Annotated in this window: 35 protein-coding genes, 1 other RNA gene and 1 pseudogene (1 of these 37 running past the window's edge); 17 read left to right on the forward strand and 20 right to left on the reverse strand. The window is 60.1% G+C overall.

The window, feature by feature from the left end; genetic code table 11:
• The 12 genes from lapB to gyrA all read right to left on the reverse strand — a co-directional run.
• Positions 1-1,086, reverse strand: partial view of a lipopolysaccharide assembly protein LapB gene (lapB, locus tag C404_RS45915; RefSeq protein ID WP_021195513.1) — the 5' portion only. 189 nt of this gene lie to the left of the window's left edge; only the first 1,086 of its 1,275 coding nucleotides appear in the window; the start codon lies at positions 1,084-1,086; the stop codon falls past the left edge of the window.
• A 3-nt stretch (positions 1,087-1,089) separates the two neighbouring features.
• Positions 1,090-1,413, reverse strand: a complete 324-nt coding sequence (locus C404_RS45920) for a LapA family protein (RefSeq protein WP_021195514.1) — start codon at positions 1,411-1,413, stop codon at positions 1,090-1,092.
• A gap of 198 nt (positions 1,414-1,611) precedes the next feature.
• Positions 1,612-2,040 carry an integration host factor subunit beta gene (locus tag C404_RS45925; protein WP_021195515.1) on the reverse strand — a complete coding sequence of 143 codons (429 nt, stop codon included), beginning with the start codon at positions 2,038-2,040 and terminating at the stop codon, positions 1,612-1,614.
• A gap of 45 nt (positions 2,041-2,085) precedes the next feature.
• A complete protein-coding gene (rpsA, locus tag C404_RS45930; protein ID WP_021195516.1) occupies positions 2,086-3,774 on the reverse strand; it encodes a 30S ribosomal protein S1 in 1,689 nt (562 codons plus the stop codon).
• Between the two features lie 163 nt (positions 3,775-3,937).
• The gene (cmk, locus tag C404_RS45935; RefSeq protein ID WP_021195517.1) at positions 3,938-4,624 is read right to left on the reverse strand and encodes a (d)CMP kinase; all 687 of its coding nucleotides are present in this window, start codon (positions 4,622-4,624) and stop codon (positions 3,938-3,940) included.
• Positions 4,625-4,651: 27 nt separating this feature from the next.
• Complete coding sequence (gene aroA / locus C404_RS45940) at positions 4,652-5,956, reverse strand: 3-phosphoshikimate 1-carboxyvinyltransferase (RefSeq protein ID WP_021195518.1); 1,305 nt, start codon at positions 5,954-5,956, stop codon at positions 4,652-4,654.
• A gap of 26 nt (positions 5,957-5,982) precedes the next feature.
• Entirely contained in the window at positions 5,983-6,879 is an 897-nt protein-coding gene (locus tag C404_RS45945; RefSeq protein ID WP_031329548.1) for a prephenate dehydrogenase, read from the reverse strand.
• A gap of 98 nt (positions 6,880-6,977) precedes the next feature.
• Complete coding sequence (hisC, locus tag C404_RS45950) at positions 6,978-8,102, reverse strand: histidinol-phosphate transaminase (RefSeq protein ID WP_021195520.1); 1,125 nt, start codon at positions 8,100-8,102, stop codon at positions 6,978-6,980.
• 96 nt (positions 8,103-8,198) lie between these two features.
• Positions 8,199-9,314, reverse strand: coding sequence for a prephenate dehydratase (pheA, locus tag C404_RS45955; RefSeq protein WP_021195521.1), 1,116 nt, complete (start codon positions 9,312-9,314; stop codon positions 8,199-8,201).
• Between the two features lie 87 nt (positions 9,315-9,401).
• On the reverse strand, positions 9,402-10,538 hold the full coding sequence (gene serC / locus C404_RS45960) for a 3-phosphoserine/phosphohydroxythreonine transaminase (protein WP_021195522.1): 1,137 nt from the start codon (positions 10,536-10,538) through the stop codon (positions 9,402-9,404).
• A 124-nt stretch (positions 10,539-10,662) separates the two neighbouring features.
• On the reverse strand, positions 10,663-11,223 hold the full coding sequence (locus C404_RS45965; RefSeq protein WP_021195523.1) for a DUF2059 domain-containing protein: 561 nt from the start codon (positions 11,221-11,223) through the stop codon (positions 10,663-10,665).
• A 128-nt stretch (positions 11,224-11,351) separates the two neighbouring features.
• Positions 11,352-14,018, reverse strand: a complete 2,667-nt coding sequence (gene gyrA, locus C404_RS45970; protein WP_021195524.1) for a DNA gyrase subunit A — start codon at positions 14,016-14,018, stop codon at positions 11,352-11,354.
• A gap of 432 nt (positions 14,019-14,450) precedes the next feature.
• Here gyrA and ompA point away from each other — a divergent pair, with 432 nt between their 5' ends.
• Positions 14,451-15,104: an outer membrane protein OmpA gene (gene ompA / locus C404_RS45975; RefSeq protein ID WP_021195525.1), complete on the forward strand. Its 654-nt coding sequence runs from the start codon at positions 14,451-14,453 to the stop codon at positions 15,102-15,104.
• A gap of 179 nt (positions 15,105-15,283) precedes the next feature.
• Here the strand turns inward: ompA and C404_RS45980 are convergent, their stop codons facing one another.
• On the reverse strand, positions 15,284-15,775 hold the full coding sequence (locus C404_RS45980) for a glycine zipper 2TM domain-containing protein (RefSeq protein WP_021195526.1): 492 nt from the start codon (positions 15,773-15,775) through the stop codon (positions 15,284-15,286).
• 161 nt (positions 15,776-15,936) lie between these two features.
• Between C404_RS45980 and ubiG the strand changes: the two genes are divergently transcribed.
• From ubiG to ssrA, 4 genes are all read left to right on the forward strand, one after another.
• Entirely contained in the window at positions 15,937-16,653 is a 717-nt protein-coding gene (gene ubiG, locus C404_RS45985) for a bifunctional 2-polyprenyl-6-hydroxyphenol methylase/3-demethylubiquinol 3-O-methyltransferase UbiG (protein WP_021195527.1), read from the forward strand.
• Positions 16,650-17,339 carry an HAD-IA family hydrolase gene (locus C404_RS45990; protein WP_021195528.1) on the forward strand — a complete coding sequence of 230 codons (690 nt, stop codon included), beginning with the start codon at positions 16,650-16,652 and terminating at the stop codon, positions 17,337-17,339. The genes ubiG and C404_RS45990 overlap by 4 nt, the downstream gene beginning before the upstream one ends.
• 113 nt (positions 17,340-17,452) lie before the next feature.
• The gene (locus C404_RS45995) at positions 17,453-21,223 is read left to right on the forward strand and encodes a DUF748 domain-containing protein (RefSeq protein WP_021195529.1); all 3,771 of its coding nucleotides are present in this window, start codon (positions 17,453-17,455) and stop codon (positions 21,221-21,223) included.
• A 31-nt stretch (positions 21,224-21,254) separates the two neighbouring features.
• Positions 21,255-21,612: a transfer-messenger RNA gene (gene ssrA / locus C404_RS59395) on the forward strand.
• Between the two features lie 194 nt (positions 21,613-21,806).
• Here the strand turns inward: ssrA and C404_RS46000 are convergent.
• Genes C404_RS46000 through C404_RS0130090 form a run of 3 tightly spaced genes read right to left on the reverse strand, consistent with a single transcriptional unit; the run spans position 21,807 to position 26,473 of the window.
• Positions 21,807-23,231 carry a mannose-1-phosphate guanylyltransferase/mannose-6-phosphate isomerase gene (locus tag C404_RS46000; protein ID WP_031329549.1) on the reverse strand — a complete coding sequence of 475 codons (1,425 nt, stop codon included), beginning with the start codon at positions 23,229-23,231 and terminating at the stop codon, positions 21,807-21,809.
• A 32-nt stretch (positions 23,232-23,263) separates the two neighbouring features.
• On the reverse strand, positions 23,264-25,318 hold the full coding sequence (locus tag C404_RS46005; protein WP_049285488.1) for a capsular polysaccharide biosynthesis protein: 2,055 nt from the start codon (positions 25,316-25,318) through the stop codon (positions 23,264-23,266).
• Positions 25,319-26,473, reverse strand: a complete 1,155-nt coding sequence (locus C404_RS0130090; protein WP_031329551.1) for a glycosyltransferase family 4 protein — start codon at positions 26,471-26,473, stop codon at positions 25,319-25,321.
• Positions 26,474-26,618: 145 nt separating this feature from the next.
• Here C404_RS0130090 and C404_RS46010 point away from each other — a divergent pair, with 145 nt between their 5' ends.
• The 9 genes from C404_RS46010 to C404_RS46050 all read left to right on the forward strand — a co-directional run bounded on the left by C404_RS46010 (position 26,619) and on the right by C404_RS46050 (position 38,054).
• Positions 26,619-27,785, forward strand: coding sequence for a polysaccharide biosynthesis/export family protein (locus C404_RS46010; RefSeq protein ID WP_031329553.1), 1,167 nt, complete (start codon positions 26,619-26,621; stop codon positions 27,783-27,785).
• A gap of 244 nt (positions 27,786-28,029) precedes the next feature.
• A complete protein-coding gene (locus C404_RS46015; protein WP_021195534.1) occupies positions 28,030-28,638 on the forward strand; it encodes a DUF4214 domain-containing protein in 609 nt (202 codons plus the stop codon).
• A 137-nt stretch (positions 28,639-28,775) separates the two neighbouring features.
• A complete protein-coding gene (locus C404_RS59400) occupies positions 28,776-31,046 on the forward strand; it encodes a glycosyltransferase (RefSeq protein WP_049285489.1) in 2,271 nt (756 codons plus the stop codon).
• A 70-nt stretch (positions 31,047-31,116) separates the two neighbouring features.
• Positions 31,117-31,854 carry a hypothetical protein gene (locus C404_RS58870; RefSeq protein WP_021195539.1) on the forward strand — a complete coding sequence of 246 codons (738 nt, stop codon included), beginning with the start codon at positions 31,117-31,119 and terminating at the stop codon, positions 31,852-31,854.
• 33 nt (positions 31,855-31,887) lie between these two features.
• Positions 31,888-32,472 carry a DUF4214 domain-containing protein gene (locus tag C404_RS59405; protein ID WP_080981137.1) on the forward strand — a complete coding sequence of 195 codons (585 nt, stop codon included), beginning with the start codon at positions 31,888-31,890 and terminating at the stop codon, positions 32,470-32,472.
• Positions 32,450-34,771: a glycosyltransferase gene (locus C404_RS46035; RefSeq protein WP_049285490.1), complete on the forward strand. Its 2,322-nt coding sequence runs from the start codon at positions 32,450-32,452 to the stop codon at positions 34,769-34,771. The genes C404_RS59405 and C404_RS46035 overlap by 23 nt, the downstream gene beginning before the upstream one ends.
• Positions 34,772-35,010: 239 nt before the next feature.
• Positions 35,011-36,045 carry a GDP-mannose 4,6-dehydratase gene (gmd, locus tag C404_RS46040; RefSeq protein WP_021195541.1) on the forward strand — a complete coding sequence of 345 codons (1,035 nt, stop codon included), beginning with the start codon at positions 35,011-35,013 and terminating at the stop codon, positions 36,043-36,045.
• 3 nt (positions 36,046-36,048) lie between these two features.
• Entirely contained in the window at positions 36,049-36,942 is an 894-nt protein-coding gene (locus C404_RS46045) for an NAD-dependent epimerase/dehydratase family protein (RefSeq protein WP_021195542.1), read from the forward strand.
• Positions 36,939-38,054 (forward strand): glycosyltransferase family 4 protein, encoded by a 1,116-nt coding sequence (locus C404_RS46050; RefSeq protein WP_021195543.1) that lies wholly within the window; start codon positions 36,939-36,941, stop codon positions 38,052-38,054. The genes C404_RS46045 and C404_RS46050 overlap by 4 nt, the downstream gene beginning before the upstream one ends.
• 14 nt (positions 38,055-38,068) lie before the next feature.
• On the opposite strand, the gene C404_RS46055 is transcribed toward C404_RS46050, so the two are convergent.
• From C404_RS46055 to C404_RS46070, 4 genes are read right to left on the reverse strand one after another with little or no spacing between them, the layout of a single operon-like run.
• Entirely contained in the window at positions 38,069-39,355 is a 1,287-nt protein-coding gene (locus tag C404_RS46055; RefSeq protein ID WP_021195544.1) for a glycosyltransferase family 4 protein, read from the reverse strand.
• Between the two features lie 44 nt (positions 39,356-39,399).
• Positions 39,400-40,053: an ABC transporter ATP-binding protein gene (locus C404_RS46060; protein ID WP_021195545.1), complete on the reverse strand. Its 654-nt coding sequence runs from the start codon at positions 40,051-40,053 to the stop codon at positions 39,400-39,402.
• Entirely contained in the window at positions 40,050-40,850 is an 801-nt protein-coding gene (locus C404_RS46065) for an ABC transporter permease (protein ID WP_031329556.1), read from the reverse strand. Before C404_RS46065 ends, C404_RS46060 begins: the two co-directional genes overlap by 4 nt.
• A gap of 1 nt (position 40,851) precedes the next feature.
• A complete protein-coding gene (locus tag C404_RS46070; RefSeq protein WP_374754737.1) occupies positions 40,852-42,006 on the reverse strand; it encodes a hypothetical protein in 1,155 nt (384 codons plus the stop codon).
• A 401-nt stretch (positions 42,007-42,407) separates the two neighbouring features.
• Between C404_RS46070 and C404_RS0130105 the strand changes: the two genes are divergently transcribed.
• The 3 genes and pseudogenes from C404_RS0130105 to C404_RS46080 form a co-directional block, all read left to right on the forward strand.
• A complete protein-coding gene (locus tag C404_RS0130105; RefSeq protein ID WP_031329558.1) occupies positions 42,408-43,616 on the forward strand; it encodes a capsule biosynthesis protein in 1,209 nt (402 codons plus the stop codon).
• Positions 43,609-44,394 (forward strand): SDR family NAD(P)-dependent oxidoreductase, encoded by a 786-nt coding sequence (locus tag C404_RS46075; RefSeq protein ID WP_021195549.1) that lies wholly within the window; start codon positions 43,609-43,611, stop codon positions 44,392-44,394. The genes C404_RS0130105 and C404_RS46075 overlap by 8 nt, the downstream gene beginning before the upstream one ends.
• A gap of 6 nt (positions 44,395-44,400) precedes the next feature.
• A pseudogene (locus tag C404_RS46080) lies at positions 44,401-45,180 on the forward strand (LTA synthase family protein); the annotation flags it as partial.

Below are 45,180 nucleotides of genomic sequence, written 5' to 3' on the forward strand. Positions count from 1 at the left end.
GCGCTGGATGTCGGCATTGCCGCCAGCCTCAACGGGATCCGCCAGCGCACTCTCGGCCACATCCGCTGTAGCGGCGGCTTCATGACCGACCGCCTCGGAAGCACGCGTCGCCTCGGCTTCCACCAAACGCGTCAACGCCATCAGCGACGGCTGACGGCGGATCTGATCACGCATCAGCGCCACGGCATCGTCGATACCGTGCACGTCCAGTTCATACTTGTAGACCGTATCGAGCAACTCCGGCCCCAGGCGGGCATCCATCTTGGAGCGCAGCCACGCCAGCCCTTCTGCGGCACGGCCGAGCTGTGCGTACGCCTTCATCAGCCGCTCAGCCACCAGCGGCAGGAATGCCGGATTCTGCTGCTCAATGCTGCGCCAACGCTTGATTGCGCCCTCGGTATCGCCCTGCCCTTGCGCCACGTCGCCCAACTGGATGGTGGCGCGAACGTTCTTCGGGTTCTCCTGCAGCGCGCGCTCGAGCCATTCAATGGCAGTCGGCACGTCCTTGCGTTGCAACGATTCCTGCGCCAGCTCGCAGCAGAACTGCGCGATCTGGACAGCGTAGTCCTTACCCTGCAGGGTCTGCAGCTCACGCGCGGCATCGATGGCTTTGCGCCATTCCTTTTCGACTTCGTACAGCTCCAGCAGTACGCGCTTGGCGGGTTCGGCAAACGTGCCTTCCATCAGCTTGCGCAGGGACTCTTCTGCGCGGTCCAGCAGGCCAGCGCGCAAGAAATCCTGGCCGAGTTCATACAACGCGTGGTCGCGCTCGCTGGCCGGCAGATCAGGACGGTTGACGAGATTCTGGTGCACGCGGATGGCGCGCTCAGTCTCGCCGCGGCGGCGGAACAGACTGCCGAGCGCGAAGTGCAATTCGGTAGTTTCCGGGTCGAGGCGGGCAACCTCGATGAAGGCGTCGATGGCCTTGTCCGGCTGCTCATTGAGCAGGAAATTCAGCCCCTTGAAATAGGAGCGCGGCAGCGACGATTGTTCGGTGCGCAACTGGCGGGCGTCGAGTCGCGCGGCAACCCAGCCCAAGCCAAACACCAACGGGATGGCCAACAGCCACCAGAGATCGAAGTCCATGCGTCAGACCTTGGGGCCGGGAACGTGATAGGGGGAATCAGCAACGACGGGGGCAGTCGGCTCGACCACCTCTTCCGCCTTCTTCATGCGACCAATCTGACGACGCAAGCGGCTGGCGGTAAAGCGATGGCGCACTACACGCGGCGTCATCGCCAGCATGGCGAGCAGAATCCCTGCCACGAAGAATGCCAGTGCGATCAGAATCAGCGGCGCATGCCAGGCCACGCCAAACGGCAACACCAGCGAGACTTCCGCCGTGTTGTGCAATGCCAGCGCAAAGAGCAGCACAAACAACAGGAGGCGGATGACCCAGACGAGAAATTTCATGCAGGCTCAGTAACAAACAACAGCGCGGAAACAAACGGCGGTGCGGTAAGGCAGTACACGATTGCCGGGTTGTGCCGCATTGTAGCGGATTCACATGATGGCCAACCACGCCAAGGGCTGTGCGAAAAGCCATCGCCACAATAGAAAACGCCCCGGTAAAACCGGGGCGCTCCTGAAACTACCTTCTGCAACCTAGGCTTAGCGCGACATGGCCAGCGGTACCGCCGCATCCGCCGGAAAACCGGCGGTCTGGCGCTTGCCATCAGCCTGCCGAGCTGCCTTGACAACCATCAGCGACACAGCTGGCTCGCCCTCCGAAGAAGGTTCACCCTGTTGCGCCAGGCTGCGATCGACCCGTTCGCGCAATTCCTTACCCGCCTTGAAGTGCGGCACCCGCTTCTCGGGCACCAGCACCTTCTCGCCGGACTTGGGGTTGCGTCCAACGCGCGGCGGACGACGATTCAGACCAAAGCTGCCGAATCCGCGAATCTCGATGCGGTGGCCGTCCGCCAGGGCGTCGGACATCGCATCCAGGATCGTCTTGACCGCGATGTCCGCGTCCCGCAGCAGCAGCTGCGGAAAGCGGGCGGCCAGCTTCTCCACGAGTTCGGACTTGGTCATGGGCATCGTGCGCGCGTCCTCGTCGTTCTTTAGGGTCGACCCGGTGGATGCTTACTGGTTGGTTTCGTTCAGCTTGGCCTTCAGCAGCGCGCCGAGGTTCGTGGTACCAGCCGTGCCGGTATCCGCCGAGAACTTCTGCATCGCTTCTTGTTGGTCGGCGCTGTCCTTGGCCTTGATCGAAACGTTGATGTTGCGCGACTTGCGATCGATGTTGACGATCATCGCGGTCATCGTTTCGCCTTCCTTCAGCACGTTGCGGGCATCTTCCACGCGGTCGCTCGAGATTTCCGAGGCACGCAGGTAGCCTTCCACGTCGTCAGCCAGTTGCACCACGGCGCCCTTCGGATCAACGGCCTTGATCGTGACTTGCACGATCGAACCCTTGTCGTTGGTCGACACGAAGTTGTTGAACGGATCGCCCGACAGCTGCTTGATACCCAGCGAGATGCGCTCCTTGTCGATGTCGATGGCCAGCACAACGGCTTCCACCTCGTCGCCCTTCTTGTACTTGCGAACGGCTTCTTCGCCGGTCTCTTGCCACGACAGGTCCGACAGGTGCACCAGGCCGTCGATGCCGCCCGGCAGACCGATGAACACGCCGAAGTCGGTGATCGACTTGATCTGACCCGACAGCTTGTCGCCCTTCTTGTGGTTACGGCCGAAATCGTCCCACGGGTTGGCCTTGCACTGCTTCATGCCCAGGCTGATACGACGCTTGTCTTCGTCGATATCCAGAACCATGACTTCCACTTCGTCGCCCAGCTGGACAACCTTCGACGGAGCCACGTTCTTGTTGGTCCAGTCCATTTCCGACACGTGGACCAGGCCTTCGATACCGGCTTCGATCTCAACGAACGCGCCGTAGTCGGTCAGGTTGGTCACCTTGCCGAACAGGCGGGTGCCTTGCGGGTAACGACGCGAGATGCCGACCCACGGATCTTCGCCCAGTTGCTTGACGCCCAGCGAGACGCGGTTCTTCTCTTGGTCGAACTTGAGGATCTTGGCGGTGATTTCTTGGCCAACCGACAGCACTTCGCTCGGGTGACGCACACGACGCCATGCCAGGTCGGTGATGTGCAGCAGACCGTCGATACCACCCAGATCCACGAACGCGCCGTAGTCGGTGATGTTCTTGACGATACCGTTGACGATCGCGCCTTCCTTGAGCGTTTCCATCAGCTTCTGACGCTCTTCGCCCAGCGTGGCTTCAACCACGGCACGGCGCGACAGCACAACGTTGTTGCGCTTGCGGTCCAGCTTGATGACCTTGAATTCGAGGGTCTTGCCTTCGTACGGCGTGGTGTCCTTGATCGGACGCACGTCGACGAGCGAACCCGGGAGGAATGCACGAATACCATTGACCATGACGGTCAGGCCGCCCTTCACCTTGCCAGTCACGGTACCGGAGATGATCTCGCCGGATTCCAGTGCCTTTTCAAGGTTCAGCCACGAAGCCAGGCGCTTGGCCTTGTCGCGCGACAGGATGGTGTCGCCGTAGCCGTTTTCCAGTGCGTCGATTGCGACCGAAACGTAGTCGCCGACTTGCACTTCCAGCTCGCCCTGGTCGTTCAGGAATTCTTCGACCGGAACAAATGCTTCAGACTTCAGGCCCGCGTTCACAACGACGAAGTTGTGGTCAATACGCACAACTTCCGCAGAGATCACTTCGCCAGCCTTCATATTGGACTTGGCGATCGACTCTTCGAACAGGGCGGCAAAAGATTCGTTAATTTGGGACATAAAAAATAGGCATCCGCAGAACATGCCTCGCAGAGCGTTCGCTCAATGACGAATTGGCGAAGACACGCGCATGCGGGGTTACGAGTTGAACAACCGCCAGCGGCAACATGCCACCGGCACCGATCGGACCAGCACAGCCGAGTCAGTTTGCCTCTTAGTTTTCCTAATTGGCGCCCTGCACCTGCCGGTACCAGTCCAGTACCTGCGCAACCACTTCATCGACCGTCATATCGGACGAATCCAGTTGCCGCGCATCTTGCGCCGGACGCAGCGGCGCGACACTGCGGGTGCGATCCCGCAAATCACGCGCTTCCAAGTCTTGCGAAAGACTTTCCACTGTAGCAGAAAAACCCTTTGCAATCAATTGTTTATAGCGCCGCTCGGCGCGTGCCTGCACGCTTGCCGTGAGGAACACCTTGAGCACCGCTTCGGGGAAAACCACCGTGCCCATGTCGCGGCCATCGGCCACGAGGCCGGGGGCTTCCAGGAATGCCCGCTGACGTGCGTGCAGCGCCTCACGCACCGCACCGTGCACGGCAATCGCCGAGGCCTGGTTGCCGACAGATTCGTGACGTAACGCCAAGCTCACATCTTCGCCCTTGAGCCAGATGTGATCGGCCTTGAAGCGCACATCCAGCGTGCCAGCGATGCGGACGAGGCTGGCGACGTCGTGATCGTCGACGTTCTCGCGCATGCTGACGAGCGCCACCAAGCGGTACAACGATCCGCTATCCAACAGGTGGAAGCCGAGCAAATCGGCGACTTGGTGCGCGACCGTGCCCTTGCCGGATGCGGTCGGGCCGTCGATGGTGATGACCGGGTACGGCATGGAAGCAGCGGTGTCGGACATGATGAAATGCTGTCGGTTAATTGCGTTTCAGGCAGTGATGCCGCCGAACGCCGTGAAATAGTCCGGGAACGTCTTGGCGACACAACGCGGGTCGTTGATGCGCACCGGCACCGGGCCGAACGCGGCCAGCGAGAAGGCCATCGCCATGCGGTGGTCGTCGTAGGTGTCGATGCCGCCGGCAGGCGGGGTCCATTGCGACGGGGGCGTCACGCGGATGTAGTCGGCACCCTCTTCCACTTCGGCGCCGAGCTTGCGCAGTTCGGTGGCCATGGCGGACAGGCGATCAGTTTCCTTGACGCGCCAGCTTGCGATGTTGGTGAGCGTGGTGGTGCCGTCGGCAAACAGCGCGGCCACAGCCAGCGTCATCGCCGCATCGGGGATGTGGTTGCAATCCAACTCGACCGCGTGCAGCTTGCCGTCGTCGCGCTCGACGCCGCGCACTTCGATCCAGTTGTCGCCGGCCATGACGTTGGCACCCATGCGGTTGAGCGCGTCGGCAAAGCGAACGTCGCCCTGGATGCTGGACATGCCGACGCCCTCCACGCGCACTGGCCCGCCGCCAAGTGCGCCAGCTGCCAGGAAGTACGACGCCGACGAGGCATCGCCTTCCACGAAGATCTCGCCCGGCGCTTTGTAGGCCACGCCGGTCGGCACCGAGAACGACGCCCAACCGTCACGCTCGACCTGCACGCCAAAGCGCGCCATCAGGTTCAGCGTGATCTCGATATAGGGCTTGGAGATCAGCTCACCAATCACTTCGATGGTGACGTTGCCCGCGGACTCGACCAGCGGCAGCGACATCAGCAGCGCGGTCAGGAACTGACTGGACACATCGCCGCGCACGCGGATGGGCGCCTCGATCTTGACCGGCGCGGCGTGGATCGCCAGCGGCGGATAGCCTTCGTTGCCGGTGTAGTCGATGTGCGCGCCGACCTGGCGCAGGCCGTCGACCAGATCGCCGATCGGCCGTTCGTGCATGCGTGGCACACCGTGCAGCGTGTACTCACCGCCTTGGAGTGCCAGCGCGGCCGTCAGCGGGCGGATGGCAGTACCGGCGTTGCCCATGAACAGATCCGCTGATTTGCTCGGGAAACGGCCACCGGTGCCGGTGACGCGGTAAGCGTTGTCGCCCAGGCGCTCGACCGAGACGCCGAGCTTGTCGAGCGCAGCCAGCATGACGCGCGTGTCGTCAGAATCCAGCAATTCGCGCACGACGGTTTCGCCCTGCGCAAGTGCCGCTAGCAACAGCACACGGTTGGAGATGCTCTTCGAGCCCGGCAGCTTGATTGTGCCGCGCGCCGCCTTCAGCGGACCGACGTCGAGATGTTCCATGAATCCAGTCAGTTCAAAACAAAACGTTATTCGGGTTGCGTGGTCGGGGCCACGCGTTGCGGCCAAGCCAGGCGCGCTTCGCTCGCGCGGCGGAACACGCGTTCGAGCGAGGCGCCATCGCGCTCCGCAATCATCGTCTTCAGGCGGCCGATCACGGCTTCATAGGTGTTCAACTCGCGCAGCAGTGCTTCGCGGTTCGACAAGCAGATGTCGCGCCACATCTCGGGCGACGAAGCAGCGATGCGCGTGAAATCGCGGAAACCGCCGCCAGCAAAATCGAGCTTGAGCGCGCCGTCTTCGGCATTGATGATCTGTGCGACCAGCGCGTACGACAGCACGTGCGGCAAGTGGCTGACCGCCGCGAACACCGCGTCGTGCTGCACGGCCGACATGATGTGGCAGTGTGCGCCCGCCACTTCCCACATTGCCTGCACGCGAGCAACATCAACGCGACGGTTTTCCTGCAGCGGGCACAGCACGGTTTTCTTGCCGACATAGAGATCAGCCAGCGCTGCCTCCACGCCATTCAGCTCGCGGCCCGCGATCGGGTGCGCCGGTACGAACTGGCTGACCTGATCACCCAGCGCCGTCTTGGCGGCCATGATGACGTCGGACTTGGTGCTGCCGGCATCCGTGACGATGGTGTCGGGCCCCAGGTGTGGCTGCATGGCGAGCAGCAGCGGCAGCGTTTGTGCCACCGGCGCGCACAGCACGACCATGTCGGCGCCGCGCACGGCCTCTTCCATCGGCAGCGCCTCGTCGATCACGCCCAGGCGGATCGCCGCTTCAAGCGACGCAGCCGACCGCCCGACACCCACGATCTGCCCGACCACACCCGCGCGGCGCAACGCCAACGCCAGTGAACCGCCAATTAGGCCAACACCGACGATCACCAACCGGGAACTGGAAAAAGAAGAGGCCACAACACCGCCCTGCCAGAAAAAAAGCAAAGCGGCATTGTAGCCCGATGTGCGCGGCGCCCGATGCCCGATCCGGGGCGCCGCAACGGTTGCGACAGAAGTTACGCGGCAGCTTTTTCCTGTGCCAGCGCCACTTCCAGCGCCTCGATAAAGGTGGCGTTCTCTTCGCGCAGACCGATACTGATGCGCAGCCATTGCGGCAGACCGTAGTTGCCGACCGGACGCACAATCACGCCCTGTTTGAGCAATGCGATATTCACGCGGGCGCCCGCGCTGCTGTCGTCCCCCACGCGCACCAGCACGAAGTTGCCCGACGACTGCACGTACTGCAGGCCGAGGCGATTGAACGCTTCAGTCAGTTGCACGTAGCCCGCAGCGTTCAGTTCCGCCGATTCGCGCAGGAATTCCGCGTCATTGAGCGCAGCCACGGCAGCAGCCTGTGCCAGGCTGTTCACGTTGAACGGTTGGCGAATGCGGTTGAGCAGATCAGTCAATTGCGGCTGCGCGATGCCGTAGCCCACGCGCAGGCCAGCCAGCCCATACGCCTTCGAGAACGTGCGCGACACCAGCAGGTTCGGATACTGGCGCACCCAGGCTGTCGAGTCGTACTGCTGTTCGGGCTTGAGGAACTCGTTGTAGGCCTCGTCCAGCACAACCACGACGGTCGGCGGCACCTTGGCCAGGAACGCAGCAATTTCACTCGCCGATAGGAATGTGCCGGTCGGATTATTCGGATTGGCGATGTAGATCAGGCGCGTGTCCGGCGTGATGGCCGCAGCCATCGCGTCGAGGTCGTGGCCATAGTCGCGAGCCGGCACTTCGATGGCACGCGCGCCGACCTCCTGTGCCGCCAGCGCATACACGGCGAACGAGTGCTGCGCGTAGATCACGCCCTGCCCCGGCTCCACCAGCGCGCGGGCCGCCAGTTCGAGGATGTCGTTGCTGCCGTTGCCCAGCGTGATCCACGCTTCGGGCACACCAAACTTGGCATGCAGCGCGGCCTTCAGGCTAAAGCCATTGGCATCCGGATAGCGCGCCAGTTCGTCAATGGCTGCAGCCATCGCGTTCTTGGCCGATTGCGGCATGCCCAATGGGTTCTCGTTGGATGCCAGCTTGACGATGCGCGCGGCATCCAGACCGAACTCGCGCGCCACTTCGGAAATCGGCTTGCCGGCCACATAGGGGGCGATGGCGCGGACGTACTCCGGGCCGAACTGCAAAGACATGGGGTGCTCCTTTGGTATCAGCGCCTCGCCCGTGCGAGACGCGTTTTTGAATCCCTCGGGAGCGCTGCAAACCAGCGCCGGCTTGCCTCGTCCCCGTTAGCGTGCCGAGGGGTAGGACCCCAGCACTTTGAAATACGCCGCGTCATGACGCAGCTTTTCCAGCGCGCGCGCCACCTGCGGGTCACGCTGATGGCCTTCCACGTCAACGTAGAAGTAGTACTCCCACGCACCGCTGCGCGCCGGACGCGACTCAAAGCGGCACATCGACACGCCGTTCTCCGCCAGCGGCGCGAGCAGCTTGTAGACCGCACCGGCCTCGTTCGGCACCGACAGGATCAGCGACGTCTGATCACGCCCGCTCGGCTCCGTTTCATAGTTGCCGATCACGACGAAACGCGTGCGGTTGTGCGGATCGTCTTCCACGTTGGCACGCACCACGTGCAGGCCGTAACGGTTGGCTGCCTGCACGCTTGCCAGCGCGGCGACAGTTTCGTCTTCGCCTGCCATGCGCGCAGCTTCGGCATTGCTCGACACGGCCTCGCGCGGCAGGTTCGGATAGTTCGTGTTCAGCCACCGCTGGCACTGCGCCAGCGCCTGCGCATGCGCACGCACCACCTTGACTTTCGACATGTCGTCCGTCTTGTGCAGCAGGTTGTGGTGCACCCGCAGCGCAATCTCGCCGCTGATCTTCAACGACGTCGTCAAGAACAGATCGAGCGTGCGCGATACCACGCCTTCCGTCGAATTCTCCACCGGCACCACGCCGCAATCGACCGTGCCGGATTCCGCCGCACGGAACACCTCATCGATGCTCGGGCACGGCATCGGCTGGATCTCGTGACCGAAATGCGCGATCACCGCCTGTTCCGAGAACGTACCCGCTGGGCCGAGGTAGCCAATGCGCAGCGCCTGCTCCAGGCCGCGGCACGCAGACATCACCTCACGCCAAATTGCGGCGATGCTCTCATCGTGCAGCGGGCCTGCATTGCCCGACTGCATCTTGCGGATGACCTGCAACTCACGGTCCGGTCGGAACGCCGGCGCCGAATAGCGCTTCTTCACCTCGCCCACTTCCTGCGCCACCTTGGCGCGATCGGAGAGCAGCAAAAGCAATTGGTTATCGATCGAATCGATCTGCGTGCGCAAGGGCGCCAACTCCGCCGCCAATGCGGCGTCCTTGTTTTGCTTCGTATCGTCTGACTGACTGGTCATTGTAGGAATCGGGTTCGGCAATGGATTGCAAATTGCCGCGCAAAGCAGGCGCTTCGCGCAATGTTCTGCTGTGGTTGGGCGAATGCCTTAGGCGGATGCCCGTTCAAAGTCACGCATGAAGTCGACCAGCGCTTCCACCCCTTCCAGCGGCATCGCGTTATAGATGCTCGCCCGCATGCCGCCGACGGACTTGTGGCCCTTGAGCTGCACCAAACCGCGTTCGCGTGCCTGCGTGAGGAACGCCTCGTTGCGGGACTTATCGTTTAGGAAGAACGGCACGTTCATGCGCGAACGGCACGTCGGATGGATTTCGTTTCGGTAGAAACTACTGGCGTCGATAAAGTCGTACAGCATCTTCGACTTGACGATATTGCGCGTCTCCAGCGCTTCAACGCCGCCCTGGCGCTTGATCCATTGGAACACCAACCCGGCGATGTAGATCGCGTAGGTAGGCGGCGTGTTGTACATCGAGCCGTTCTCGGCCACGAGGCGCCAGTTGAACGCCGACGGGCACAGCGGGTGCGCATGACCGAGCAGATCCTTGCGCACGATCGCGATCGTCAGGCCGGCCGGACCGATATTTTTCTGCGCGCCGCCGTACAGGACTTGATAGCCGCCCCAGTCGATCGGCCGGGAGAGAATGTGACTCGATACATCGGCCACCACCACGCGCCCCTGCGCTTGGCCAATGTCGGGGGTTTCCTGGAATTCCACGCCAACAATGGTCTCGTTCGTGCACAGATGCACGTAGGCCGCGTCATCTGAGAGCTTCCAGCTCGAGACGTCCGGGATCTTGTGAAAACGCTCGGCCTCGCAGGTCGCGGCGATGTTCACCTCGCCGTACTTGCGCGCCTCCTGCTGCGACTTCACCGACCACGTGCCAGTGACAACGTAGTCCGCCTTCGGCGCATCGACGGATAGGCGGCGCATCAGGTTCAGCGGAACGATGGCGTTCTCAGCAATCGCACCGCCCTGCAGGAACAGAATCTCGTAGTTGTCCGGCACTGCCAGCAACTCGCGCAAATCTGCAAAGGCCTGCGCCAGGATGCTCTCAAATTCGCGACCGCGATGGCTCATCTCCATCACGCTCATGCCGCTGCCCTGCCAGGACAGCATCTCGTCCGCTGCCTGCTGCAGCACCTCAGCCGGCAGCACCGCCGGTCCGGCCGAAAAATTGTAGACACGTGCCTGGCTGGCTTGGATGGCGAGATCGGCTTGGCTCATGAGAGGGAGGACAAAAGAAAAATGGCTGTCTGGGCGTGAACCCAAACAGCCATTATCCACCAACTGGCGGCACGACGGAGCGAGGCGGGGAACTCAGCCCCGATCGCCCGCCTACGCCAGTCAATTACTTCGAAGCAGCGGCAACTTCCTTGTCAGCCATGTCGCGCATTGCCTTGCCGACTTGCGGACCGTACTTCTGCATCACGTTGCCCCACACTTCCTGCATGGCCTTGCCTTGGTTAGCCATGAACTTCTGGCCGCTCGGCGTCTTCAGGAACGTGGTCAGATCCTTGATTTCCTGGGTCGAGTAGTACTTGCCCAGCGAATCGTAGTGTGCTTGCAGAGCATCCTTGCGGAAGGCATCCGTTTCGAACGCCTTGCCGGCGCCGTCGGTCATGCGCTGCACAGCGCCATTCTTTTTCAGCTTGTCGACAGCAGCCTGCTTTTGCTTGTCGTTCAGCGACTTGTTCTCGACCAGCGATTGCTCCAGCACCAGCGGGGCTTCCTGCTTGGCACCGTTTTCCAGCACTTCACCCTGACCCTTGATGGCTGCGTCGACGTTCATCGTCGTCAGCAGTTCCTTGATGGCAGCCGTCTTGTCAGCATCGCCAGCCTGGGCGAAAGCAAACAGCGGAGCGAAACCAGCCACCACGATCAGATGTTTGAGTTTGAGACTCTTGTGCATTGTTGCTCCCTTGAAATAAGCGTTGCGTTTAGGCCGGGCGAGTGACGCAAAAGTTCCAGCCCCTGCCGCGCACAGGTCCGGCATCATGACCAGAACTGTGCGCAACGGCAAGCAAAAGTTGTTTCCAATTATGACTCGGCGCTGTCATCCGACTGTGCATCGGCGTCTGGTGCGGCATCTGGCGTATCCACACTTTCATCACCTTCTGCGTCGGACTCCACCACACGCTGCAGACCGGACAGCTTGTTGCCCTCACCCACATTGATGAGCGTGACGCCCTGCGTGGCGCGACCCATTTCGCGGATCTCGTCCACACGCGTACGAATCAGCACGCCGCCAGTCGTGATCAGCATGATTTCGTCTTCCGGCGCCACCAGCGCGGCGGCGACCACCTTGCCGTTCCGCTCAGAGGTCTGGATGGCGATCATGCCTTTGGTACCGCGGCCGTGACGGGTGTATTCCGAAATCGGCGTGCGCTTGCCGTAGCCGTTTTCGGTAGCCGTCAGCACGCTACCGATGCTCGCCTGAGCACCCTCACCTTCGGTCTCAGTCTCAGCCGGCGCCACCAGCATGGCGATCACCTGCTGACCCTCTTCCAGGTTCATGCCGCGCACACCGCGCGCCTGACGACCCATCGGACGCACGTCGTTCTCATCGAAGCGAACGGCCTTGCCGGCATCCGAAAACAGCATCACGTCGTGTTGACCATCCGTAATGGCAGCGCCAATCAGGAAGTCGCCCTCATCCAGGTCCACTGCGATGATGCCGGCCTTGCGCGGGTTCGAGAAATCGGTCAACGCCGTCTTCTTGACCGTGCCCTTGGAGGTGGTCATGAACACGAAATGCTGCTCATCGAACTGTTTGACCGGCAGGATCACGTTGATCTTCTCGCCCGGTGACAGCGGGAACATATTGACGATCGGGCGACCACGCGAGTTACGGCTGCCTGCCGGCACTTCCCACACCTTCAGCCAATACAGACGGCCGCGGTTCGAGAAGCAAAGAATGTAATCGTGCGTGTTGGCGACAAATAGCGTGTCGATCCAATCGTCTTCCTTCGTGGCAGCGGCCTGCTTGCCACGACCGCCGCGCTTCTGCGCACGGTACTCGGAAATTGGCTGGCTCTTCATATAGCCGCTGTGGGACAGCGTCACCACCAGATCCTGCGGCGTAATGAGGTCTTCTGTATCCAACTCGGTCGCATTGTGCTCGATCTGCGAGCGGCGCTCATCACCGAACTCCGCGCGGATGGCGGTAAGTTCCTCGACGATGATGGCAGTAATACGCTCCGGACGCGCCAGGATGTCCAGCAGATCGGCGATCTGCGCCATGACTTCGCGGTATTCCTGGACAATTTTGTCCTGCTCCAGCCCAGTGAGGCGCTGCAGACGCATCTGCAGGATTTCCTGCGCTTGCGTATCCGACAGCTTGTACAGACCATCGCCCTGCATGCCGAACGCCGGCAGCAGACCTTCCGGACGGTACGCATCACGACCACCGGCGGTTTCGCCCTCAGCACGCGACAGCATCTCGCGCACCAGACCCGAATCCCAGCTGCGGCTCATCAACTCGGCCTTGGCAACCGGCGGCGTCGGCGCAGCCTTGATGATGGCGATGAACTCGTCGATATTGGCCAGCGCAACGGCCAACCCTTCCAGGATGTGGCCACGTTCGCGCGCCTTGCGCAAATCGAACACCGTGCGACGCGTCACCACCTCACGGCGGTGCAGCAGGAAGCACTCCAGCATCTGGCGCAGGTTCAGCAGGCGCGGCTGGCCGTCGACCAGCGCCACCATGTTCATGCCGAACGTGTCCTGCAGCTGCGTATTCTTATAGAGGTTGTTGAGCACAACCTCCGGCACTTCGCCGCGCTTGAGTTCGATCACCACGCGCATGCCGGACTTGTCCGACTCGTCGCGGATGTCGGAGATGCCCTCGATACGCTTTTCCGTCACCAGCTCGGCAATGCGTTCAAGCAGCGTGCGCTTGTTAACTTGATAAGGCAGCTCGTCGACGATGATCGCCTGACGCTGGCCACGATCGATATCCTCAAAGTGCGTCTTGGCGCGCATCACCACACGGCCGCGGCCGGTGCGATAGCCCTCGCGCACGCCCGAGATGCCATAGATGATGCCGGCCGTCGGGAAGTCCGGCGCCGGGATCAGCTCGATCAGCTCATCAACGGTTGCTTCCGGATTGTTCAGCAGATGCAAGCACCCGTCGACAATCTCATTCAGGTTATGCGGCGGAATATTGGTCGCCATACCGACCGCGATCCCGGACGAACCGTTAACGAGCAAGTTCGGAATGCGCGCCGGTAGAACCGAGGGCTCGCTTTCGCTGCCATCGTAGTTCGGCTCGAAATTGACGGTTTCCTTGTCAAGGTCGGCCAGCAGTTCGTGGGCAATCTTCGACAGGCGGATTTCGGTGTACCGCATGGCTGCGGCGTTGTCGCCGTCGACCGAACCGAAGTTGCCCTGGCCATCGACCAGCATGTAGCGCAGCGAAAAGTTCTGCGCCATCCGCACGATGGTGTCGTATACAGCAGTGTCACCGTGGGGGTGATATTTACCGATCACATCCCCGACGATACGAGCAGACTTCTTATAGGGGCGATTCCAGTCGTTGTTCAGCTCATGCATTGAATACAACGCACGACGATGCACCGGCTTGAGACCATCCCGTACATCTGGAAGGGCGCGGCCCACGATCACGCTCATGGCGTAAGCGAGGTACGAACTGCGCATTTCCTCTTCAAGCGATACCGGGAGTGTCTCTTTGGCGAATTGATCCATTGGGCGAACGATGGGAGGCCCGGCAGCACTCACTGAGGTGAGCACGACAAGGCGCTACGGTTGCGCGAATAACAGAACATTTTACCATGCCGCAAGCCCCCTCCCCCTTATACGGGCGAGCGACGCATCATCAACCCGGGCACGCTCCCTGCGAATGTGACCAAAACCCGCGACCCAGTCCCCACAAGGGTTTGCGAGCAGTTTTCCGCCTTGTTGCGTACACACCACAAGGCCATGGTGCCCCGTTGGAATCGCTTATATTTGCTTTTTAGGAGTGCGTGCTTGTGGCACAATCCCCCAGCGAAGAGGCAGACATTGTTCGAAGTGGCGAATTCGCTACATCGAGGATGCTACACTCCGAAGAATGTATGACTTGTTTTCGTCCCATCTGCTCGCAGTCTTCTGCGGTGATCTCATCCTGAGAGGAGAAATATGAAAAAATTTGCCAAGCTCGCGTTCGCTGCAGCTGCGGTAGCCATGGCTGCGTCCGCTTACGCTCAGTCGGTGCCCTACGAAAAGAAGGCCGTCAACGACAACTGGGGTAACGGCACGAGCGAGTGGGTCTGGAAGAACGGCACGAACGAACTGTGCTGGCGCAATGGCTTCTGGACGCCGGCAACGGCCAACGCTCAGTGCGACGGCGCCCTGGCTCCGGCAGCTGCTCCGGCGGCTGCTACCCCGACCGCTCCGGCAGCAGTTGCTCCGACCAGCGAGAAGGTTACGTTCGCTGCTGACACGCTGTTCGACTTCGACAAGGCTGTGCTGAAGCCGGAAGGCAAGGCCAAGCTGGACGACCTGGTTTCGAAGCTGCAAGGCATCAACCTGGAAGTCGTGATCGCCGTTGGCCACACCGACTCGTTCGGTTCGGACAAGTACAACGACCGCCTGTCGGTCCGTCGTGCTGAAGCCGTCAAGGGCTACCTGGTCAGCAAGGGCATCGAAGCCAACCGTGTCTACACGGAAGGCAAGGGCAAGCGCCAGCTGAAGGTTGATCCGAAGTCGTGCAAGGGCGCTCGCAAGGCACAAATCGCCTGCCAGCAACCGAACCGTCGTGTTGACGTTGAAGTGGTCGGCACCAAGAAGTAATTCGGTTTCCACCGAAGAAAAAGCCCAGCGAAAGCTGGGCTTTTTTTTGCCTGCACGCCTAGCGTTACGGCTTGGTTGGCTTATCGATTCGCAAATGGCCAAGGCAAAAAAAACGGTGACGCCCATGCGCCACCGCTGTTTGGCCCTCTGGGGTCTGTAACCCCATTCGTCCTTCTCTATTAGTAAGACGGCGTCGCCTGATCGTTGGCGACCATGGCGCGGTCACCCACGCGCAGGTTATTCGGGTTCTTCTGCGTAACGGTTGCTACGCGGCCATCGTCCAGCCGCACACTGATGCGGTATACCGTTTGCCCACCCGCGCCAGCACGTTGCTCCACTTGATTGCCAGCATAAGCGCCGAGCGCTGCGCCGCCAATTGTGGCGACCGTGTTACCGGTGCCACCGCCAACTTGGTGACCTAGGATACCGCCCGCCACACCACCAATAATGGTGCCCAGAATGCCTGGGCTGTTAACCGGCGCCTGCATCGGCTGGATCGATTCGACCCGGCCGTACAACGCGCCCGGCTGCTGTTGCGGCTGACCGCCATAGGCGGGAGGGGGAGCATACCCACCGCCACCGTAACCGCCACCGTACCCCGGTGCAGCACAGCCCGCCAGCACCGTCAGGCCCGCAACGCCGAGCCCTACCAGTATCTGTTTGGATTTCATTGATCTCTCCTTGAGGGAAGGTGACGGTTGGAGAAAACGCATGCGCGTTCGTTCACCTTTGTTTCAATGTGAAACCTTTTTCCCAGCGCGCTCGATTTGGTTGGGGCGGCGCTTTTTGGTACATTTCCTCACCTAGCCGTTATACCCAGGCGCAGCGCAACATGACGACCACTCACGCGAACGCCGATCCCGGCGAACTCGAAAAATTCAGCGAACTCGCTCACCGCTGGTGGGACCCGAACAGCGAGTTCAAACCCCTGCACGAAATCAATCCGCTGCGCCTCGACTGGATTCAATCCATCGCGCCGCTGGCGGGCAAGCGCGTTGTCGACATCGGTTGCGGCGGCGGTATCCTCTCCGAGAGCATGGCGCGTGTCGGGGCCAACGTCAAAGGCATCGATCTGTCACGCAAAGCATTGCGGGTTGCCGATCTGCACAGCCTGGAAGTGGGCGTTGCCGTCGATTACGAAGAGATCGCGGCAGAAGCGCTCGCGGCACGTGAACCCGGCAGCTACGACGTCGTGACTTGCATGGAGATGCTCGAACATGTGCCCGATCCGGCGTCGGTTGTGCGCGCTTGCGCGACCCTGGTCAAACCGGGCGGCCACGTGTTCTTCTCGACCATCCATCGCAACGCCAAGGCGTATCTGCTGGCGGTGATCGGTGCGGAATATGTGCTGAACATGCTGCCGCGCGGCACGCACGACTATGCCAAGTTCATCCGCCCGTCGGAGCTTGCCTCGTTCACACGCCAAGCAGGTTTGCAGCCGGAGCAGATGCGCGGGCTCGAATACAACCCGATCACCGGACGCTACGCCCTCACGCAGGACACCAGCGTCAACTATCTGATGGCCACGCGCCGTCCGGGCAACGCATGACGGCAGGCAAATTTCCGGCTCCGCTGGGCGCGGTGCTGTTCGACCTGGACGGCACGCTGGCCGACACTGCGCCAGACTTGGCGGCTGCGGCCAACAAAGTACGCACCGACCGCGGCCTGGATCCGCTGACCTATGAAGCGCTGCGCCCTGTCGCTTCACACGGTGCGCGCGGACTGCTCGGCGTGGCCTTCGGCATCGGGCCGGAGGATGCGGAATTCGAATCGCTGCGGTTGGCATTCCTCGCCAACTACGAGGCGGAAATCTGCGTGCGCACAACGCTGTTCCCGGGCATGGCAGACGTGCTGGCCGAACTCGGCCGCGTAGGCATTCCGTGGGGCATCGTCACCAACAAGTCAGGCAGGCTGACCGTGCCGCTGGTCGCTCAGTTGACGTTTCCGGTGCCGCCGGCCTGCGTCGTTGCAGGTGACACCACGCCGCACGCGAAACCCCACCCCGCCCCGCTACTACATGCGGCCGAGTCCATCGGCGTGGATGCCCGTCAGATCGTCTATGTGGGCGACGACGTGCGCGACATCGAAGCCGGCCGTGCCGCCGGCATGCCTACCATTGCCGCCAGTTACGGCTATTGTGGTAATGGGCCTCCGCCCTCGGAATGGCGCGCAGATGCGTTGATCGCCAACGCCGCCGAGCTGATTCCGCTGCTGCTCGCGTCCCAACGCGCTTGAGCACGGTGCCAGGGCCAACGCCCAGCACTATTCAGGACCGCCGCCTTCCACATGGGACGCGGCGGTCGACCGACTGACGAAGTACGCCACACCGTGGCCGGACCGACACCAGCATGAGCACCTCCCCCGATTCGCGTCCCGACCTGCAATCGAAGTCCAACGGCTGGCGTGCGCAGCTTGAGCGTGTGCGCGGTACAGCTGGGTGGCAACGCGCCGCGCAGGTGGGCACGTCGCGGCGCACCAAGCGCATTGGATTGGGTGTTCTGATGTTCCTGGTGGTGTTCGGCCTGCTGGGCGCTCTGGGTGGACCACCGCTGCTGCACCACCTGGCCGAGACGCAGTTGAGCAAGGTTCTGGAGCGACCAGTCACAGTCGGCAAGATCAGCATCAACCCGTACACACTGCGGCTCGACGTTGACCAGCTCCACATTGCGGAGCGCGACGGCAAGGCGCCATTCGTCGACGTCGGCCACCTCCACGTGAATGCCTCGTGGAGTTCGATCTTCCGCCGTGCCCCCGTCATTGAAGAGTTGCGCATCGATGCGCCGCGCGTGCATATCGTGCGCACCGCCGAGCAGCGCTTCAACTTCTCCGACATCGTCGACAGGCTCACTGCACCGGAGAACCCGCCCAAGCCCAAGTCGACCGAGCCGGCGCGTTTCGTGTTTGCCAACCTGCAGTTGACCAACGGCGCGATCGAGCTCGTCGACCAGCCGCTGGGCTCGCAGCACAAGGTGGACAACCTACAGATTGGCGTGCCTTTCCTGGCGAGCCTGCCGGCCGACGTGAACATCTTCGTGCAGCCGCTGCTGGCAGCGAGCATCGACGGTGCCCCGCTCCGTTTTTCCGGCCAGACCAAGCCATTTTCCGATTCACTGGAATCGAACCTGAACATCAAGCTCGACGGTCTGGAACTGCCCCGCTACCTCGGCTACGTACCTGGCCCGCTGCCGGTGGCCGTGCCACAGGGCAAGCTGACGACTGACCTGACGATCGACTTCCAGAAGCCGAAGACGGGCGCCCCGGTGCTGCGCGTGCACGGTACGGCCGGCCTGGACAACCTGGAAGTGACCGACGCCAAGAAGGCACCGCTGGTAGCCGCCAAGCAAGTGCGTGCAACGCTGGCCGATGTGCGCCCGCTCGACAACGTATTCCACCTGGATGCCCTGACGCTCGACGGCGTACGTGTGGACGCCGTGCGTGGCACCGATGGGGCGATCAACTTCGCACAACTGGGCGGCAAGTCGGCACCGGCGGAGGCCAAGCCTGCCGCACCGGAGCCCACCGCCAAACCGAAACCGCTGGACGTCGTCGTCAGCAAACTCCAGCTGGCCAACAGCACCGTGCACTGGCGAGACGCCACCACGCAGCCGGCGGCGGACCTCACGCTGGAAGACCTGCACGGTGACGTAGCCGTGCGCACGCTGGGTGGCCCGATCACGTTTGACGTGGGGACCAAGCTGTCCCAAGGCGGCACGCTCAACGTCAAGGGCAACACCTCGTTGGAGAAAAACAATGGCGAACTGGAGCTGAAGCTCGACAGCGTGAAGCTGGCCGGCATCGGGCCGTATCTGCGCCAGGCGGGTGCGCCGCAACTGCAGAACGGTGCGCTGTCGGCAGACGGCAAGGTCGCGCTCGACTTCGGTGCCGGCAAATTCAACGTGCGTGCCGAACCGCTGACAGCCAGCCTGGCGGACCTATCGATGGCGCCGCCCACGGGCAAGGACACGGCCCTGCGCGCCAAGCTGCTGCGTGCCGACGTAAAGAGCTTCGACCTGGCCGCCCGCACGATCGCACTGAACGAAGTGCGTGCCGATGGCTTGCAGCTCGATGCGCTGCGCAAAAAAGACGGCACGACCACGCTGACGTTGCTCGACAGCGCCCCCACTGCTGCAGCCAAACCCGCTGCCGCTCCGGCCAAACCCAAGGCAAACGCATCGGCCGAGAAACCCTGGGCCGTGACCGTGCAGACGTTCAAGCTGGACAACAGCGCCGTCGGCTTTGAGGACCAGACCAACGCACACCCGGTGAAGGTGCGCGTTGAACCGCTGAACGTAGTCGTGCAGAACGCGTCGACCGATCTCGGCAAGCCTGTCAACGTGCAGATTGGCGCCGGGCTGGGCAGCAAGGGCAAGCTGGATGTGCGCGGCGACGTGGTGCCGCAGCCGCTCAAGGCCGATCTGCGCGTGAACACGCAGAACCTGTCGCTGGCGGGCTTCGATCCGTACCTCGACAAGGCGCTGAACGCCGCCATCACCAGCGCGCTGCTGACGATGGATGGTCGCCTGGTGCTCAACCAGGGCAAGGCACTGACGGTCAGCTATCAGGGCAACGCCACGCTGGGCAACGTACGCCTGCAAGACCGCGTGACCTCTGACGACTTCTTGCGCTGGCGCTCGCTCGCGCTCAACCGTATCCAGGCCAACTACGACGGCAACACGCCGCGTGTGCGCGTGGGCGCGGTGGCGCTGTCGACGTTCTATGCGCGGATCATCATCAACCCGAACGGACGCCTGAACCTGCAGGACATTCGCGTGCAATCGGATGAGGAGCGCCGCTCGCTCACGCAAGCGCAGCCAGCCTCGGCTTCTGCCCCAGCCACCGCCCCCGTCGCCAGTGCGCCGGTGGCCGTAGCTGCAGCCTCAGCACCGGCGGCCGCACCCGCATCGGCAGTTGCAGCCACGGCGCCCAAGGCCAGCAGCGCCGACTTGCGCATCGATGCCATCACACTGCAAGACGGCAACATTCGCTTTACCGACAACTTCGTCAAACCCAACTACACCGCCAACCTGACGGCCATTGGCGGCTCGGTGGGCACGATCAGCACCGCCGCCAACCAGACGCCTGCCGACGTGACCTTGCGCGGCAGTGTCGACGGCACCGCGCCAGTGGACATCCACGGCAAGATCAACCCGCTCGCCCCCACCGCTTTTGTGGACCTGTCGGCCAAGGCCGACGGCGTGGAGCTGACCAACCTCACGCCCTACTCCGCCAAGTACGCCGGCTACCCGATCACCAAGGGCAAGCTGACGATGGACCTGCACTACCTGCTGGACCAGAAAAAGCTGACTGCCGACAACCATATCTTCATCGACCAGCTCACCTTCGGCGATCGTGTGGAGAGCAAGGACGCGACCAACCTGCCCGTGCGGCTGGCGGTAGCGCTACTCAAGAACTCACGCGGTGAGATCGACGTGCGCCTGCCGGTCTCGGGCTCGCTCGATGATCCGCAGTTCAGCGTCGGCGGCATCGTCGTACGCGCACTCGTCAACCTGATCGTGCGTGCAGTGACGGCACCCTTCTCGCTGCTCGCCAGCGCCTTTGGCGGTAGCGGCGGTGAAGAGCTCGGCTATATCGAGTTTGATCCGGGCACGTCCACCATCAGCCAGGCGTCGGTCGCCAAGATGGACAAGCTGGCCACGGCACTCAAGGATCGGCCCGCATTGAAGGTCGACGTCATCGGTCGCGTCGACCCGGAATTCGACCGCGACGGCCTGCGCCGCGAAGCCGTGAACCGCCAGATCCGCGAGCAGAAGCTCAAGGACGCCGGTGACGCCGCCGAGGCCGACACCACGGTCAAGCCGGAAGAAGAGAACAAGTACCTGGAGCGCGCCTACAAGGCCGCCAAGTTTCCGAAGCCGCGCAACATGATCGGCCTGGCGAAATCGCTGCCGCCGGAAGAAATGCGCAAGCTGATGGAGACCAACGTGCAAGTGACCGATGCGGACCTGCGTGAACTTGCCCAGCGCCGCGCCAACGCCGTGCATGTGGCGCTGGCCGAACGCGTGGATCCGGGGCGTCTCTTTGTGGTGGCGCCCAAGCTCAGCGCCGAGGGCATCAAGGACAAGGGTAAGACGACGCGGGTTGATTTCGCGCTGAAGTAGCCCATCTATGGGATAATCATTCTTCTTCTCTGGGGCCGACCTGGTTTCGACGTGGGTTGCGAAGCAGTGGAGGGCATACCGAGGACCCGTCACCTCGTTAATCAATGGGAATGCAATAACTGCTAACGACGAACGTTACGCACTGGCAGCCTAAGGGCCGCCGTCCTCGCACTGGCTCGCTGACGGGCTAGGGTCGCAAGACTAGCGAGGTCATTTACGTCAGATAAGCTTTAGGTGAGTCACGGGCCTAGAGACGAAAACCTAGTGAATCGCCGTCGTAGAGCGTGTTCGTCCGCGATGCGGCGGTTAAATCAAATGACAGAACTAAGTATGTAGAACTCTCTGTGGAGGGCTTGCGGACGCGGGTTCGATTCCCGCCGGCTCCACCAAACACCGCACTCAAACGTCTTCGACGTTTGGCAATGAAACCCCGCTGGGCTTGGCTCTGCGGGGTTTTTTGTTTTCGATGCAGCTCACAATCGCTCGACGCGATCAGCGGCTGCGACCGATATTGCGATCCAGTTTCGCAATACGGCCCGCCACCTGCTCGGGCCGCACACATGGCTGGCGTCGTCAGTCTTCCTTATGCGACGCGCCCGTAGTGGTCTTCAAAGCGCACGATGTCGTCCTCGCCAAGGTAGCCGCCCGATTGCACCTCAATCAGCTCGAGCGGAATCTTGCCTGGGTTTTCCAGGCGGTGGGTCACACCAAGCGGGATATAGGTTGACTGGTTTTCCGACAGCAACAGCACCTGATCACCATTGAACACCTTGGCGGTACCGCGCACCACGATCCAATGTTCAGCGCGATGGTGATGCATTTGCAGGCTGAGCGAAGAGCCCGGATTGACGATGATGCGCTTGACCTGGAAGCGGTCGCCCTGATCGATGCCCTCGTACGAGCCCCAGGGGCGGAACACCTTGCGATGCGTGATCGACTCATGCCGCCCCGAGCTGTTCAGCCGCTCGACGACCTTCTTGACGTCTTGCGCCCGATCACGGTGCGACACCAGGATCGCGTCAGCGGTTTCCACAATCACCAGGTCCTTGACGCCCACCGCCGCCACCATGCGGTGTTCGGCGCGCACGTAAGTGTTGCTAGCGTCCTCAACCAACACGTCGCCAAACAGCGCATTGCCGTCCTCGTCAACGTTTGCGATCTCGGCCAGGGCCGTCCATGAGCCGATGTCATTCCAGCCCAAGCCTGCAGCCTTCACAACAGCAGCCTGCGCGGTTTTTTCCATGACGGCGTAGTCGATCGACAGTTTGGGGCTGGCGCCGAAGGCTTCTGCGTCAAGGCGCACGAAGTCCGCGTCGCGCTTGGCAGCGTTCAGCGCCAGCTCTGCCTGACGCAGGATGTCCGGCGCGTGCTGGCGCAGTTCGTCCAGGTATGCAGATGCTTTCAACATGAACATGCCGCTGTTCCAGTAGTAGCCGCCTTCTTCCAACAGGCGCGCCGCCGTTACCGCATCCGGCTTTTCCACAAAGCGATCGACCCGGTACGTACTGTCGGTGGCAGCCAGGGCTTCACCGCCGCGGATATAGCCATAGCCCGTATGCGGCTCGGTGGGCTCGATGCCGAAGGTAACCAGGAAGTTGTCCTTGGCAACACCGGCGGCGATCGTGGCGAGCTTGCCGAACACCGCATCGTCCTGGATCACGTGGTCCGACGGCAGCACCAGCAGCAGCGCGTCAGGCGTGGCCTGCAATGCAAGCAGGGCCGCCACGGCCACGGCAGGCGCTGTATCTCGGCCCATCGGCTCCAGCACGATCGCCGAAGGCTCCACGGCGATGCTGCGCATTTGTTCGGCCACGATGAAGCGCTGGTCTTCATTGGTGATCATGATCGGCCCGGCGACATTGCCGATACCGCGCAGGCGCAGCGCAGTCTGCTGCACCAGCGTGTGTTCACCGGTCAGCCGGAGATACTGCTTCGGATAGCCGCCGCGCGACATCGGCCAGAGACGGGTACCGCTGCCGCCACAGAGAATGACGGGGTAAATATTCATATCAACTCCCTCAGAGGTCACTATTTGCTCAATCAGCGCAATTGCCGAACTGCAACGTTGGTTGCTCCCGGCAACATCATTCCGCTCAGGCGCGCCTTTCGACGTTGCCCCCAAGCCCACATTCCGTACCACACTGCATTCCGGCTCCAACGCCATGCCTTGCGCAGCGGCCTTCGCCAATCGCCGGCAATCCGCTCAAGCCGGCGCGCAGCGGTCAACCCAAGCTTGCGGACGACCGCCTCTGGCGTGGTGAACAGCCGCGTGTTCCAGTCCCAGTAGATCGGGTACCGCAGCAGCGCTCCGGCCACCAGCATGTCGAGCGTCAGGGTGCGCTGCCGCCACGGCAGTGCCAGCGCGTCGTGCGTCAACCCCCAGCCGGCGTAGAACGGCAAGCCATAGGTGAACACGCGCTTGCCTCGCAACAAGGCATCAAAACCGGCAAGCGACGACAGCACGTGCACTTCGTCAGCGCAATCGACCAGCGAGAGCACGTCGGCCTCGGCATCGACAATGTCTGCCAGCTCGCGCGCGTGCACCAGCCCCTGCCGATTGCCCGACAACACATCCGGGTGCGGCTTGTAGACGACAAAACCATCCGGATTGCGTCTGCGCACGGCTTCCAGCAACGCTTCAGCGGTGCCGAGCGCCCCCGTACCGAAGCGGATGGAAGCATCGTCGGCCACCTGGCCCGCCACAAGAATGACGGTCTTGCCAGTCGGCGCTTTCCAACCTGGTGCGCGACGGCCAAGGTTGTACTTCGTGACGCCCAACTCAGAGACCAGTTCGCGTAGCGCCGCCGCCCGAACAAGTTCTGCATCGTCGAACTGCGTGGTGTTCAGAATGTGCGTCAGTTCGTTCGGGCTGCGCGCGTCAAAATACAGCCCCTCCCGATCCAGCACCTGGCTGCAAGGGGCGTTCATATCGGAACCCAGCCCATTCGAATGGAAGAAACCATCTTCCATACGCAGCATGGGCGCACTAGCAGGAATACCCTGCGCGCTTTTGCCGCCCCACACCACAGCGCGTTCGCCTGGCTCGATCTGCTCCGGCGTATGCGTCCAGCGCAATTTTCCACCGCCAGCGGTCAAGTAAGGCGTGGCGAACAGCCGCTTCCATCGTTGGAAACGCACGCCAGCAACGTGCTGGCAATCCGCATAGCGCGTGCGTACCGCGCGCTGCAACTCGATGCTGTCGAGCACGCGCTCGAGCGTGCCAACCCCATGGGTTTCCGGATCCAGATAGCGCACAAGCCGCAGATAGACCGCGTCGAACAGCGCGGCGAGGGTCGGGCGGTGTTGACGATCTGGCATCGGAAGGTCATCTGCTGTCAGCCCCCAGCCTGCGTAATAGGGGCACCCGAACACGCGCACCGGCACGCCCGCCAGTAGCGCGTGCATGCCTTCCGGCGCGCTCACGGTATAAACGTGGTCGATGTGCGACAACGTGGCAAAGAAGCTGAACCCTGCAGCAACGCTGCTCGCACCCGCAGGCAAATCACCGGCGCCAGATAGCCCACCAGCAGCGCCTCGCGCGGCGGGCCAGATCCAGAATTCCGCGTCGGGGTGCTCACGCTGTGCCGCCGCCGCCATGCGTGCAAATGCGGCCCGCGTTGCATCCGCACGGCACGGCTGGTCGATCAGCAGCACGCGCGGCTTGCCGCGTGATTGCATCAATTCCGGCGGACACTCTGGCACGGCATCGCGCGCGAAATCCGCTCGGGCGGCCACCACGCGCGCCATCAGGTCAGGCAGTTCCGGCGCGCTCCCAAGACAGTCGGCACTGGCAAACAAGGCTCGGAGGGCGTGCAGCAGAGGATCTCCCGCGCCGCCCGGCCCGGGCAGCATGAACCAGGACAGCATCGGCTCCCCCAGCTTGCACGTTGACCAAATCGGGCCGGGAATCAAAGCCGGCGTGGTGGAGTCAGCAAGCCGTTTAAGTCGAAGTACAGCCCGTCCAGCCCACCATTCACTCCACACACCACCCGCAATACCTGGAATCGAGGCAAGCGTGCGCCAACCACGTGTTACGCCACGCAAAGTCGAGGTGGCCGGAGACGCAAGCCGAGTCGCCACACCTGCGCAGCTCATTTAGAGCACGCCCTCGATAAACTGGTCCACCACCTCGAAGTGTTGCTGCCAGGTCGGCTCGCGAAACCCTTCAATGCGAACCAGTTGGCTCGCACGCTGCAGACTGTTTGCGGACGCATATTCCTGAATGCGCGCCATCCAGCCAGGGCCGTCGAGCGGATCAAGGTAATCGGGGATATCGCCGGCAATCTCCCGGAACACGGGCAAGTCACTGGCAATCACGGGCACGCGCATCGCAAGCGCCTCGGCCAAAGGCATGCCGTAGCCCTCCACGAAAGACGGGAACAACAGGGCCTGCGCATGATGCAGGTAGTTATGGAGGCGCGAGTCGGAACAGTCAGCTTCTTCGATGACGACGCCGCGCAGGGCAGCACAGCGTTCCAGCATGTCGATCGCGTTTTCGCACTCCCAACCGCGCCGGCCAATGATGACCAGTTTGGGGGCACGTTCGCCCAGCACTTCAACCAGGCGACGCCAGACGTGGAGCACAAACCAGTGGTTCTTGCGCGGCTCGATCGTACCCAGCATGACGAAATACGGCTGCGCAAGTGGGCGCTCGCCCACCTCGGCAGCCGGCACGCCGGAGGCTAAGCGGGCCACAACGGTTTTTGGTACCGCCCAGCCCGAACGCTGCGCTTCCTCCGTCAGGGAATCCAGCGTCGCCTGCGAATTGGCAATCACGCCCACCGCATGGCCGAGCGCCACACGCATCCGCTCCTGATGGGTCTTTCGCACGCCAGGGCGGCAATACTCGGCATGCGTGAGCGGAATTAAATCGTGCAGCATGAACACCGTTCGGATATTCCGATTTATTAACGATTGGAAATATCGCTCATATTCCAGGCCGGAATGGCTGGTGTGCAAAAGCACGCCCCGATCAAATCGCTCGCGCCGAAAGGCGCCGAGGGTAGCACGCACCATTAGCATTCGTGCATCCCTCCAACGGGTGGAATCCTGTTTTAGCAACAGCGTGAAAGCCTGTGCCGATTCCCGCTCGGACAATACGACATAGAATCCGCGCTCGCTCAGAACAGCCCGCGCGCGCGGTGCGTAGTGGCGGATATAGGCAAGGCCGACGCGATCCACACCGGTTGGCAGCGTCCGCTTTGCCAGCCTGTCCAGAAGCCGCGTGACGTCCAGAAATATCGGTAGCACTGTTTTTTATGCGAGTGTGAATCCACGCACGAAGCGCGAAAATATGCCAAAGATTCTTACTAGAAACTGCAGCAGAACTGCGTATTCTAGCGATGGGCGTGGGATACTTGTAAAGTATTGCTTAGCTTAAAGAATCTCCTCCAGAATGCGCAGCCTGTCCGCCTTATTGGCGGCCGTGTCAATTGTCGGCACGGCTAGCCTTACCGCTTGCTCCACTGTTCCCTCTTCTGGCCCGACCAGGTCGCAGGTGGCAGATGCCACCACCGAAGCCTCGGTCACCGCCGGCATCCAGATCGTCGACGTGACGGAAGAAGTGGCCCAGCGTCTTCTGGCCGAACGCCAGACGACAGACTTTGCCCGCGCCTTAGGCGACGGGGGGCAATTCCGGCAGCAGCTGGGCGTGGGCGACGTCATCGAAGTGTCTGTCTGGGAGGCCCCGCCGGCAACCCTGTTTGGCGCCACCGGCATGGACCCACGTGCTGCGCCAAGCAACGCTCGCGTCTCCGTGCTGCCCGAACAAACGATCAGCGGCGACGGCTATATCAATGTCCCGTTCGCCGGGCAGATCAAAGCCGCCGGGCGCACCACTACGCAACTGGAAAAGGACATTACCGCGGCCCTCAAGGGCAAGGCCAACCAGCCGCAGGTGCTGGTGCGGCTGTCCAAGAACGTCACGTCTTACGTGACCGTGGTCGGTGACGTTGCCGCCAGCACCCGCATGCAACTGACGGCGCGCGGTGAACGCCTGCTGGACGCCGTGGCCAGCGCCGGCGGCGTACGTCAGCCGGTGGACAAGATGACCATCCAGGTCACCCGTGGCAACACAGTGCAGACCCTGCCGCTGCAAACCATCATCCGAGACCCGCGCCAAAACGTCGCACTGCGCGCTGGCGACGTGGTCACCGCGTTGTTCCAGCCGCTCAGCTTTACCGCGCTGGGCGCGACGGGCAAGAACCAAGAAATCAACTTCGAAGCGCAAGGCATCACGCTGGCCCAGGCGATTGCTCGCGCCGGCGGCCTGGAAGATTCCCGCTCGGATGCACGAGGCGTATTCATCTTCCGCTTTGAAGACGCCAGCGCCCTGCCCTGGCCACGTCAACCGGTACGCACCACACAGAACGGCAAAGTGCCGGTGGTCTACCGCGTGAACCTGAAAGACCCTGGAAGCTTTTTCGTGGCGCAGACGTTTGTGATGGACAACAAGGATCTGCTGTACGTGTCGAATGCGCCGATTGCTGAGCTGCAGAAGTTCTTGAATGTGGTGTTTTCGGTGGCTTATCCGGTGGTGACCACGGTGAATACGTTCAAGTAATAGAAGGCGCTCCCCTTACTCGTTGATGCAAATTCAGGGAGAAAGCAAATCCTCTATATGTTGCGCAGTATGCACACGAGAAACTGCCTGCCGCGATAACAGGGATTCATTGCACGCACCCCAATCAGTCGCCGATCAGCCCCAAAATTATTTTGAACGCATTGAACACCAACCACCCCAACAGTCAATTCCCTGACAGAACGTAGGCACAACACCTCAAACAATTTCCGTGACCCCTAGAAAAATGAAGACTGTATCGATTTACGAGTTTGCCGGCTTGGAGAGCAACGAGTTCATCGAGCAATGCTATCGAAAATTGCTTGGCAGAGAACCGGATACTGACGGCAAAGCGTTCTATCTCAATCGATTGAGACAGGGAGAGTCGAGAGCCCGCGTCGTTCGAAATATCGCACGCAGCAAGGAAGCGCGGCTCAATGGCATGCACGTGCTGCACGTCCGCCGTTACGCCGCACAAACTCGACTGGCTGCCATTCCATTGCTTGGGTCTTTTGTTGCACGATCGCTGACGCCGGTCGTCGTCCAAAAGAGTGAAATCACCCCTGTGCAGCTGACTCGCCGCGAGAGCGACTCCAATATCCGTACTCAGATCTCAGAGCTACACTCGCGCCTGGATGAACTGCAAGCTGCGCACCACGAACTGAAGCAGACACTGGGATTCCTCAGCCATCATCTTTCCGCTTCAATCGATGGCACCAGCCTTTCCATCAAGGAAATGCATAAGCGGACTGATTTCAGTCTCGCTGTGCTGGGGGCATCAATGGATGGGATTCGGCAGGAGCAAAAGCGACTGTCAAATGCCCTTCGATCAGCTAATGCAGCAATCGATACCTGATTCCATGAAGTGCGCTGCAGATGCATGTAGCCAACAACTAAGAATTGTGCTGGCGCCAATGAAAATCGAGGCCGCCCTTTAGGGGTAACGCTGCATCATTGAGAACGACAGACTCCCAGAACAGAAGGATTACGCATATGACTCTCCGGTTTTCCATTGTTATCAACACGTATAATCGCGCCGCTACATTGCCTAATACACTGGCCTCCCTTGCTTACTTGCGGCACCCCGACTTCGAGGTAGTCGTCGTAAACGGGCCATCGACCGATGGAACTGAGGAAATCTTGAAGGCTTATGCGGGCCAAGTGAAAATCGGGAATTGCCCCGAGGCCAATCTCTCAAAGTCCCGCAATGTCGGGATTGCCCTCTCCACAGGGGATATCGTTTGCTTTATTGACGACGATGCCGTCCCCGAGCCCGATTGGCTCGATAAACTCGAGACAGGGTATTCCGACCCGAATGTCGCTGCCGTTGGTGGATACATTCGAAATCATACCGGCGTCGAATTCCAATGCAAGGTCACCGTTTGCGATCGTTTTGGCGATGGCCATGGCTTCGAAAGCATCGAAGCAGCCAATCCAGACGCGGGACCGAACTCGAAGCGCTATCTGGCCCTGACCGGAACAAATTCGTCCTTCCGTCGACACGCCCTGCTTGAGATCGGAGGCTTTGATGAGGAATACGCCTATTTCCTTGACGAAACGGACGTGATTGTTCGGCTGATTGACCGGGGCTACAAGGTTGAATACGTCCCTGATGCGGAGATTCATCATAAGTATGCGGCTAGCCATCTCCGTACCACATCAAAGCTACCTAAAACGATCTATCTCCCGGTACGCAGCAAAGCGTATTTCTGCGTCCAGAATGCGCTGCCAGGCACACCCTATACTGAGATTGTGTCCTTCCTTCAACGCTATGCGTCCGGCCTGAAGAAGGACAAGAAGTGGTATCTCGACAATGGGATGATTGATGCTCCGCACTATCACCGCCTAATTAGCGAGATTGACAAAGGAATCTATGATGGCGTGGCGGATGCGCACAGCCACCCCAATCGCCGCGTCATGACGCAGAAATACTGGACAGATCGGGCGCAGGAATTCCACGCCTTCAAACCACTTCTTTCTGCCGAAAAACGCCTGAAGATCTGCTTGCTCAGCCAAGACTATCCGCCCGCCCAATGCGGTGGTATCGGCGTATGGACGCATGAACTCGCGACCGGCCTCGCGAGAATGGGACATGAAGTGAGCGTCGTAACTCGGGGGCACGATCATCCGACCGTCGATTTCGAGGATGGCGTCTGGGTGCATCGGATCGTGCCTGTATGGTGGCCAGACCGCGCTACGCCGGCACTCCCCGATATTCCGCCCGTCATTCGCGACTACGCCTATACCGCGTTCGATGAAGTCCAGCGAATTCATGCTCGGCGTGGCTTGGATGTTGTGTCCTCTCCAATCTGGGATCTAGAGGGTATCGCCTGCATCGCTGACGGCAGCATTCCCACCATCCTCAGTCTGCACACGACATTCAAGCTGGCTCTTCCATTCAAGCCGGAATGGACGTCCAACCAAGAATACAAGACACATCACGTAGACAAGATCATTCGAGGGGAAGAATGGGTTTTGAATCATGCGAAACATATTCTCGCGAATTCCCATGCCGTTATCCAGGACATCGAGCGCGAATATGGCATGAAAATCTCGCGCAGCCATACATCCATCGTTCCTCACGGAATTGAGGATTACTCTGAAAAAGAATCCTTGCCATCGAAGAATAACGGCGAACAAAAACTGCTATTCGTTGGTCGGTTCGAGCGACGCAAGGGCATTGACCTGCTGCTTGAAGTCATTCCTACGCTGCTGCGCAAATACAAGAACCTTAAAGTTGACTTGGTTGGTGAAAACAATCTCCCTGCTGCGGATCAAGCCACATACAAGGATCTCTTTGTTGCCGCTCACAAGGGCCAAGCGGACATTCTGGATCGCGTGAATTTTGTAGGCACGGTATCCAAGGCAGAGTTGCTGAACGCATACCAGAACTGCGATATCTTCGCAGCGCCAAGCCGATATGAATCCTTTGGCCTGATCCTGATCGAGGCAATGCGATTTGGCAAAGCTGTTGTGGGTGCGCGCATCGGTGGGATGCAGGAAGTTGTCTCGGACGGTGTCGACGGGCTTCTGTTCAAGTCCGAAGATGCGGCAGATCTACGGCAAAAGCTCGATCAGATTCTCGGCGATCCAGACCTGCGCAACCGACTGGGTCGTGCCGCACGCGAATCCTTCGAAACTAAGTTCTCCACTGAGGTCATGTGTGATGCGGTTGCTAAAGTCTACGCACAGCTGCACCCCACTGAATCCGCCGAAGATGTACTAGGTAAAACTCCAGTAGAAGTCAAGCGCAAAGCGGCTTAATTTCAGGGGATAATAAGATCCACCAAAGCGCCGACTTTCCGGTCGGTGCTTGATCCTCAGGCAGCCCTCTATGAACAGTCCACTTCAAGCGCTCTCGCCAGAAGAGACAAGCACGGCAATCCAGCAACGACAGAATCTCTTTTCAACAAACTCTGACTTCTTTCAGTACGCAAATCAAGGCTCTTCTACACTCTTCGTTTGGTTTGGGGGCATCAACGAGCCCTTCTTCAGTTCTTCATTTCCCGAACGCTCGGGATTTGATTGCCTGTACTTCCGGGACACGAACTACGATTGGTACACCCAGGGTCTGCATGGGTTGACAGCACAATCTTCGGAACTCGTCGCGGCCCTTCGGGAGGAGATTCTTCCTGCCTATTCGCATGTCTGCTTCGGTGGTCAAAGTAGTGGCGGGCACGCTGCCCTGTATTACGGCCTTGCCTGTGAAGCCGATCTTTGCATCGTCTTTTCGCCGCAAATATCCAATCAATTTGATGGCCAATGCCGCATGTCTCCACATGTAAAGATTCCGAATCTATACGATCTTTATCGCGACGCGGCGGCAACACCAAAGGTGGTGCTCAATGTTGGACGGTCGGAGCGCGACCATCGGCATGAGTTTGAATGGAATGATTTGAAACAGATTGATGACTTCCGATCGCTCGACTGCGTGACTCTTAACATACACCCTTATGACAATCACGCCATCTCGGTAAAACTGCGCGAAGACGGTGTTCTCTATGACACGCTCTGCGGCTATGTGATGGGGTATAAGGCGCTATCCGCACAAAAGCGGGCCAAGCTGGCTTAACACGCTTTTGGAGCAGCGCAGCAGGATATTGGCATGGCAAAGCAACACCATAAGATGAACGCCTTGGACCTTGCGAGTCTAGAGGGCGAGCAGTTTCTAACCGCATGTTATCAGCAGATTCTTGGCCGAACTCCAGATGTTCAAGGCCGCACCCATTATCTACGCATGTTGGGAAACGGACACAGCAAGATCAGCATCATTTGTAGCATTGCATCAAGTCCTGAAGCACGTGCCAGAAATGAGCAGATCTCACTCCTGTGGCTACTGCGCGCGGATACGGCATTAATGAAGATCCCTGCCCTCGGAAGAATATATTCCGCGATCTGCTTGCTGTGTGCATCGAAGGAGGTCCTCAGATCTTTTCGCGTTGCACGCGCCGGCGGTAATCAGTTCGCAAGAGAAGCATCCAATGATGGGCCCACCACGTCCTTACCCGAGATGAACGCTTTGTTGAATTCACTGCGTTCGCATAACGCCCAGGCACGCGATTTCCAGCGCCGCCTCCACGCACTGGAGGAACGTTATGCAGAGTTAGCCGGAGGGATAACTGGCTCAACACCACCGGGCACCCATCCTCCAATAGATCAGCAAAGTGATGTACAAAGCAGAAGTCAGTGAGTCTGCGGCAAGTTCAGCCCAATTCAACAAAGATCCAATGTGGCAATCACCGCGCAGCATTTCGGTGGTGATCAACACGTGCAATCGGGCATCCAGTCTGGACCGCACGGTAGCCGCCTTGCTTCAGCAAGCCGGCAGTTGGCAGGAAATCATTGTCGTGAACGGTCCGTCTACTGACGAGACGGAACTTGTTCTGGAAAAGTATGCGCAACGGATAAAGATTTTTCGTTGCCCTGCACTTAATCTCTCGATGTCGCGCAACATTGGCATTGCGGCGGCTGCGGGCGATGTCGTTGCATTCATCGACGACGATGCGCTACCTGAGCCAAACTGGGCCGCACGCCTTCTAGCGGCCTACGACGATAGCGATATTGGTGCCGTGGGCGGTCCCGTTTTTGACTACACGGGACTCGACTATCAAGCCACCTTCATCGTATGCGACCGCTATGGCGCTAACTGGACTCGGATGGAGCATGACCCATCCGATCTCTACTCCTTCCCCGGTGCTTTTCAGTATAGCGCCTTAATAGGCACCAATTGCTCCTTTAGGCGCGATGTACTCCTCTCGATTGGCGGATTCGACGAAGAATACGAGTACTATCTCGATGAGACTGACGTTTGCGTTCGTGTGATTGATGCCGGGTACAAAATAAGGCAAATTCCGAATGCTTACGTCCATCACAAATTTCTTCCCAGCCATATGCGCACGGCTGCGCATACGACGGTCAATCACTACCCCATACTGAAGAATACGCTCTATTTCGCGCTAAAATATGCGGCCCCACATGTAGGGGAAGATTTGGTTGATCAATATATTGAATCAATCTACCAGAAGCATTTGAGCGATGCCAGGATCTCGGCGAAGACCAAGCGACTCGATCCAGCCGTTCTTCAAGCGTTGCCCCGCGTATATGAAAGAGCCAAAACTGATGCTCGCGCAAGGGCATTCCGAGAAGATCCTCGGCACATTAGTGCGACGACTCTGAGCGCGTATCGCTCGCAGTTTCTTCCGTCTGCGGAGGGGGGGGATCCGTCCTCACCCGACGAAAAACTCACAGTCGCCCTGTTATGCCGGCATTATGATTTTGTCGACTCAGGCATTGCCAGGTTCATCGGCGTTCAAGCTCGGGCCTTGGCTGCAATGGGTCATACGGTCCACGTCCTGACTTCCTCTCAGAAAGAGTCGTCGGTAGATTGGGAACATGGGGTTTGGGTGCACCGCATACTCACGGGATGGCACGATAGAGCTACCGATCCCGCAGTACCCCAAGTTCATATAGATCAATGGTGCCACTCAATGTCGGTCTTGCAGGAGATCGCGAAAATTCATGAGCGGCATCAGATCGATGTTGTCGAAGCACCATTATGGGATAACGAGGCCATCGCGCTGGTAGCATCGAGGCGCTTCCCTGTCGTGGTGAGCCTTCAAACTTCGCAAGCTATCGCCCTCGAAAGCCATCCGGAATGGCAAGATAACCAGAAGTTTATGAGGGAAGTAGTCTCGCCCACCATTGACGGAGAGAACTACGTGCTGCAGCACTGCACTGTGGTTCGAACTATCAGTCGCGCCATTGCAGACGATATTTTCTCTCGCAATAGCGTAACGTTACCCACCGAAAAGTTGGCGCTATGCCATTTGTCACTGGAAGATAGAGCGCAGAATGCAGCCCTCGCAACAGTAGATGAGGATCTTGTTCTTTTTATCGGACGACTGGAACTTCGTAAAGGTATTGATACGCTGCTGCAGGCCATTCCTTTGGTTCTTGCACAAGTACCTCACGCTCGCTTCGTCATCATCGGCGACGACACCCTTCCTGCCGGAAGAAACGATCGTACGTTTCGCGAAATTTTCGAATCAGAGCATCCGGAGTATCGCGACATCGTGCGCTTTACGGGGCGCATTAGTGATGCTGAAGTAGATGACCACTTCCGCCGTGCTAGATTGTTTGTGGCGCCTTCTCGCTACGAGTCTTTCGGGCTCATCTACGTCGAAGCAATGATGTTCGGCGTCCCAAGCATAGGCTGTGAAGTTGGGGGAATCGCGGAGGTCATGGGAAACGGTAACAGCGGAGCGCTTGTGCCGGTCGATGATCCGATCGGACTTGCCCAAGCCGTAATCCGTGAACTCACTGACACAAGCGGTGTTGCCTTGAAGCGCCTGCAGGCGAGAACAAGTTACGAATCGCGGTTTACGCCGGATTTGATGGCACACAGAATAACGAAGATCTATCAGCAAGCGATTCTTGCGCACAAGAACCAGACCACCACCGCAAGCAATATCGAAAAACGAACGCTGTGAGAGATGATGAGTGAATTATGCAACACTAACCCTCACACCCCGTCGCAATTGAGCTTACTCTTAGGAAGGTAGTGTTTCTCCGTGCAATTCCACATGCGACAATGGAATTGTAAGGACACCCCCGATGCCTCCAGCATTTTATGCAATTAAATTGAATACCTCTGGATTTAATAGAAGCCATAGAGTCTATCAATATCTGCGAAAAGTCTCGCACCAATTTCTCTATGGAATAATCTGACATGCCTACCGCAATTATCACTGGCATCACAGGGCAGGATGGCGCCTACCTCACCCAGTTGCTCTTGGAAAAGGGCTACATGGTCTACGGGACGTATCGCCGCACCAGCTCAACCAACTTCTGGCGCATTGAAGAGCTCGGCGTGGCCAACCATCCCAATCTCTGCCTGGTCGAATATGATCTGACCGATCTGAGCGCGGGCATCCGACTCCTTCAGACTACGAAGGCAACTGAAGTCTACAATCTCGCGGCGCAGAGTTTTGTTGGGGTATCGTTTGAGCAGCCCGTGACGACTGCCGAGATCACCGGCATCGGCACCCTCAACCTGCTCGAGGCAATTCGCATCGTCAATCCGGAAGTTCGCTTCTATCAGGCCAGCACCTCAGAAATGTTCGGCAAAGTCCAAGCCGTTCCTCAAAACGAAAATACTCCGTTTTATCCGCGTAGCCCCTATGGCGTGGCGAAGTTGTACGCCCATTGGATGACGGTCAATTATCGTGAGAGCTACAACATCTTTGGTAGCAGCGGCATTCTTTTCAATCATGAGTCACCGTTGCGCGGCCGCGAATTCGTAACCCGAAAAATCACCGATAGCATTGCCAAAATTCACTTGGGTAAGCTCGACGTGCTTGAACTGGGAAACCTCGACGCAAGGCGCGATTGGGGCTTTGCCAAGGAGTACGTTGAAGGCATGTGGCGCATGTTGCAAGCTGATCAACCCGACACCTATGTACTGGCCACCAACCGGACGGAATCGGTCCGTGAGTTTGTAACGATGGCGGCCAAAGTCGTGGGGACCGATATTGCCTGGGAAGGCCTAGGGGAAAAGGAGACTGGCTACGATGCAAAAAGCGGCAGGGTGATCGTGAAGGTCAACCCGAAGTTTTACCGATCGGCCGAAGTTGACCTGCTGATCGGCAACCCAGAGAAAGCTCGCAAGGAGCTCAACTGGGAGCCAAAGACAACCCTTGAGGAACTTTGCCAGATGATGGTGGAAGCGGACATCCGCCGCAATCGGGCAGGTTTTTCGTTCTAAGGCATGGCAAAGGTCCTGATTACGGGCGTCCAGGGGTTCACCGGGCGGCATTTGCTTGAAGAACTGCTGCGTGCCGGACACGAAGTTTGCGGCTTGGAACCCATGCCCGCGCCCGAGGCAAAGGTGCCGGTGCATGCGTGTGACTTGCTGGACCACGTTGCGTTGGCGAAAGTGCTCGCGAGAGAGCAGCCCGATATGGTCGTGCACTTGGCAGCCATTGCGTTTGTAGCCCACGGCGATGCCCGAGCAATCTACGATACCAACGTGGTGGGCACCCGCAATTTGCTGGATGCGATTCATACGTCTGGCTGCCGACCGAGGTCTGTATTGCTGACCAGCAGCGCCAACGTCTACGGCAACGCGGACCGCGAGATTCTTGACGAGTCCACTCCGGCTGCTCCAGCCAATGACTACGCCGTTAGCAAGCTGGCCATGGAATACATGGCCAAGCTCTGGGAAGACAAGCTGCCTATCACTATCGCCCGACCGTTCAACTACACAGGTGTCGGACAGTCGCCCAAGTTCCTGCTGCCTAAGATCGTCTCGCACTTCCGCGAGCGCAAGCCTGTGCTGGAACTGGGGAACCTGCACGTCGTCCGCGATTTCTCCGACGTGCGAAGCGTGGTAGCCGCCTACGCCCGCCTGCTCGACGGACGATTTGCGGGCCAGACCTTCAACGTCTGCTCCGGTACTGGCTATGCGTTGAAGGAGGTGCTAGCCATGCTGAGCGATCTCACGGGATACCAGCCGGAGATCAAGGTAAATATGGCGTTTGTGCGCGCCAACGAAGTACACACGCTAATCGGCAGCAGCGCTAAGTTGCGTAAGGCCGTTGGCGCATTGCCAACCATTGCGTTGCGCGACACATTGCAATGGATGCTGGAAGCTGAGGAATGAAGTTGATCTTGGCGGTGGATGCGATCGTGCCACCATTGACGGGCATCGGCCGCTACGCATGGGAACTGGCTAGGCACTACACGCAGCCGCAAATGGGGGTGGACCGGGTTCGCTTCTTCTTTGCTGGCCGCTGGGTGGAGGATCCCGCCTCGCTTCTACAGCCTGCCGCAGCTCAGCCGCGTCGGCGCAAGGGCTTGCTGCCCCGCATGCCCGCCAGCCTGCGCCGCTGGAACATGCGGCGCCAGATCCAAGGCCAGGTATTCCATTCGCCCAACTACTTCCTACCTGAGGTGGTGGATGGCGGTGTCGTCACGGTGCACGACCTGTCCGTCTTCAAATACCCCGAGACCCATCCGGCGGAGCGCTTGCGGCACTTCGAACAAGGGTTTGCTTCCACACTGAAGCGGGCCGCGCATCTTGTCACCGATTCCGAGGCAATTCGTGCAGAGGTGATCGAGTACTTCGGCTGGCCTCATGACAAGGTCACTGCAATCAAGCTTGGCGCGCCGGCCGAGTACCGGCCGCGCCCCCATGCGGAACTGATTGTGGCCCTAAGGGCGTATGACTTGGCGCCAGGCGCCTACGCGCTTTGCGTCTCCACGCTGGAGCCACGCAAGCGCATCGACCGCCTGCTCGCTGCCTATAGCGCCCTGCCCTCAGCGTTGCGCGACGGCTGCCCGCTCGTGCTGGCAGGCAGCAAGGGCTGGCTAAGCGACACGTTGCAGGCGCAGATTGAGCGCGGCCAAAGCGAGGGATGGCTGCACTATCTGGGCTTCGTGCCCGAGCCCGTTCTTCCCTTGCTCTACGCGGGTGCGCGTGCCTTTCTCTACCCTTCGGTGTATGAAGGCTTTGGCCTTCCAGTACTGGAGGCCCTTGCCAGCGGCGTCCCCACCCTGACATCAAACTGCTCGTCGCTCCCCGAAGTTGCGGGCGGTGCCGCATGGCTAGTCGAGCCTGATCATGACGAGGCGCTGCGCGAAGGGATAGAACAGGTGCTGACTGACCAGTCTTGGCGCGACAGTGCGGTCGCGCTGGGCCTGCGCGTTGCTACATCACACAGCTGGCAGCAGTGTGCCGCCCAGACCCTGGATTTATGTAAGCGCTTTGCCTGAATTGCCGCTTGGTATTACGCCACGTCGGCCAACAATGTCTTGAGTTGCGCAGCACTGGCACTCCAACTTAGACGACGTAGACAGTCACTGCGCGGTGCCTGGCCCGACTGCAGCTGGCTCAGCCAGGCAGCGAACTGTGGCGCAAGCTCTGCCCCTGTACTGCCAGTGAAATAGCTGGCATCCTCACCCGCCACTTCTCGGAATACGGGCAAATCGCGCGCAAGGATTGGCATGCCATAGTGGGCAGCTTCCACCAGTGGCAGGCCGAAACCCTCCGCCTCGGAAGCCATCAGCAACCCTCCAAGGCCACCATATAGGCCCGCCAGTTGTGCATCGCTCACGTCGGTCAGCCAGATCAGCCGATTGCCGGCTTCAGGGTGCGCTCGCAGGCGTTGCGCGAGTGAAGTCACATGCCAGCCTTCCCGCCCCGCAATAACCAGCGTGACGTCGTGCCCCTGCATCCATAGTTGCTCGAACGTTTCCAGCACCTGTGCGTGCCCCTTGCGCGGCTCGACCGTGCCAACCATCAGCACACTTCGACGCAGGGCAATAGGGCTTCTCCCCCCCAACGGCGCCCCAAGATCCGCCACCTCGCCCTGCAACACAGCCGGCAGCTCGGCGCCAAGGTGGAACCAGCCAGGGGCCAGTTCGCTGGCCGCAATACCGCCGCGCTGCCACAACCATTCGGCCACTTCATCCGCCACTGAACGGGAAATGCAGCACAGCGCATCGGCGTGTACGACGACCGTACCCAGCCAATGCCGGAACGACTTGCGCGCACGTGGCGTAAACCACTCGGGGTGCAACACCGGCAAGAGGTCATAGATGACGAACGCAAAGCGCACGCCTTGGGCGCGCCAGTCAAGGAACTCACGTTGTCGGCTGGGCGCAATGCGGCTGCTCAGGTCAAGTCCGAGAAAGACATCCCCGGAGCCAACGCATAAAGGTGAATCTTCGCACGGCGTCGCCTCGGCTTTGAGCGAAGAGAGATAAGCATCGGCGTACCGGTATGCAGCCTTGCGAGTGGCCCGAACGGGGCGGACTTCGAAGCCCGCCGGTGGCTCCTTAAGCAGCTCCAGCAGCAGGGAACGGACCACGCGCTGGATACCTGTGCCTGCATCATGGGCAGCAATGATCGACACATCGACCAGCAACTGGCGGAGCTCGCCTGTTCCCGGCTGCCGATGATTCGACGGCACCGGCCGCATTGCGGCGACGGCTCGTCGCGCCGCGCCTGCCCAGCGTGCAGATCCCCAGATGGCGAGAAACTGCAGCGCAGCCGCCCTGGCCTTCTTATACATTTGGGCTCGCCGTGCAGATGGACGGTGACACAATCACCGCATCCTCAGCCTGCGCTTTGCTGATAGAACGTGTAAGCCTCATCGATCTGCTCGAAGGTATGCAGCTTGCCTTGGACCAGAACGGCTGCACGATCACAGTGCTCGCGAATGTAGCCGGCATCATGACTGACGATAATCAGCGCCCGATCGCTGCGGCGTTCGAACAGCTCCTGGTGACACTTGGCGTGGAAGCGGCTGTCGCCCACTGCTACGATTTCGTCGATCAGGAAGCAATCGAATTCGATTGCCATCGAGATAGCGAAGGCCAAGCGCGCACGCATACCTGCGGAATAACTTTTGACGGGTTCACGCAGGTAGTAACCGAGTTCGGAGAACTCCTGGACAAAGGGCTCAGCCGCCTTTGCATCTGCGCCATATACGCGGCAAATAAAGCGCAGATTGTCCATACCCGTCAAGCTGCCCTGGAACGCACCACCAAAGGCAAGCGGCCAAGAAACGCTCATCGCGCGCGCAATCTTGCCCGAGGTCGGCAATTCGGCCCCGCTGATCATCCGGATCATGGTGGACTTTCCGGCGCCGTTGCGACCGAGAATACCGATCTTCTCGCCTGGGGCCACGCTCAGGTTAATCCCATCCAGCACCCGCCGGCGCCCCTGACGGGTGTGGTAATCCTTGCAGACGTTCTGAAGCCGGATCATTCTGGTTCAACCCGCTTGCTAGCATCTCGAGTCAACAGGAGCCCCAGGAACAAGAGGACCAGATCGGCGATCACCATGTACTCGACGTCGTAGTGGGGCTTCACCAATGACCCGAAGTAGCCAGCACGAAGCATCTCGACACCATGGACCATCGGTAGCAGCAGAATTAGTTTCTGTGCGCTGACCGGCAGCCATTCAACCATGAACACCGCCCCCGACAATGGGAACAGAATGTAGGCAATAGTGTGCCAAAGCCGGTCGATTGCCTCACTGCGTTCGCTGAGCGCGCCTATGACCAGGCCTAGGCCGGTGCCGAAGAAAGCTAGAAAGATCCATCCTGCAAGCACCAGCGACAAGTTCTGCGGCACATCCATCAGACCGATGATCACGAAGAAGGTAGTCAAAGCAACCGCGGAAATCGTTGCACCCGAAATCTCAAGCAGCAGACGGGCGAAGAACAAATCGATCACCCGCACATTTCGATGATAGAGAAGGCTTAGATTGGGCTGGATCGCCAATGCACAGCGGTTTGCGCAGTTTCGCCAAAGCAAGACTGAAGAGTAGCCCGTCACCGCGAATGCGGTTATTGGAAGATTCGAGCCGTGGGTCGCCTTCGTCAACGTCCACAACGCGGTCACGCCGAGCGTGAACATCATCGGCTCGAAGAATACCCATAGAAAGCCGATGTTGTGACGTCCGTAACGGGTGATGATCTCCCGCATCAACAGCGCGCCAACGACGCGCAACTGAATTTGCAGTGACCTAAGGAAAGGTGTTTCGTGATGGACTTCGCTCATCTTAGTCGTGATGCTCGCGCACACCTGTCACCAGCAGGCTCAGAACGCCCCACGCAATCATGCCGAGAGCAAATACCTCAAAAATCCGCTTCAACCGCCTCGGCTCAATGGCCACATCCGGCTGATTCGGCTGCACCAGCCGCTCCAGATAGAGTTGCTTGCGCTGTGCTTCGGCTCGAGCGCTCTCAAGTGCAGTCATCGCTGATGCCAGTTGCTTGTCAGCAAACTGCGAGTCGAGCTGAAGCCGAGTGTAGTTCGCGGCCTTGTCCGACAACGAACCCTTGCCGCCCGTCACACCGCCCGTTGCTTCCTGAATCTGCTTCTCGACCGCGGCAATATTGGTCTTCAGCACAGGAATCTGCGGATTCTGCGGAGCAATGGCTTGGAGTTGGGACAATTGCGTCTGCGCACTGAACAGTTGCGCCTGCAGCGTCGTTACCTGCTGCAGCTGTAGGGCGGACTGCCTTTCCGGATCAAAGACCGTGTTTGATTTGCGATATGCCGCTAGCGCCGCCGCTGCGTCCTTGGCCTTGGAGGTGGCGGTTTCCACTTCACCGCGCGCAAACTGCACCATGTCTTTGGCAGCACGCTCGTTCATGCGGTTGATCAGGTGCTCGCTCAATTCCAGCAGAGACTCGTTGATCTTGACCGCGTCTTGCGAGGTGAACGAACGCACCTGCAGCGTGGTGATCGCAGAAGTGGTATCGAACTCAACCGCGACCACGCGCTTGTTGTAGTACTTCCACAGCGACTCGAAGCTGTCGTCGAACTGTCGAAGGAATCGGCTCAGCAGATCCCCTCGGTTGCCATACGCATCGAGAATGTAGTTGCCTTGGTTGAGTTCCTTGAGGGCGTCGCGCGATTCGATGTAGTCGATCACGGGATACGTGTCATCCTGCGCCCGCGAGAAACCAGTGCCTTGCAGGAGCGCACTCAGGCTGCCACTCTGGCTTTGCCGTTGCGGACTGCGCACGACAAAGCGCGACTCAGAGACATAGATGTCGGACGCAATGAAGCCGAAATAGACCGATGCGAGAACGGTCGGCACCACGACGGTACCGAGAAAGAGCCGGTTAACGCGTTTCAAACGCAACCAAAGCCCATTCTTGCTTTTGGTCGCCTCAGCGGCCGTGTCTTCCCTCAGTACTGTATCCAACGTATTTTCCAAAACAGTGCGGCTCGGTGTCGCGCAGGGGCTGGTTCCCTGACCTTGGGTAAGTGTTCAACACCGGGCAATTCATCGAGAAAAGCAGAGTTATCTGCGCCGTACCGGTCCAATATGACAGCTGCATGCAACCACTGCGGAGCCGCCATTTGGGGGCACTGATTATAGCCAGCGCGTCGCTGCGGCGCTATTGCACGCCGCTTCCAGTTGCATTCGATAGACAAAGCCTCCGAGGATTTTTTCTAACGAGGCATGGCCGCTTACGGTATCCTCCCACCCTGCCCGAAGGGTTACCACGGCTGGCCTCGTCATGCCGCACGGGCCTCGTTGCCCCACCTCTTCCTTTTTTAATCATTCATTAACATTTGGCCGGCCGCCCCGCTTTCTCATTGATGCGCCGATCTTTTCTCGCCCTGCAAGGCACGGCTTCTCCATTCTTCCGCCAGTTGCTGTCTGCCCTAAATGAGCGCGGACACCGCGTGCAGCGCGTGAACTTCTGCGGCGGCGACCTTGCATATGCCGGAACCGAGGCTGGATTCAATTATGTAGACGACTTCCAAAGTCTTCCTGGCTGGTATTCCGATCTGCTTAAATCGGGCGACTTTACTGACATCCTACTCTTTGGGGATTGCAGAAAAATTCATAAGCCGGTATATCCGCTCGCTGAGCAAAACAGTGTTCGTGTAAACGTTTTTGAAGAAGGTTATGTCCGGCCGCATTGGCTTACCATGGAGGCGCATGGGGTCAATGGCCGTTCACGCTTGCCGCGTGACCCGGCCTGGTATCGCGAGCATCGCGCTGTGACGCCGCCCAGCCCCGCTGGCCAGACCACCGGTTACAACCTCTACGAACGGGCCTTCCACGACATCCGCTACCGCATGGCTAATGCCTTGTACGCCAGTCGCTTTCCTCATTACGAAAGCCACCGCCCCCACAATGGCTACCGCGAATACCTAGGGCTGGCCAGGCGCCTGCTTCAGAAGCGCCCGCACAAGGTCGAGGCGGAACGGCTTACCGAGCGCCTTCTGACAAAAAAGCTGCCCTATTACCTGTTTCCGCTGCAGCTGAATTCGGACTCCCAAATTCAGGTCCATTCGCCGTTCGATAGCGTCCGGCAGGCGATTGACCGGGTGCTCACGTCATTCGCGGCGCATGCCCCTGCGGATGCGCTGCTGATCATCAAGAATCATCCGCTGGATACCGGGATCATCGAGTATCGCCGCTACGCCAGGGAAACCGCAAAGGCGCTCGGCATGGCCGACCGCATTGAATTCATCGATGCGGGCCATCTGCCGACCTTGCTCGACCATGCGCGCGGCGTGGTGGTGGTCAACAGCACGGTCGGCTTGTCCGCCCTGCACCACCGCCGTCCGCTGATCGCGCTGGGCACGGCGATCTACGATATGCAGGGCATGACCTGGCAAGGCTCCCTGGACGCTTTCTGGCGAGAGGCCGAAGGACCGGACATGGCGCTATACCAAGCGTTCCTGGACTACCTCGTGCACCACACGCAGATCAACGGCGACTTTTACACACGCACAGGCATTGCCATGGCCACGGCCGGTGCGGTGAAGCGACTGGAGACGACAGCCCATGACTGATCGCCACCCCCGTTGCATCGTCATTACTGGCGCCAGCGCAGGGATTGGCCAGGCGCTGGCCCACGCCTATGCAGAGCCCGGCGTCACGCTGGGGCTGGCCGCACGCGATGCTGCGCGGCTGGAAGCCTGCGCGGAGCAATGCCGGCAGGCGGGCGCCACCGTGGTCACCGCGCAAGTGGACGTTCGTGACGCCAGCGCCGTAGCCGCGTGGCTGACAGCGTTCGATGATACACACCCGATCGACCTGCTGATCGCCAACGCCGGCGTGGCAAGCACGCTGTCTTCGTCGAGCGACTGGGAAGACCTGGCACGCACGCGCGAGGTGTTTGACACCAATTTCTACGGTGCATTCCACACCCTGCTGCCTGTGCTGGAGCGCCTGCGCGCGCGCAAACGCGGGCATGTGGTGGTGGTCAGTTCGCTCGCGGCCATCCGCGGCATGGCCATCTCGCCGGCCTACTGCGCCAGCAAGTCGGCGATCAAGGCCTATGGCGAGTCGGTGCGGCCGTTGCTGGCAGCCGATGGGGTGCGCCTGTCACTGGTCTTCCCCGGCTTCGTCAAGACGGCGATGAGCGATGTCTTTCCCGGTGACAAGCCCTTCCTGTGGTCGGCCGAAAAGGCGGCGCGATATATCCGCGCCAAGCTGGAGGCCGGGCGGGCGGAGATCGCATTTCCGGCGCTGCTGGCGCTCGGCATGCGCCTGCTGCCGCTGCTGCCCCCACTGCTGGGCGACCGCATCTTGGACCGGCTGTCCTATCTGCCCCGGGCAGAGCGCTGACGCAACATGCCGGGCACAGTCATCCTCCTGCTTGCCCTAGCGATGTCGTTCCTACCGGACGCCATCGCCTTGCCGCGTTCCGCACCGCCGTGGCGGCGCAGTGCGGCCGCCCTTGCCACGCATGTTTTTTCTGTGGCGACAGTGTTCCTGCTGACGTTGGCGATATCGGCACGCCCGCTGTTTGCGGGGTTCGTAGCCGTGTCGCTGACGGCGCTGCTGGCCGTGGTCAGCAACGCCAAGTACGCATCGCTGCGTGAACCACTGGTCTTCACGGACCTGAGCCTGTTTAGCCAGCTGTTCCGCCATCCACGCATGTACTTGCCGTTCCTGAGCCTGCCCAACGTGTTGGCACTCGGCGTTGGTGTGGCGGTCTTCGTGGCGGTGCTGGTGCTGAGCACACCGCTGCCAGATGCCCCACGAGGGCTGCTTCTGGCAGGCGCTGCAGCCTGTGCCCTTGTACACGCGTTGGCTGCGCGCGCGCTGCCACTGGTGATACAGCCCGACGCTGACCAACGCCTACACGGCTTCTATGCGGTGTTCGTGGCCGGCCTGCTCAATGGCCTGCGCCCCTCCACGGCAGCGGCACTGCAAACGGCGATGAGCCGTGGGCCGTTCTCGCGCACTGCAGAACCAGCCGTACGACCGGACGTTATCGTCATCCAAAGCGAGTCGTTTTTCGATGCACGCCGGCTTGGGGCAGCGGTGCGCGCCGATCTGCTACCGAACTTCGACGCGGCATGCGCAGCAGCAATACAGTGCGGCCAGCTGGAAGTCCCGGCCTGGGGC

This window comes from Ralstonia sp. AU12-08 (assembly GCF_000442475.1).
In the GTDB taxonomy this organism is placed as follows: domain Bacteria; phylum Pseudomonadota; class Gammaproteobacteria; order Burkholderiales; family Burkholderiaceae; genus Ralstonia; species Ralstonia insidiosa.

What these genes read in the sequence shown, in the direction of transcription:
- C404_RS45920 (WP_021195514.1), bottom strand. Translation starts at nt 1,413, where the DNA reads ATGAAATTTCTCGTCTGGGTCATCCGCCTCCTGTTGTTTGTGCTGCTC.
- C404_RS45925 (WP_021195515.1), bottom strand. Translation starts at nt 2,040, where the DNA reads ATGCCCATGACCAAGTCCGAACTCGTGGAGAAGCTGGCCGCCCGCTTT.
- rpsA (WP_021195516.1), bottom strand. Translation starts at nt 3,774, where the DNA reads ATGTCCCAAATTAACGAATCTTTTGCCGCCCTGTTCGAAGAGTCGATC.
- cmk (WP_021195517.1), bottom strand. Translation starts at nt 4,624, where the DNA reads ATGTCCGACACCGCTGCTTCCATGCCGTACCCGGTCATCACCATCGAC.
- aroA (WP_021195518.1), bottom strand. Translation starts at nt 5,956, where the DNA reads ATGGAACATCTCGACGTCGGTCCGCTGAAGGCGGCGCGCGGCACAATC.
- hisC (WP_021195520.1), bottom strand. Translation starts at nt 8,102, where the DNA reads ATGTCTTTGCAGTTCGGCCCGGAGTACGTCCGCGCCATCGCCCCCTAT.
- pheA (WP_021195521.1), bottom strand. Translation starts at nt 9,314, where the DNA reads ATGACCAGTCAGTCAGACGATACGAAGCAAAACAAGGACGCCGCATTG.
- serC (WP_021195522.1), bottom strand. Translation starts at nt 10,538, where the DNA reads ATGAGCCAAGCCGATCTCGCCATCCAAGCCAGCCAGGCACGTGTCTAC.
- C404_RS45965 (WP_021195523.1), bottom strand. Translation starts at nt 11,223, where the DNA reads ATGCACAAGAGTCTCAAACTCAAACATCTGATCGTGGTGGCTGGTTTC.
- gyrA (WP_021195524.1), bottom strand. Translation starts at nt 14,018, where the DNA reads ATGGATCAATTCGCCAAAGAGACACTCCCGGTATCGCTTGAAGAGGAA.
- ompA (WP_021195525.1), top strand. Translation starts at nt 14,451, where the DNA reads ATGAAAAAATTTGCCAAGCTCGCGTTCGCTGCAGCTGCGGTAGCCATG.
- C404_RS45980 (WP_021195526.1), bottom strand. Translation starts at nt 15,775, where the DNA reads ATGAAATCCAAACAGATACTGGTAGGGCTCGGCGTTGCGGGCCTGACG.
- ubiG (WP_021195527.1), top strand. Translation starts at nt 15,937, where the DNA reads ATGACGACCACTCACGCGAACGCCGATCCCGGCGAACTCGAAAAATTC.
- C404_RS45990 (WP_021195528.1), top strand. Translation starts at nt 16,650, where the DNA reads ATGACGGCAGGCAAATTTCCGGCTCCGCTGGGCGCGGTGCTGTTCGAC.
- C404_RS45995 (WP_021195529.1), top strand. Translation starts at nt 17,453, where the DNA reads ATGAGCACCTCCCCCGATTCGCGTCCCGACCTGCAATCGAAGTCCAAC.
- C404_RS46000 (WP_031329549.1), bottom strand. Translation starts at nt 23,231, where the DNA reads ATGAATATTTACCCCGTCATTCTCTGTGGCGGCAGCGGTACCCGTCTC.
- C404_RS46005 (WP_049285488.1), bottom strand. Translation starts at nt 25,318, where the DNA reads ATGAGCTGCGCAGGTGTGGCGACTCGGCTTGCGTCTCCGGCCACCTCG.
- C404_RS46010 (WP_031329553.1), top strand. Translation starts at nt 26,619, where the DNA reads ATGCGCAGCCTGTCCGCCTTATTGGCGGCCGTGTCAATTGTCGGCACG.
- C404_RS46015 (WP_021195534.1), top strand. Translation starts at nt 28,030, where the DNA reads ATGAAGACTGTATCGATTTACGAGTTTGCCGGCTTGGAGAGCAACGAG.
- C404_RS59400 (WP_049285489.1), top strand. Translation starts at nt 28,776, where the DNA reads ATGACTCTCCGGTTTTCCATTGTTATCAACACGTATAATCGCGCCGCT.
- C404_RS58870 (WP_021195539.1), top strand. Translation starts at nt 31,117, where the DNA reads ATGAACAGTCCACTTCAAGCGCTCTCGCCAGAAGAGACAAGCACGGCA.
- C404_RS59405 (WP_080981137.1), top strand. Translation starts at nt 31,888, where the DNA reads ATGGCAAAGCAACACCATAAGATGAACGCCTTGGACCTTGCGAGTCTA.
- C404_RS46035 (WP_049285490.1), top strand. Translation starts at nt 32,450, where the DNA reads ATGTACAAAGCAGAAGTCAGTGAGTCTGCGGCAAGTTCAGCCCAATTC.
- gmd (WP_021195541.1), top strand. Translation starts at nt 35,011, where the DNA reads ATGCCTACCGCAATTATCACTGGCATCACAGGGCAGGATGGCGCCTAC.
- C404_RS46045 (WP_021195542.1), top strand. Translation starts at nt 36,049, where the DNA reads ATGGCAAAGGTCCTGATTACGGGCGTCCAGGGGTTCACCGGGCGGCAT.
- C404_RS46050 (WP_021195543.1), top strand. Translation starts at nt 36,939, where the DNA reads ATGAAGTTGATCTTGGCGGTGGATGCGATCGTGCCACCATTGACGGGC.
- C404_RS46055 (WP_021195544.1), bottom strand. Translation starts at nt 39,355, where the DNA reads ATGTATAAGAAGGCCAGGGCGGCTGCGCTGCAGTTTCTCGCCATCTGG.
- C404_RS46060 (WP_021195545.1), bottom strand. Translation starts at nt 40,053, where the DNA reads ATGATCCGGCTTCAGAACGTCTGCAAGGATTACCACACCCGTCAGGGG.
- C404_RS46065 (WP_031329556.1), bottom strand. Translation starts at nt 40,850, where the DNA reads ATGAGCGAAGTCCATCACGAAACACCTTTCCTTAGGTCACTGCAAATT.
- C404_RS0130105 (WP_031329558.1), top strand. Translation starts at nt 42,408, where the DNA reads ATGCGCCGATCTTTTCTCGCCCTGCAAGGCACGGCTTCTCCATTCTTC.
- C404_RS46075 (WP_021195549.1), top strand. Translation starts at nt 43,609, where the DNA reads ATGACTGATCGCCACCCCCGTTGCATCGTCATTACTGGCGCCAGCGCA.